The organism is Comamonas testosteroni ATCC 11996 (assembly GCF_000241525.1).
Classification (GTDB): Bacteria; Pseudomonadota; Gammaproteobacteria; order Burkholderiales; family Burkholderiaceae_C; genus Comamonas; species Comamonas testosteroni.
Window position 1 is genome coordinate 170,128 of the sequence record NZ_AHIL01000012.1, and the last position, 56,258, is coordinate 226,385.

Below are 56,258 nucleotides of genomic sequence, written 5' to 3' on the forward strand. Positions count from 1 at the left end.
CCACCCAGGCCGGCGGCTTCAAGAAGGCGGCCTGAGCCAGCCAAGGTCCAGCAAGGAGATACAAGCGTGAGCTATCAAAAACGAAGCAAGGACGAACTGGCCCTGCGCGTGGCCCAGGACATTCATGACGGTGCCTATGTGAATCTGGGCATAGGCCAGCCCACCCTGGTGGCCAACCACATTCCCGCAGGACGCGAAATCGTGCTGCAAAGCGAGAACGGCATTCTGGGCATGGGCCCGGCACCGGCTGCCGGCTCCGAAGACTACGACCTGACCAATGCCGGCAAGCAGCCTGTGACCCTGCTGCCCGGCGGCAGCTATTTCCACCACGCCGACAGCTTCGCCATGATGCGCGGCGGCCACCTGGACATCTGCGTGCTCGGAGCCTTCCAGGTTTCGGCCACGGGCGACCTGGCCAACTGGAGCACGGGCGAGCCCGGTGCCATTCCCGCCGTGGGCGGAGCCATGGACCTGGCCATTGGCGCCAAGCAGACCTGGGTGATGATGGATCTGCTCACCAAAAAGGGCGAGAGCAAGGTCGTGGCCCAGTGCAGCTACCCGCTGACCGGCCTGGGCTGTGTCAAACGCATCTACACAGATCTGTGCACCCTGGCATGCACAGCCGAGGGGCTGCGCCTGATCGACAAGGTCGAAGGCCTGGAGCACGCCGAACTCGAGCGCATCGTCGGCCTGCCCATTGCGGCCTGAGCGGCCTGAGCGGCCCGCTGACGGCCTTCAGGTCAATCCGGTCTGCACCAGAAGTTCAATTTCATAACGGAGACATGCCATGAGCAACCAGAACCAAGCCTTTATCTGCGACGCCATCCGCACCCCCTTCGGTCGCTACGGCGGAGCGCTGTCCAGCGTGCGCACCGATGATCTGGGCGCCTTGCCCATCAAGGCGCTGATGCAGCGCAACCCCGACGTGGACTGGACCGCCGTGGCCGATGTGCTCTATGGCTGTGCCAATCAGGCCGGCGAGGACAACCGCAACGTGGCCCGCATGTCGGCGCTGCTGGCCGGCCTGCCCATCGACGTGCCCGGAGCCACCATCAACCGCCTGTGCGGCTCGGGCCTTGACGCTGTCGGCACGGCCGCGCGTGCCATCAAGTCCGGCGAAGCCCGCCTGATGATTGCCGGCGGCGTGGAAAGCATGAGCCGCGCCCCCTTCGTCATGCCCAAGGCCGAGTCCGCCTTCAGCCGCAGCAATGCTGTCTACGACACCACCATCGGCTGGCGCTTTGTCAACAAGCTGATGAAAGCCCAGTTCGGCGTGGACTCCATGCCCGAGACCGCCGAAAACGTGGCCGACGATTTCGGGATCGAACGCGAAGCCCAGGACAGCATGGCCCTGGCCAGCCAGGAAAAGGCAGCGGCCGCAATTGCCGCCGGCCATCTGGCACGTGAGATCGTGCCCGTGTCCATCGCCCAGAAGAAGGGCGACCCCATTGTCGTGAGCCAGGACGAACACCCCCGAGCCACCACCATCGAGGCACTGGCCAGGCTCAAGGGCGTGGTACGCCCAGATGGCACGGTCACGGCCGGCAACGCCAGCGGCGTCAACGACGGTGCCTGCGCACTGCTGCTGGCCAACGAGGAGGCAGCCAAACAGTACGGCCTGGTGCCGCGCGCCCGTGTGGTCGGCATGGCCGTGGCCGGCGTCGCGCCGCGCATCATGGGCTTCGGCCCCGCTCCCGCCGTGCGCAAGGTGCTGGCCCAGACCGGCCTGACTCTTGAGCAAATGGATGTCATCGAGCTCAACGAAGCTTTTGCTGCACAGGGCCTGGCCGTGCTGCGCGACCTGGGCATTGCCGACGACGACCGCCGTGTCAACCAGTGGGGCGGCGCCATCGCCCTGGGTCACCCTCTGGGCGCATCGGGCGCCCGCCTGGCCACCACGGCCGTGAACCAGTTGCATGCCTTTGGCGGGCGCTACGCGCTGTGCACCATGTGCATCGGCGTGGGCCAGGGCATTGCCGTGGTGCTCGAACGCGTCTGATTCCGACTGCGGCAGGGCCGGATCAGTCCGGCCTGCTGCCGCCCCCTTGCCTCTTACACCAAAACAACGACCGCTGACGTGCACCTCCTCTCTGAGGTGTGCCACCGCGGCAGCCCGCGCCCCGGCCATTGGCCGGCGGTGTCTTGCCTTTTTCCGGAGACCTAGATGTTCAATTCCCTTTCCTTCTCGCGCCGCCGCAGCCTGCAGACCCTGGCAGCAACCGCCCTGTTCGCTCTTGGCGCTGCTCCCGCCATGGCCCAGGCGTCCTATCCCAGCAAGCCCATCACCATGATCGTGCCCTTCTCGGCCGGCGGCACGACCGACATTCTGGCGCGCGTGGTGGGTCAGGCCCTGAGTACCGAACTGGGCCAGAGCATCATCATCGACAACCGCCCCGGCGCAGGCGGCAATATCGGCGGCCAGGCCGCAGCCCGTGCAGCCGGCGACGGCTACACCCTGTTCATGGGAACGGTTGGTACGCACGCCATCAACGAAGCCCTGTACAAGAAGATGCCCTTCGACCCGGTCAAGGACTTCGCTCCGCTGACTCGCGTCGCCAATGTGCCCAATCTGCTGGTGGCCCACCCCAGCCAGCCATTCAAGACCGTCAAGGAAATGATGGCCTACGCCAAGGCCAATCCCGGCAAGCTGAATTTCGGCTCCTCGGGCTCGGGCAGCTCCATCCATCTGTCGGGCGAACTGTTCAAGTCCATGACCCGCCTGGACATGGTGCATGTGCCCTACAAGGGCAGCGCGCCGGCCATCACCGACCTGCTGGGCAACCAGATCGCCATCATGTTCGACAACATGCCCTCGGCCATCCAGCATGTGCGCTCGGGCAAGCTGCGCCCCATCGCCGTGACCACGGCCAAGCGCTCTCCCGAGCTGCCCGATGTACCCACCGTGGCCGAAGCTGGCGTGCCCGGCTATGAGGCCACCTCCTGGTTCGGTCTGTTCGTGCCTGTCAAGACACCGGCCGACATCCAGCAAAAACTGCATGCTGCCATTGCCAAGGTGCTCAAGGATCCCGCCGTGATCAAGAAGATCAACGACCAGGGCGGCGAAGTCGTGATCGATACCCAGGACGGCTTTGCCAAGTTCATCGATGCCGAAGCCAAGAAGTGGGGCAAGGTCGTCAAGGACTCCGGCGCCAGCGTTTGAGATCCAACACCCCCCCTGAGCCGCTGCGCGGCTTCCCCCGTGGCACGGCTCCCTCTCCTTCGGGAGGGGAACACAGCCCGCGCTGCGGGGCGGCGCGGCCGACAAGGCCCTTGCTCGGTTGCCCCCTGACCCAGGCCGCACCACTGCGGCGCGCTTCTTTCCACGCCTTTTACGAGCCTGTATGACCACCTCCCTGCTCTCCACCGCCAGCGGTGATTTCCGCATTGATCTGCAAGGCCCTGCCGACGCCCCCGTGCTGGTGCTGTCCAACTCCCTGGGCACCACGCTGGAGATGTGGGATGCACAGGCAGCTGCCCTGCGCAGCGAATTTCGCGTGCTGCGCTACGACACGCGCGGCCATGGCGCCAGCGTCTGCAACGACGGCCCCTACAGCTTTGACCAGTTGGGCCGCGATGTGCTGGCCATCCTCGACGCGCTGCAGGTACAGCAGGCGCATTTCTGCGGCATCTCCATGGGCGGCCTGACCGGCCTGTGGCTGGGTGTCAATGCCGGCCAGCGCCTGCGCAGCCTCACCGTGGCCAACAGCGCCGCCAGAATCGGCGTGGAGTCGGCCTGGCTGGAGCGTGCCGCCCAGGTGCGCGCCAACGGCGCAGCCGGCATGCATGCCCTGGCCGAATCGTCGCCCGGCCGCTGGTTCACGCCCGGCTTTGCGGCTGCCCAGCCGGCCGTGGTGCAACGCGCCCAGGCCTGGATCGCCAGCATCGCCCCCGAAGGCTATGCCAGCTGCTGTGAAGCACTGGCCCGCGAGGACCTGCGCGAAGCGATTGCCGCCATCGCCACGCCCACGCTGCTCGTGGCCGGCGCGCATGACCCCGTGACCACGGTGGCCGATGCCCAGGCCATGCAGGCCGCCATCGCCGGCTCGCAGTTGGTCGAGCTGCAGGCCTCACACCTGTCCAATCTGGAGGCGCCCGAGGCCTTCGAACAAGCCCTTGCCGGCTTTGCACGCCAGCACTGACCGACGCCGCGACGACCGGCTGCCCTTCTGTGGCAGCGGCCGCCACGGCCTGTGACACGGAGACCGCCATGCCCACACTCTCCCGCCGCTGGAGACACCGCCCCGAAGGCTCGACCTGGGGCGATTTCGGTGAAGACGACCAGCTCGGCCGCCTGAACCTGCTGACCCCCGAAAAAGTCCGCCAAGGCGTGGCCGAAGTGCAGACCGGCCAGCGCTTTGCGCTGAGCCTGCCGCTGGACTACCCGGGCGGCAGCGCCCTCAATCCCAACCGCAAGCCCCCGGTGCTGCGTCCGCTGCAGCGCAAGGGCCGCGTCAATTTCAACTGCCTGCTGCAGGAGCTTGAGCCCGGCCGCACCGATGTGCTCTCGGACGATATGGTCATCCTGTCGCTGCAGTACTCCACGCAGTGGGACGGCCTGGCCCATGTGGGCGCCCTGTTCGATGCCAACGGCGACGGTCTGCCCGAGCCGCTGTACTACAACGGCTTTGCTGCGGGTATCGACATCGTGGGCCCGGCCGACGTGAGCGGCACCGGCATTCCTGCGCGCCTGGACGACAACGCCAGCACCAGCTGTGCCAAGGCCCTGGGCATTGAAGGCATGGCCCGCAACGGGGTGCAGGGCCGCGGGGTGATGGTGGACCTGCGCGCCCACTTCGGCGACGCCCGCACCGTGGTCGGCTACGAGCAGCTGATGCAGGCCATCGCCGCCGACGGCGTGCAGATCGAGCCCGGCGACATGCTGTGCCTGCACACAGGCTTTGCCCAGCGGGTGCTGGACATGCACAAAAACCCCGACCCCGAGGTGCTGGAGCACGCCTGCGCCGTGCTCGACGGGCGCGATGCGCGCCTGCTGCAGTGGATCACCGACAGCCAGATCGCCGTCATCGCCACCGACAACTACGCGGTCGAGGCCTTCCCCGCGCGCCCCGGCGCTGCCTGCTGCGCGGCCCTGCCGCTGCACGAGCATTGCCTGTTCAAGCTGGGCGTACACCTGGGCGAATTGTGGCACCTGACGCCGCTGGCGCACTGGCTGCGCGAGCACGGCCGCCACCGCTTTCTGCTCACGGCACCGCCGCTGAACCTGCCGGGTGCCATCGCCTCGCCGGTCACGCCCGTCGCCACGGTCTGAGCCCAACACCGGAGCCTTTATGCCCTTCATCATCGAAACCTTCGACAAGCCCGGTCACCAGGCCGTGCGCCAGGCCCATCGCCCCGCGCACCTGCGCTTTCTGGACACCCACAAGCACCTGCTGCTGGCCTGCGGCGCCAAGCTGGCCGACGACGGCAGCGACCTCGGAGGCGGCCTGTACGTGGTGGAGCTGGACACGCGCGAAGCAGCCCAGTCCTTCATAGAGTCCGACCCCTTCTTCGCTGCCGGCCTGTTCGAGCGCGTGTCCATCACCCGCTGGCGCAAAGCCTATGTCGCCGGCACCAGCCACCTACCTGCGGCGGCCTAGCGCAAGTCCGACAGCCCAGCCCTTTCCCCGCACTCCGTCCGAAAGTATTGCCATGTCTTCCCAGAACGCTTCCCTTCCGCTCCGCCCCCGTGTGCTGATCACCGGCGGCGGAGCCGGCATCGGCGCCGCCGCTGCACAGCGCTGCCGCGCCGACGGCTACGAACCCATCATCATCGACCGAGTGGTCGACCATGTGCCCGGCGGCATCCAGGCCGACCTCAGCAATACCGAGGACACGGCGCGCGCCCTGCGTCAGGCTCTGGAAGGCGGCCCCATCACACGCCTGGTCAACAACGTGGGCGTGGTCGTACCCAATGACGCCGCGTCCCAGACCCTGGCCGAGTTCGACCTGGCCGTCTCGCTGAACCTGCGCTGCGCCTTCCAGTGCATGCAGGCTCTGCTGCCCGGCATGAAGGAGGCGGGCTTCGGGCGCATCGTCAACATGTCCTCGCGCGCCGCGCTGGGCAAGGACTTGCGCACCGCCTACGCTGCCACCAAGGCCGGCCTGATCGGCATGACGCGCGTCTGGGCGCTGGAGCTGGGACAGTGGGGCATCACGGCCAACGCCATAGGCCCCGGCCCCATCCGCACCGAGCTGTTCGACAAGGCCAATCCGCCCGATGCACCGCGCACGCAGAAGATCATCCAGTCCGTACCCGTCAAGCGGGTGGGCACTCCCGAGGATGTGGCCCATGCCGTGTCCTACATGCTCGACGAGCGCAGTGGCTTTGTGACCGGACAGGTGCTCTATGTCTGCGGCGGGATGACCGTCGGCGTGGCGTCCGTATGAACGCCTCCTGAGCCGCGCTGCGGCTTGCCTGCATGCACGGCGCCCTCTCTCGCTGCGCGGGAGGGGACGACGCCCACGCTGCGGGACGGCCCTGGCTCGGCGTCTCTGACGCGAGCCCTGCCAGCCCCACTTGCGCAAAGCCACGTTCCAGCCCTGCGCCCCCGCGGCGCAGGCGCCTTCTTCTCCCCATAAATCATTCCAACCCTGGAGACCGGCACCCATGTCGAAAATCACCGCCTTCTTCACCGAGCTGATGCGCAAGTATCTGCCCGACCCCTTCGTCTTCGCCATCTTGCTGACCCTGTTGACCATGGTCCTGGCCTTTGCCGTGGAAAGCCGGCCCGTCAACCTCGTGGTCGAGGACTGGGGCAAGGGCTTCTGGAGCCTGCTGGCCTTCACCACCCAGATGGCCGTGATCCTGGTCATGGGCTATGTGCTGGCGGCCGCGCCCCTGGTCAACCGTTTCCTGGACCGCATCGCCAGCCACGTGCACACACCACGCCAGGCCATCATCGTGGCCACCATCGTGGGCTGCGTGGGCAGCTACCTGAACTGGGGCTTCGGCCTGGTGATCGGCGGCATCATGGCGCGCAAGCTGGCGCTCAAGGTCAAGGGCGTTCACTATCCGCTGATCATCGCCTCGGCCTATACCGGCTTCACCATGTACAGCCTGGGCTTCTCGGCCACGATTCCGGTGCTGATCTCGACCAAGGGCCACACCTTCGAGAGCAGCATGGGCCTGATCCCTCTGACGCAGACCATCTTCTCCGCCCCCATGCTGCTGACCAGTCTGGCCGTGCTCATTGCCCTGCCGCTGCTCAATGCCGCCATGCACCCCAAGGCCGGCGAGAAGATCGTGGAGCTGGACCCCGCCGTGGCCGCCGACGAAGGCAAGAGCGCAGCGGGTCACGACCTGCTGGGCGACCAGAAGACCCTGGCCTACCGCCTGAACAACAGCCGCGTGCTCAATCTGCTGATCGGCCTGTGCGGCATGGCCTATGTGGTGCTGCATTTCGTCAAGGGCGGCAACCTCGACCTGAACATGATCAACTTCTTCATCCTGTTCCTGGGCGTGCTGCTCCTCAAGACGCCCATGCTCTATGTGGAAAAGGTCAATGAGGGCGTCAAGACCATCGGCGGCATCATCCTGCAGTTCCCCTTCTACGCAGGCATCATGGCCATCATGCATGGCTCTGGCCTGGTGGAGTCCATCGCCCACATCTTCGTGAGCATCGCCAGCGAGCACACGCTGCCGCTGTGGGGCCTGGTCAGCTCCTTCGTGATCAACTTCTTCGCGCCCTCGGGCGGCGGCCACTGGGTGCTGCAGGGCCCGTTCATGATTGACGCGGCCAAGACTCTGGGGGCCTCGCAGGCCCAGACCGCCATGTCGGTGATGCTGGGCAATGGCTGGAACGACCTGGTCCAGCCATTCTGGATCCTGCCGGCCCTGGCGCTGTCCAAGCTCAAGCTCAAGGACATCATGGGCTATACCGTGGTTTCCATGATGCTGGTCGGCGTCATCTACGCGACCACCATGCTGATCTGGCCTCATCTGTAACAGAGCGCCAGCGTACTTTTTCCGCTCACATCCTCACCTAGGAGAACCCCATGCTGTACATGGTCGAAATGATTGTCCAGATCCCCCACTCGCTGGACCCCGCCCTGGTCGCGCAGATCAAGCAGGACGAGAAGGAATACTCGCAAAAGCTGCAGCGCGAAGGCAAGTGGCGCCATATCTGGCGCGTGGTGGGCGAATACGCCAACGTCAGCATCTTCGACGTCCAGAGCAATGACGAACTGCACAGCCTGCTCAGCGGCCTGCCGCTGTTCCCCTATATGCAGATCAAGGTAACGCCCCTGGCCAACCACCCCTCCTCCATCGTGCAGGAGTAAGCACGACAACGGCGGGCAAGCGCCCGCCCGCAACAAAGCCCATGCAGGTTTTGCCCGCATGGGCTTTTTTGATAGCTGTTACCATCTATTCACAAAGGATTTCAATATGTTTTGCATCTGAAATCTTTATCAATCAAGCGATAGAAGCTCCTATAAAAAGAGCAAAAAAGAGCAAAAAAGAGCACTCGCGCCTTCGCTGCTGCCCGCCCCAGGCCGCGTCTTTGCAGGCTTTCAGGTATAGCGCTTGGCGCGCAGATTGTTCTTCATCTGCTCCAGCGCCGGCTGCAGTGCTGGCCCGATGCGCAGGGCCACGCAGGTCGCCAGCACGTCGATGATGAGCAGGTGCAGCAGCCGCGAGACCATGGGACTGTAGCGGTCGTAGCCTTCGGGGTGATCGGCAGCCAGATGCACCTGGCAGGCCGAGGCCAGAGGCGAGCCGCTGGCCGTGATGGCTATTGTGGTGGCCCCGTTCTTGCGGGCAATATCTGCGGCGTCCATCAGATCCCGCGTGCGGCCGGAGTTCGAGATGATGACCACGCAGTCGCCCGGCCCCAGCAAGGTGGCGCTCATGACCTGCATATGGCCATCGCTGGTGGCCAGACTGGTCACACCGAGGCGGAAAAACTTGTGCTGGGCATCCAGCGCCACGATGCCCGAGTTCCCGGCGCCGTAAAACTCGATGCGCTTGCCCGTCTGCCAGGTCGCGGCAATCGCCTGCGCAGCCTGCTCTATGGCCGCTGTGCTGGCCGCATTGCGATACTGCAGAAAAGCGGCAACCGCGTTGTCCACCACCTTGACCATGACATCGCTGGTCTTGTCATCGCTGTCCACGCTGCGATGGATGAAGGGCACGCCTTCGCTGACGCTGCCCGCAAGCTTGAGCTTGAAGTCCGCCAGGCCGTCATAGCCCATGCTGCGGCAAAAGCGCACCACCGTGGGTTTGCTGACATGCGCCCGCACCGCCAGCTCTCGCACCGGCAGATGCGCGAAGGCCCGCGGATCGGCCAGTACCAGGCGTGCAACACGCTGCTCTGCAGGCGCCAGGGACGGAAGGGAGGCAGTAATCCGATCAAGCATATTGGCGCAGATGAGGTGGAGGCAATGAATGCGTGCAGAAAAAGGCGAGCATAAGACCGAAGCGCCTCACGCCTCGCAAAATGGCCGCAAAACTTGAATATTTCCGCAAATAAATAGGCGAGCGCGCATATTCAGCAGGGTTTGCCTTGACGCATCAACAAACGGAGTGTCTGCAGGCTCATTCTCAATAAGGGATTCCCGCTCTACACTTGCTGGTTAGTTTGAAACACAGCAAAGGATGGACATGAATCAGTTGGAGGCGCTCAAGCAATTCACGACCGTGGTCGCGGACACCGGTGATTTTCATCAACTGGCGCAGTTTCAACCGCAAGATGCCACCACCAATCCATCCCTGATTCTCAAAGCGGTTCAAAAGACCGAATATGCACCGCTGATGCGCGCCACCGTGGCGCAATTCAAAGACAGAGGACTGGACGAAATCATGGACCGGACGCTGGTGCGCTTCGGCTGTGAGATTCTGAACACCATACCCGGCCGTGTCTCTACCGAGGTCGATGCCCGCCTGTCTTTCGACACCGTGGCCACGGTCACGCGCGCCGAGCGACTGATCGAGCTGTATCAGGCCGCAGGCATCCACACCGGGCGCGTGCTCATCAAGATCGCCGCCACCTGGGAAGGGATTGAGGCGGCCCGCATTCTCGAGCAGCGCGGCATTCACACCAATCTGACGCTGCTGTTCTCCTTCTGTCAGGCCGTTGCCTGCGGCCAGGCCAAGGTCCAGCTGATCTCGCCCTTTGTGGGCCGCATCTACGACTGGTACAAAAAGCAGGCCGGCGCGCAATGGGATGAGGCCGCCATGGCTGGCGCCAACGACCCCGGAGTGCGCTCGGTACAGAAAATTTACGACTACTACAAGCACTTCGATGTTTCCACCGAGGTCATGGGTGCAAGCTTTCGTAATACCGGCCAGATTCTGGCTCTGGCGGGCTGCGATCTGCTTACCATTGCACCTGAGCTGCTGGCCCAGCTCCGCGCACAGCAGGACGAGGCCACACCTGTCACCCGCGCCCTTGACCCGGACAAGGCCAAAGCCCAGCCACAGGAGCGCGTTCTGTATGACCAGGCCTCGTTTCGCTTTGCGCTGAACGAAGATGCCATGGCCACCGAAAAGCTGGCCGAGGGCATTCGCGCTTTCACCGCAGACACACTGAAGCTGGAAGCATTGATGCAGCAAGCGGCTGCATGATTGACTGGAATTTCCTTTGACGCCTCTTTGTCACGAGCTGCCTGCCTGGCAGGCTTTGCAAACCCATTACCGGTCGCAGATCCAGCAACTGGATTTGCGCCAGGCCTTTGCACAAGACCCGCAACGTCTTGACGCCCTGAGCATGCAGGCGCCACATGTCTTCGCCGATCTATCGAAAAACCTCTGGACTAGCGAGACCGAGGCCTTGCTGAGGGAGCTTGCAGCCGAGAGCCAGCTCGCCCGCAAGCGCGATGCCATGCTGGCCGGCGCAGCCATCAATACCAGCGAGCAGCGCAGCGCGATGCACTGGCTGCTGCGCACTCCTGCAGGCGGCGGGCAGCTCGCCCAGTCACCCGTGCTTCGGTCCTGGCCTCAGGACATGCACTCGGCGCTGCGTGAAGTTCACGACACACTGGATCGAATGCTCGCCCTGGCCGATCAGATCAGGGGCAGCCAACAGATCACCGATATCGTCAATATCGGCATCGGCGGCTCGCACCTGGGTCCGGAAGTCGTGGTCAATGCCCTTGAGGACTGGATAGACCAGGACAAGAACTTTCACTTTGTCTCCAATGTGGACGGCCACGAGCTGGGACATGTGCTGCGCCGGGTCAAACCGGAAAGCACGCTGTTCCTGATTGCTTCCAAATCCTTCACCACGGCCGAGACCATGCTGAATGCACGCTCGGCCAGACAGTGGTTTCTCGATCATGGCGGCAGCGAAGATCCGCAGGCCCCATGCTCTATCGACCAGCACTTCGTGGCCCTGACCACCAATACACAGGCGGCCGCAGAGTTCGGCATACAGCGCACGCTGGGTTTCTGGGACTGGGTGGGCGGACGCTTTTCGCTGTGGTCTGCCATTGGGCTACCCATTGCCATCGCCATAGGCTCGGAGCAGTTCAGGGCTCTGCTGAACGGCGCTCATGCGATGGACGCCCACTTTTTCACGGCGCCCATGGAGAGCAATCTCCCGGTGCGCCTGGGACTGCTGGACGTCTGGTATCGCAATTTCTGCCAGTTTTCCAGCCGCTGCATTGCCCCATACAGCCACGGCCTGCGCCGCCTGACGGCCTATCTGCAGCAACTGGAGATGGAAAGCAATGGCAAAAGCATCAGCAAGAATGGCGCTCGGCTCTCAGCTCCCACGGCACCGGTGATCTGGGGCGAGCCCGGCACCAATGGGCAGCATGCCTTTTTCCAGATGCTGCATCAGGGACGCGATGTCATACCGGTCGAGTTCATCGCCCTGCGCGACGGAGGCAAATATCTGGGCGAGCACCACCAAAGCCTGGTGGTCAACGCCATTGCCCAGGCCCAGGCGCTGATGGTGGGGCGCTGCGGAGAGGGCCCGGAAAAAGACTGTCCCGGCAATCGCCCCAGCAGCTTTCTGATGCTTGAGAGACTAGACCCCGCCTCTCTGGGCGCCTTGATTGCGCTGTATGAACATCGCATCTTTGTCTCAGGCGCCATCTGGGACATCAACAGCTTCGACCAATGGGGCGTGGAGCTGGGCAAGAATCTGGCCAAACAGCTGCATGCCCGCCAGAACCGCAATGACTGGGCAGGAGTGGACGCGTCGACGCAGGAGCTGATGAAGCGCCTGATGGAAGGTCACTGAGCATCACAAGCAGCGAGCCCGACAGGGCTCATGCTTCAAGCCTGCTCAGACCGCGCTGGTTTGCGGCAAATGGGGATAGCGCACACCGGCCAGACCTTCCAGTCCAAACTCGGCGAGCAGTTGGTGCAGGCGTTGCGCCGCACTGCGCTTCTTCTGCCCTGTGTAACGAGCCACAATCAGCTCGTTCTTCATGCTGTGCTCCCAGCCCACCAGCTCGGTGACCGTGACCTGGTAGCCGCAAGCCTCCAGATACAGACAACGCAGCACATTGGTAATCTGACTGCCCATCTCGCGAGTGTGGATCGGGTGACGCCACAACTCGGCCAGCGGAGTGCGCGCCAGACTCATGGCCTTGGTCTGACGCAGGCATGCAGCCACCTCTGCCTGACAGCAAGGCACCAGCACCATGGCCTTGGCCTGCTTTTCCAGCCCGAAGGCTATCGCATCATCAGTCGCCGTATCGCAGGCGTGCAAGGCCGTGACCACATCGAACTGCGAAGGCATGAAGTCTGCTCGCGTGGACTCGGCCACCGACATATTGAGAAACTCCATGCGATCGAAGCCAAGTTCAGTCGCCAACTTCTGAGAGGCCTCGACCAGCGGCGCACGCGTCTCGATACCGAAAATCCGGCCCTGATCCAAGGCCTTGAAATACAGGTCGTAAAGAATGAACCCCAGATAGGACTTGCCCGCACCATGGTCAGCCAGTGTCACGGCATGCCCATCCTTGGACAGCTCGGTCAGCAAAGGCTCGATGAACTGATAGAGGTGATAGACCTGCTTGAGCTTGCGGCGCGAATCCTGATTGAGCTTGCCCTCGCGCGTGAGGATATGCAGAGCCTTGAGCAGCTCAAGGCTCTGACCGGGCTTGAGCCCCAGCTGCTCGGCGATATCAAGTGCCCCTGCTTTGGCGGGCTTTTGCGGGCTCTGCTTTTTATCGGTCTTGCCCATCACTTCTCTGCCTTCGTCTGACCATGTCCAGTCACAGGGCAGCGAGCCCCGACATCCAGGTCCAGCCAGCCCTCGATGCCGATCTTTTCCAGCGTTTCCATATTGCGCTCGTAAATCGTTTCGGCTTCCGGAAACACCTCCACCGCCTTGTCGATGCTGTCTTCGCGCAGCAAGTGCAATATGGGATAGGGAGCACGATTGGTGCAGTTGGTAACGTCGTCCACATCCGTGCCCTCAAACTGAAATTGAGGATGAAACGAGGCGACCTGCAAAATACCCCCCAGATCCAGCTCCTCGATCATGGCATCCGCCACTTCAAGAAAGTCATTGAAATCCAGAAAATCCTGAAGGGCATGGGGCAGTATCAGCAGTGTGGTGTCGCGCTTTTCTGCGTTGGCTTCGGCCAGGGCCTCAAGCTCGCGATGCAGAGCCTCGGCAACAGCCTCCGCATCGGTCGCATCGCTGACGGCATAGTGGATCTGAGCTTTGACATGCACGCCTTTGGCGAAAGGGCACAGGTTGAGACCTATCACGGCCTTTTCCAGCCAGCGCACGGTATCCGCAATCACAAGCTCTGGCGGGAAAGCCTGATCGGCGATGGTTGAAGTTTCGGTCATGACAGGGCCCTCCAAAATGCAAACGGGGGCCATCGCCCCCAAAGAATGCGCACTGGGCGGGAAATATTCCGGCTCTAGATACACAGAACCATTATTTTAGCGATCCGGCCTGTGCCATGCTCGCCAATGCCCGCAAGACCGTTGGCGAGCTTCCCTCAGGCCTCGCCCAGCAGCCTAAGCCCGGTGATGCGCTCATGCTCGCGCGCTGCATAGCGATCTGTCATGCCCGCAATAAAGTCTGCCACCACTCGCGCACGTTCATGCAGGGTAGTGACGATATGGGCACGCTGAACAAAGCGCGGCTTCATGCGTTCAGGCTCCACCATATAAGCGGCAAACAGCTCTTTCACAACTTGCTGGGCACTGTTCATGGTCTGCATGACTTGAGGGTGCCGATAGAGCTGCCTGAACAAGAACTGCTTTAGCACCAGGGACTGCGCTTTCATCTCTTCGCTGAAACCGATCAGCGTCCGGCCGTGCTGACGAACCTCCTGCACCGAGCGCACAGCCGCCTGCTCAATACCGACCTGTGAGTGATGGATGACGTCATAGACCTGGTCACTGAGCATGCGGCGAATGCTCTCATAGAGCAGCTTGCGCTGGGCATCCGGCAGAGCCAGATCGGGCCACTGCGCCAAAGTGGCCGCATGGTAGCGAGCAAACAAAGGCACGGCATCGCGTAGTTGGGCCATGGTGATCAAACCCGACCGAACGCCATCGTCGACATCATGGGCGTTATAGGCAATCGCATCCGCCAGATTGCATAGCTGAGCCTCCAGAGAAGGCTGAGTGCCGTCCAGAAAACGCTGAGCCACCCCGCCGGGCTCCCGTGCATTCAGCAATTGCGCATTGCTGAGCGAGCAATGCTTGAGAATTCCCTCGCGCGTTTCAAAAGTCAGGTTCAGACCGTCAAAGGCAGGATAGCGCTCCTCCAACCTATCCACTACACGCAGACTTTGCAGATTGTGCTCAAAACCGCCATGGGGCTTCATGCACTCATTGAGCGCGTCTTGCCCCGCATGTCCAAAAGGTGTGTGCCCCAGATCATGCGCCAGACAGATGGCTTCAACCAGGTCTTCATCCAGCCGCAAAGAACGTGCGATGGAACGCCCCAGTTGCGCCACTTCCAGAGAATGCGTGAGCCGGGTTCGGAACAGATCGCCCTCATGGTTCACAAAAACCTGGGTCTTGTAAACCAGCCTTCTGAATGCCGAGGAGTGAACAATGCGATCCCGATCGCGCTGAAAGTCGCTGCGCGTGGGAGCCGGGGACTCAGCAAAGCGACGCCCGCGGCTTTGCTGGGGATGGCAGGCGTAGGAAGCCAGAGCGGTCATGCAAATTGCCTCAACAACTCAATGCAATGACTCTAACAGCTATGGGCTTGCGTCCCCCCAGAGTCTGCTCACATAGCGCCATCCATCAAGCGCAGCAACTCTCTATCACTTCACGCACCAGCGCGTCGGGCGCCGACCTCATCACCGCCTTGCCGGGACCATCGATCAGCACAAAGCGGATTTCACCGGCTTCGGATTTCTTGTCGACCCGCATCAGCTCCAGATAGCGACCCGCATTGTCCTGGGCATCAATGACCGCCGCTCGCACCGGCAAGCCTGCTCGCTCAATCAGCTTGCGCAGACGCGAGACAAAGCTCGCCTCCACCAGGCCCAGACGCTGGGACAGCTCCGCTGCCATCACCATGCCTGCCGCCACACCCTCACCGTGCAGCCAGTTGCCGTAGCCCATGCCGGCCTCGATCGCATGACCGAAGGTATGACCAAAATTGAGAATCGCGCGAAGACCCGCTTCCTTCTCGTCCTGCCCCACGACCCAGGCCTTGATCTCCACACTTCGCTTGACGGCATGGGCGAGCAAGTCGCGATCGCGGCGCAGCAAGCCATCCATATTCTGCTCAAGCCAGTCGAAGAACTGCATATCGGCAATAGGGCCGTATTTGATGATTTCCCCCAGACCTGCGCTCAACTCGCGCTCGGGCAGGGTATCGAGCGTAGCAAGATCGCAGAGCACCAGTTGCGGCTGATAGAAAGCCCCAATCATGTTCTTGCCCAGCGGGTGGTTGATGGCAGTCTTGCCCCCCACCGAGGAATCGACCTGGGACAGCAGCGTGGTCGGCACCTGCACAAAAGGCACGCCACGCATATAGCTGGCGGCAGCAAAGCCCGTCATGTCCCCCACCACACCGCCGCCCAGTGCAAACAGCACCGTCTTGCGGTCGCAACCATGCTGCAGCAGGGCATCAAAAATCAGGTTCAGAGTCTGCCAGTCTTTATGGGCTTCACCATCGGGCAACACCACCTCGTGAACCTGGGCGTATTGGCCACTCAAGGCCTGCTTGAGCGCAGACAGATAAAGCGGGGCCACGACATCATTCGTCACGACCAGAGCCGCCGCCGCCTTGGGCAATGCCTGCCAAGTGGAGCTCTGGGCCAGCAAACCCTCTGCAATCACGATGGGATAGCTGCGCTCTCCCAGATCAATATGCACCGTTTCCACGTTCAACCTCTCTCAAAATACATAGCAGGAACCCCACGCAGTGTATTGACCAACAAGCTTTTATGCGCAATCAGGAATGCTGACCGAGTTCAATCTGCATGGCCACTCGCTGAGCCACCTGCGCGGCGGACAGACCGCTGCCCGCCACCACAAAATCCGCCACTTCCTTGTAGAGCGGATCTCTGATGGCATGCAAATCCAGCAAGCGCTGCAAAGGATTGTCCACTTGCAGCAAGGGACGCTGAGTATCCCGCTGCAGGCGCTTGGCAATTTCATGCGGTGATGCACTCAGATAGACCACCTGTGCATGCCCGGCCAGCTCTTGCCTGTTTTCAGCCTTCAGCACGGCACCGCCACCTGTGGCAACCACCGTTTTCTCAGGTCGCGCCAGCAGCGCTGCCAGCACCTGCTGCTCTACATCCCTGAATCTGGCCTCGCCTTCCTTGGCAAAAAAATCGCGAATCGTGCAGCCGATATGCTCTTCGATGGCCACGTCCACATCCACAAAAGGCATAGACCAACGCTTGGCCAAATAGCGTCCGATGGTGGATTTGCCGGAGCCTGGCAAGCCCACAAGGGCAATATGAAATTTCTTTAGAACAGTCATCGCGTTACCGTCATCCGCCAATCTGGCCAGCCCATGATTCTCGCAGCCCGCAGATATTACAAATGAAAAGGCCCGCATCAACTCGTGCGGGCCCTATGTAAAAACTGATAACAGTTATTTGCTGGTGCTGCGCACCTGGCTCAGCATCTTGGGAGTGATGAAAACCAGCATTTCACGCTTGCTCGAAGCCTTGGTGTTGCTGCGGAACAAATGCCCCAAAACAGGCAGATCTCCGAACAGCGGCACCTTGTTGAGCTGGTTGGTCTCCTCCAGCTCAAAGATACCGCCAATCACCACGGTGCCACCATTTTCGACCAGCACCTGGGTCTTGACATGCTTGGTATCAATGGCGACGCCCTGAGTCGTAGTCTCACCGCGGCTGTCCTTGTTCACATCCAGATCCAGAATGATGTCGCCTTCAGGGGTAATCTGCGGAGTCACTTCCAGCTTCAGCACTGCCTTCTTAAACGAGATCGTCGTGGCGCCATTCGGCGCAGTCACGGAGTATGGGTATTCCGTGCCTTGCTCGATCAATGCCTTGTTCTGGTCTGCTGTCACCAGACGGGGGTTGGAGATGATCTTGCCGTCACCTTCTGCTTCCAGAGCGGACAGCTCCAGCGACAGGAAACGCGTCATCGAGCTATTGAACACAGAGAATGCGACCTGACCCACAGTGTTGATTCCCGAAACACTGGCTGGCAAGTTGACGAAATTGCCGCTGGGGAACTTGGTGCTCGCTCCCGAGCTGCTATCAGGCAGGAACTGAGATGAGGTCATGGAGGCATTGCTGCCGACAGCCCCTCCGCCGAACTTCACACCCAGCGAACGGCCAAAGGTATCGCGTGCCTCCACAATGCGGGCCTCGATCATGACCTGGCGTACCGGCACATCCAGCGTTGCCAGCAAAGCCTTCATTTCTTCCAGCTTGGTCGGCGTATCCGTCACAAACAGCTGATTGGTTCGTGGCTCGGAAATGGCGGAGCCGCGCGACGACAGAAAGCGCGTGCTGGACCCTGTACTGCCTGCACCACCGCCGCCTGTCGAAGTCGTGATCTGCTGCAGAATGTCCGCCGCCTTCGCATAGTTGAGCTGGAAGCCTTGCGTGCGCAGAGGCTCCAGCTTCTGGATTTCCATGGCCGCTTCGTAGTCACGCTTGGTACGTGCGTCAATCTCGTCCTTGGGAGCGATCCAGAGCACGGAGCCGGACTTGCGCATACCCAGCCCCTTGGCATCCATGATGATCTGAAGAGCCTGATCCCAAGGGACATCCTTCAGACGCAGAGTCAAGGCACCTGTCACCGTATCCGAAGTGACGATATTGAAGTTGGTGAAGTCCGCGATGACCTGCAGCAAAGAGCGCACTTCAATATTCTGGAAATTGAGCGACAGCTTTTCGCCGCTGTAGCCCGGGCCTTGCGTCAACTTGCTGGTGTCGACCTTTTTCTGGCGCACTTCCACCACGAACTGATTGTCGCTCTGGTATGCGCTGTGTTCCCAATCACCCACGGGGTCAATGCGCATCCGAACACGATCACCTTGCTGAGTGGTCGAGATCGTTTGCACAGGCGTACCGAAATCTCCCACATCGAGCTTCTTGCGCAAATTTTCGGGCAGGGCTGTACGCAGGAAGTCCACTGTCAGGCCCTTGCCCTCCTGCCGCAGATCCACCCCCACCTGGCTGCTGCCAAGGCTGACTACAACCCGGCCGGAGCCATCGCTACCACGGCGAAAGTCGATACCGCGAATCGGAGCTGCATCAGAGGCTGCCGTCTTGTTCTCAAACACCGGAGCCATGACAGGAGCCGCAGCTGCAGCGGTTGTCGCAGCACCTGCGGGATCAAGCAAGATCAGCAAAGATTTGTCCTGGCGCTGCAGGCGATAGGTGGTAGCCGTCTTCAGATTCAACACCAGACGTGAGCGACCCGATGCTTCCACCAGATTTGCCGAACGCAGATTGCCCTGATTGAATTCAAGCAACGACTTGCCTGAGCCATTGCTCACACCCGGAAAATCCAGAGCGATACGCGCCGGAGACTGAACCACGAATCCGGTCGGGTCTGCAGCCAGCGGTTCGGACAGCTCAACACGGACGACCTCGGAGCCTGACTGCAAAGCGCCTGTAACAGCCTCAATGCGGGCTTGCGCCCAGGCTGCCGAAGAAAGCAAAAGGCCGCTCAGGGTCAGACCCCAGCGGGCCTTCGCCATAGTGCTGCGATTAATACCCATCATTTGCCAACCTCCTGCAACTCCAAAGTGCTTGTTCTTTCAATCCAGTCACCACCGCCATCCTGGACAATTTCTCTTAGCTGGATGGAGTTTTCCGTAATCTTGGTGATCTTTCCGTAGTTCTGCCCCAGATAGTTGCCGACACGTACCTGGTAGAGCAGACCGCCGACTTTGACCAAGGCCGTGGGTACGTTCTTTTTGTCGAGACTGCCCACCATGGTCATGGTGTCCAGCGGCTCGGCCTCCAGTGGCTCCTTGCGGCGACTCAGCTCTGGCGTGAGCAAAGCCGTGCTGATGTTGGATTGCGCAGACTCCTTGCGCAGCACCTGGATCAGTTTGAGCGGATTGAAGGGCTCCATGCCATCAGTCCCTGTATAGGCCTGGGGCTTGAAAGGCTTGGGCTCCTCCAGAGGACTCACGCGAGGCCTGGCATTGGCACGCTCCTGGGCCATCCACTCACGCAGTTGATCCTCCTCGGAGGAGGTGCAGCCCGCCAGCAAAGCACTGCTCATCAGTACCAGCCAGACAGGGCTCAAGAATGCTCTGCTCATTTCTTCCCCTTGGCCGCGTCACGCTGCGCCTTGACTTCGTCCGCATCCAGATATCGGAAGGTCCGTGCCGTGGCATCCATGGACAGCACATCCGTGTCTTTGCCGCCCGGGACGATGGACAGATTGTTCAAGGTCACGATACGGGACAGGAAAGCGATGTCCGAGGCAAAAGCACCGATGTCGTGATAGCGCCCCGTTACCTTCAGGGTGATTGGCAGCTCGGCGTAGTACTCCTTGGTCACCATGGCACCAGGGCGGAATACTTCAAACTGCAGACTGCGTCCCAAGCCTGCCTGGTTGATATCGGAGAGCAGAGCAGCCATCTCCGCCTTGCTGGGCAGTTGCTTTTCCAGCTGCATCACATACTGCTGCACCTGCTCGCGCTGCTTCTTCAAGCCCTCCAGACTCACCGCCTTGATCATTTTCCTGGAGTAGTCTTCGCGTAGAGTCACCTCGGTCGCACGCTCGGCGTCCAGCTCTGCCTCGTAATCTTTCAGGATGACGAACCACAGCAAGGCAGCGACAGCGACTGCAACAGCCACATACAGCAGTGCCTTGGGCAAGGCAGGCCAGACCGAAGGATCATTGGGATCCAGATTCCGGAATTGACGCTGAACTCTCTCTTGCAGTGCAGCGAAGTCTATGTCCAGAGATTTCTTCTTTTTTGCCATTACTGCGCCTTCACAGAGGAGCTTGCAGCAAGCAGGTTTTTCTCCGCATCGCTGGTCCTGGTCAGATTGAAGCGCAATGTGAATGCAGCTGCACGGCGCTTATCCTTGGCAGTCACATCAACCGTCTTGGCCACAATTTCCATCAGCTCCGGCTTGGAGAACCAGGGCGAGCCATCCGAAAGATTGCGCAGCATCTCGGAAATACGCTCATTCGACTGCGCAGTTCCCTGCATGGTCACAGACAGGCCTTCTTGCTTGATGCTGCTGATATAGACACCGTCCGGCAGTTGCTTGACCAGCTCATTGAGCATGTACACCGGCAGATTGCGGTCGGACTGGAGATCCTCCACCGCCTTCTGTCGTGCACGCAGAGCGGTGATTTCAGCCTCAAGCCCCTCGATTTCCTTGATCTGTGTCTCCAGGACCTTGATTTCGGAGCGCAGCAGATTGTTCTTGTTCTGCTGGCCCTCGATCATCATCTGGAAGTACCAGTAAATCAGTGCTGCGATCAGCAGTCCACCCAGTGCGCCCAGCACCATATTGACCTGAAACGCTTCTTTACGGCGCTTCTTGGCAGCTTCTCGGTGCGGTAAAAGGTTAATCAGTATCACTCTTGAAACCTCCGCATGGCCAAACCGCAAGAGGTCAGATAGGACGGTGCTTCACGCGCCATCCTCTTCAGACGCACGCCGCTGCCAATTTCCATGCCTTCGAAAGGATTGGCAAGACTGCAGGCACATCCAGTCTGCTGGCTGACGGCATCCACCAGCCCCGGCAAGGACGACGACCCACCTGCCAGCAAAACATGATCGACGCGGTTATAGGGAGTACTCGTGAAGAAGAACTGCAGCGCTCGCGCCACTTCCTGGGTCAGGCTTTGCACGAAGGGCTTGAGCACACCAGCCGCATAGTCGTCCGGCAATTCGCCGCTGCGCTTCTTGGCTTCTGCCTCTTCAGGAGAAAAACCGTACTGGCGCGCAATCAGCTGGGTGAGCTGTGCACCGCCAAAGGCCTGATCCCGCTCATACAGCACCTCGTCATTGCGAAGCACCTGCATGCTGGTAGTCATTGCCCCCACCTCGAATAGCGCCACGACAGCGTCACGCCCTGCATTGGGCAAACGCGACACCAGGCGCGTTGCCGCCATTCGGGCGGCGTAGGGCTCGATGTCGATCACTATGGGCTTGAGACCGGCAGCCTCGGCCAGGCCCTGACGGTCCTGCACTTTTTCCTTGCGCGATGCAGCGATCAGCACATCCAAATCGCCAGGCGACGCCACCGACGGGCCTATGACACAGAAATCCAGGCTCACCTCATCGAGCGAGAACGGAATGTATTGATTGGCTTCGGACTCGACCTGAACTTCCATCTCCAGCTCGGTCAGGCCGGCTGGCAAGGTGATCTTCTTGGTAATCACAGCAGAGGCTGGCAGCGCCATGGCCACCTGCTTTGTACGCGTTCCGCTTTTCTTGACCAGACGGCGCACTGCCTCCGCCACCTCATCAAATTTCTCAATATTGCCGTCGGTGATCCAGCCTTTTTCAAGAGGCTCAATCGCACAACGCTCCAGTTGCCACTCGCCGGATTTGCTTTTGGCCAGCTCGACCAGCTTCACGCTGGAGGAGCTGACATCAATGCCAAGCAAAGGTGCAGGCTGACGGCTGAATAAAGAACTCAGAGCAATCAACATGCCCCCCCAGGTTTGTAAGAATGGAAACAAAAGCCAGCAATACCCCGGGATCCTAGCAGCAAGCTATAGCAGCACATGCTTTGCTGCAGCGCTTTGCACCGTATTTCGTGGTCAAAAAAACACAAACTTGTGTAACGTCAAACCGCAAGAACCTCAGCCCTTGCACATACTAGTGCTTACCCTGTGATTTAGGATCCAATCAAAGCGCGGCCTCTGTCCTGCCGCCACGATGCTTTTCCGGGCGGCATTTCTATAATGCCCCACCCCTTGCCAATACTGCGAAATGCCGCCATCAGAACATTCTGCTCACCAGGCACCTGCGCCTGGGTCTCAAACTCCCAAAAAACGCATGCACTGGCTGCCGCGTTCCATTTTCTGGCTGATCGGACTTGCCGTCGCCGCTGCCCTGGCCGTTTTGCTGGCCGTGGCCGTAGCGCTTGCCATGGCGTACCCCAATCTTCCAGACGTCTCCGAGCTTGCAGACTACCGTCCCAAGCTACCGCTGCGGGTGTACTCCAGCGAAGGCGCTCTGCTGGGCGAATTTGGGGAGGAACGTCGTACCCTCACGCCCATCAACGAGATCCCCAAGGTCATGACGGATGCGGTGCTGGCCATCGAAGACACCCGCTTCTTCGAGCATGGCGGCGTGGACTACAAGGGCATGCTGCGTGCTGCGCTGGCCAACCTGGGCAAGGTCAAGAGCCAGGGTGCCTCCACCATCACCATGCAGGTCGCGCGCAATGTCTACCTCTCCTCCGAGAAGACCTATACACGCAAGATCTACGAAATACTGCTGACCTTCAAGCTTGAGCACTTGCTCACCAAGGAGCAGATCCTCGAGATCTACATGAACCAGATTTTCCTTGGCAACCGTGCCTATGGCTTTGCAGCAGCCTGTGAAGCCTATTTCGGCCATCCGCTCAAGGACATCACGGTGGCCGAAGCCGCCATGCTGGCCGGCCTGCCCAAGGCTCCATCGGCCTACAACCCGATCAGCAACCCCAAGCGCGCTCGCATCCGTCAGCTCTACATCATCGAGCGCATGGAGGAAAACGGCTTCATCACCGCAGAGCAGGCCAAACAGGCGCGCGAAGAGCCGCTCAAGCTGCGTACTGCAGCCAATTCGACCCGCGTACATGCGGAGTACGTGGCTGAAATGGCCCGTCAACTGATCTTTGCCCAATACGGCAGCGACGCCTATACCCGCGGCCTGAACGTCTACACCACCCTCAATGCCGGTGAACAAGAGGCTGCCTACAAGGCATTGCGCGAAGGCATCATGAACTACGAACGCCGCCAGAAGTACCGCGGCCCCGAGAAGTTCATCACTTTGCCCAGCAACGCTCAGGAGCTGGAAGACGCCATCGACGATGCCCTGGCCAATCATCCCGACAACGGCGATGTGGTTGCGGCCGTGGTGCTGGAAGCATCGCCTCGCAAGATCGTCGCGGCCCGTGCGGACGGTACCCATTTCGAGATCACGGGCGACAACCTCAAGCCCGCCGAATCCGGCCTCAGCCCCAAGGCACCGCCCAATATCAAGATTCGCCCCGGTGCCGTGATCCGCGCCATCAAGAACGCCAAGGGTGCCTGGGAAATCACACAGCTGCCCGAAGTCGAAGGCGCTTTTGTGGCCATGTCCACGCAAACTGGTGCCATCCGCGCGCTGATCGGTGGTTTCGACTTCGAAAAGAACAAGTTCAACCACGTGACCCAGGCCTGGCGCCAGCCGGGCTCCAGCTTCAAGCCCTTCATCTACTCGGCGGCGCTGGAGCACGGTTTCTCGCCTTCCACCATGATCAACGATGCGCCGATCTTCTTCAGTGCAGCAACCACCGGTGGTCAGCCCTGGGAGCCCAAGAACTACGACGGCCGCTACGACGGCCCCATGACCATGCGCACGGGCTTGAACAAGTCCAAGAACATGATCTCCATCCGGTTGCTTCAGGCCATCGGTCCGAAGACCGGACAGGAATGGGCGACGCGCTTTGGCTTTGACGCCGCCAAACAGCCCGCCTACCTGACAATGGCCCTGGGCGCCGGCTCCGTCACGCCGCTGCAGATGGCGGGAGCCTATTCGGTGTTTGCCAACGGCGGCCACCGCATCAACCCCTGGCTGATTGCCCGCGTGACAGACCACAAGGGTCGCATCCTCTCCGAGTTCACTCCACCCGCGGTCAAGGAGCTGCCCCAGGCCATCCCCGAGCGCAATGCCTTCCTCACCGGCACCCTGCTCAATGATGTGGCGCGCGTGGGTACGGCTGCACGTGCCCAGGCCACACTCAAGCGCCCCGACCTTTATGGCAAGACCGGCACTACCAATGACTCGGTGGACGCCTGGTTTGCCGGCTACCAGCCCAGCATTGCCGCTGTCTCCTGGATTGGCTACGACACCCCGCGCAACCTTGGTTCGCGCGAAACCGGTGGCGGCCTGAGCCTGCCCATCTGGATCAATTTCATGCAGCACGCACTCAAGGGTGTGCCGGTGGCCGAAGTACAAACCCCGCCTGGCGTGGTCAATATGGGCGGCGACTGGTATTACGAAGAAAACGCCCGCAACGGCGGCGTCTCCAGCCTCGGCATGGAAGGCGCCTCCGACCCGAATGCGGGCGGCAGTGCCGGCCCGGGGGCCACCCAACCGCCGGCCGCAGAGGAGCGCAGCCGCATTCTGGACCTGTTCAGAAACTAAGCCCTCACAAAGCAAAAAGCCTGCCTCTCGTCGAGGCAGGCTTTTTTTATTCCAGCACCACGAATGCTCAGGCCAGAGCCTTGAACTCCAGAGCCATGCCCGACTGCTCGCTCGCATATTGCGTCAGATTGGCAAAGAACTCGCCAGCACCCTTGGTGTCCAGCCAGACCTTCTTGTCTTCGTCAAAGCGATAGTGAAAGCCGCCAGCCTTGGCCGCCAGCCAGATTTCATGCAGGGGCTTTTGCTGGTTGATGACAATCTGGCTGCGATTGGCAAACACCAATGTCACCATGCCGCCCACGCGCTGGGCATCAAGGTCGGCATCGGTTTCGTCATTGATGCGATCACAGCATTGCTCCACAGCCAGCAGAAGTTGGTCGGCGCGGTCCAGATATTCAAGGTCAGTCATTACAATTTGCCCATGTTGAAAGCCAACCAAATTTTAGTCAGGAGCATTGCCCTTGCGGCTTGTGCGGCGTCCCTGGCAGCACTTTCCGCCTGCGGGCAAAAAGGCCCGCTCTATCTGCCTACAGATCCTGCGGCGCAGGGTCGCGCCACGCTGCCTGAAACACTGGGCATTTCCACCAAGCCTTCCAGCGCGGCAACACCCGCAACGAAAGCCATGCCGACAGAGGCGGACGAGATACCCCAGACCGATGCCAAGCCCAAGCCCTGAGGCTTGATGCACGTCAACATGGCGCCCGGACTTACTCTCTAGAGTGATGGCATCTTGTCCTTTGACAAACTGCCATGTCCATTGAGCTCTATCGCGACAAAAACCACATCTGTCTGATGTTCACCGACCTCATCGAGGAGGACGGCCAGGCCATTCAGGCCAACCAGTTCCTGATTGTGGACCACGGCACGGGGGCCATCATTGATCCCGGTGGCAACCTGGCTTTCAATGAGCTGTTCATGGGCATGTCGCGGCATTTCCCTCCGCAGAAGCTCGCCTATCTGATTGCCTCGCATGCCGACCCGGACATCATCGCCTCGCTGGATCGCTGGATGAGCAGCACCCGCGCACAACTGGTCATCTCGCGCATCTGGGAACGCTTTGCACCGCACTTTACCAAAGTGGGCAAGACGGAAAACCGCGTCATTGGCGTACCTGACTCGGGTGGACGCCTGCCCTTGGGCAATACCGAGCTGGTGCTGCTGCCGGCGCATTTCCTGCATGCAGAGGGCAACTTCCACTTCTACGACCCGATCAGCAAGATTCTGTTCACGGGCGACCTGGGCGTCTCCCTGACCACCGGCGCAGAAGCCCAGAAGCCCGTCACCGACCTCGGACCGCATATTGCACGCATGGAAGGCTTTCACCGCCGCTACATGGTCTCCAACAAGATTCTGCGGCTGTGGGTACAGATGGCGCGCCAGCTATCCATAGACATGATCGTGCCCCAGCATGGCGCCCCCATCATGGGCAAGCAGGCGATTGCCGACCTGTTCAACTGGCTCGAAGGCCTGCAATGCGGCATCGACCTCTTCGACCAGAACGCCTACCAGCTTCCTTCAGCAGAGATCGACCCGGTTTCGCGTCAGATACGTCCGCCGCTGCGCGCTGTGGCCGGTTGATTGCCTCTGAGTGCACGCAGCACTCGCCAGCCCAGCAAGGCTCCGAGAATGGCCGCATAGACTGCCACCTCGGCAAAATTGTTCTTGCCGGCGCGCATCCAGAAAAAATGCAGCAAGGCCAGTGGCGCCGCCACATAGACTGCGCGGTGCAGCCATTGCCAGCGCTTGCCGCCCAAGGCCCTGAGCATGAACTTTGGCGAGGTGACCGCCAGCACCAGCAGCAGCAGCCAGGTGCTGAAACCCACCAAGATGAACGGGCGCTTGGGGATATCGGTCACGATATCGCCCCAGTCCAGTCCCATGTCGAACCAGGCATAGCAAAGCAGGTGCAGACAGGCGTAGAAGAACACATACAGACCCAGCATGCGCCGGTAACGCACCAGCAGATTCCAGCCGCTGATCTGGCGCAGCGGCGTCACCGCCAACGCGATGCAGAGAAAACGCAGAGTCCAGTCGCCCGTGCTGCGCAGCAGGGCTTCAGCCGGATTGGCCCCCAGCGCATCGGTAAACGCCGCATAGAGCAGCCATGCGCAAGGCAGCAGGCACAGCGTGAAGACCAGCGGCTTGGCCCAGGGCTTAAGCAACCAGGCCTGCATCAGTAGAACTTCTTCAGGTCCATGCCCGCATACAGCGACGCCACCTGATCGCCATAGCCGTTGAACAGCAGAGTCTTGCGGCGCTTGGCGAACAGCCCGCCCTCACCGATGCGCCGCTCGGTGGCCTGGCTCCAGCGCGGATGATCGACCTCGGGATTCACATTCGAATAAAAGCCGTACTCGTTGCGTGCCGCCTTGTTCCAGGCCGTGCCGGGCTCCTTGTCGGTCAGGCGGATTGCCACCAGCGACTTGGCGCTCTTGAAACCATATTTCCAGGGCACGACCAGGCGCAGCGGCGCACCATTCTGGTTGGGCAGGACCTCGCCGTACATGCCGAAGGCCAGCAGCGTCAACGGGTGCATGGCTTCATCCAGTCTCAGGCCTTCGGTATAGGGCCAGTCCAGCACGCCGCTTCTGAGTCCTGGCATCTGGGCCTTGTCGGCCAGGGTGACGAATTCCACATACTTGGCGCCGGACAGCGGCTGCACTTTCCTCAGCAGTTCGGACAGCGAATAGCCGACCCAGGGGATGACCATGGACCAGCCTTCCACGCAGCGCAGGCGGTAGATGCGCTCTTCCATGGGCGCGAGCTTGAGCAGGCTGTCGATGTCCAGGGTCTGGGGCTTCTGCACCAGGCCTTCGATACGCACCGTCCAGGGCCGGGTCTTGAGCGTGCCGGCATGACGCGCCGGGTCGTCCTTGTCCAGACCGAACTCGTAGAAATTGTTGTAGCCCGTGGCGTCCTTGTAGGCCGTGGCGGCCTCCACCGTCATCGCTCCGGCAAGCTTGCTGGGCTGGCCCTTGAGGGGCGGCAGGCCGCCGCGTTCGGTCGCCGCCCATGCATCGCGGCCGGCCCAGCCTGCCAAGGTGGCGCCCGCAGCGCCCATGGCCAGGGTCTGCAGAAAATCCCGGCGCTGCAGGTATTGGGTCTGAGGCGTGATCTCGCTGCCCAGTGGATGTTCAAAGCCTTGGTTGCGGTGACGTATCAGCATAGGAATGCTCCCAAACGACGATCAAGATTAGTGCGATTTGGAAGCCCTCTGCGTCAGCAAAGTTCCTCCGAATTTCTTAATAAAAAAGGAGCTGCTTGCGCTTGATGATCAAAGATTTCAGACTGTTTTCAATCTGAAATCCTTATTCAGTCAGCGCAAGCAGCTCCTATTTTTTTGGAGTGCCTGATGCGAGGCCTACAGCTCGCCGTAGCTGTGCAGGCCCGACAGAAACATGTTCACGCCCAGGAAGGCAAAGGTGGTGACGGCCAGACCCGCCAGCGCCCACCAGGCAGACACCGTGCCGCGCAGGCCCTTCATCAGGCGCATATGCAGCCAGGCCGCATAGTTGAGCCAGACGATCAGCGCCCAGGTTTCCTTGGGGTCCCAGCTCCAGTAGCCGCCCCAGGCCTCGGCCGCCCACAGAGCACCGAGCACGGTGGCGATGGTGAAGAAGGCAAAGCCCACGGCGATGGCCTTGTACATCACGTCGTCCAGAATCTCGAACGAGGGCAGACGGGCCGCAATGCGCTTGCGCGAGAGCAGGATGCCGGCCACGATCAGGGCCGAGATGCCGAAATACACCATCCAGTAGCTGCCGCCGTTCTCGGTCGCGCCCTTGCGAAAGACGATGGGCTCGAAGCACAGCACCACGCCCAGCAGCCACAGCGGCGCAAGTTTGTACCACTTGGTCTCGGTGGCCTGCTGCTTGATCAGATAGGCAAACGCCACCATGGCCGACAGCGCAAACGTGCCGTAGCCGATGAAGTTGGCGGGCACATGCAGCTTCATCCACCAGCTCTTGAGGGCTGGCACCAAGGGCTGAATCTCATGGGCCTGGCGTACCAGCGTGTACCAGAGCAGAAAGCCCACGGCCGCGCTGACCACCAGCATCACAAAGCCACCCAGGGCACGCGTGTCGTAATGCTGCTCGTAGTACAGATAGAAGATGGCCGTCATCCAGCAGAACATGACGAACACTTCGTAGAGATTGCTGACGGGGATATGGCCGATGTCCGGGCCCAGCAGATAGCTTTCGTACCAGCGCACCATGGTGCCGATCAGCGCCATGGCGACGGCCAGCCAGGCCAGGCGCGAGCCCAGCAGCGACATGACCGAGCGCTCGCCCTTGGCGAACACGCCTATCCAGTAGAAAGCCGTGCTGATGAAGAACACCATGCTCATCCACAGGATGGCGGACTGGCTGGAGAGGAAGTACTTCAGCCCGAAGACGGTCTCCGACCGTGCCAGTTCGCCGCCATCTCCTCCCTGGTACAGGCCGATGGCCATCAGCGAGAAGCCGGCCACGGTCAGCATCAGCACTGCCAGCGGGCGCCAGAACCAGCCCATCCAGATCATGGCCGGGATGGTCGCCAGCAAAATGCCCTTCTCATACACATCCATGTAGGCGGCATAGCGCTGCAGCGCATAGCCCAGGCCCACGGCCACCACGACCGCGAACAACCAGTCAAACCAGTTGCGGCGGGCGAAATAGCCTTCGTTCAAAGTCAATGTCGTGGTTGCGGTGTTCATACAGAACCTCCGGGAGTCTTCTTTTGTAAGGGCTTGGCCCCGATCAGCTTGTCAGCCAGCATGGCGAACTCGCGGTCGCCATCCATGGTCTTGCGGTTGGTGGACAAGGCCATGTTCGCATGGCTGCCGCCATTCGCGGGGGTCAGCCAGATCCAGATGCGGCGGTCACGCACGTACAGCATGGCAAAAACGCCGATGATCAGGAAGAGGCAACCCAGGTAAACAATGTTTTTACCGGGAGCTCGCGCCACCTGGAACACGCTGGCCTGCACCTGCTTGAAGTCCTGCAGCATGAAGACAACGGGTGCCGGATAGAACTGCGCGTCGCTGAGCGAGAACACCGATTGCGTCATGAAGGCCTGGGTCTTCTCGTCGTTGTCGAAAGGCTTGAGTCCTGCCTGCTGGCGCACCTGCTGGGCCAGCTCGAACAGAACGCCGTTGAGAATCCGCACCAGCACCTCGCCAGCGCGCTCGCGCTCGGCCTCGGGCACATTGCTGTCCATGAAGTCCGATATCGCCTGCAGACCACCGAGCTGGCGGCCATCGGGACCCTTGAGCTTGCTGTCCTGACCGGCAAACAGCTCCAGCGCCTTGAGAGCGGACTGCGTCAGCGGCTCGGCCAGCTCGGGCTTGGAGACATCAACCGCCCGCTGCACATAGGCACGCGCCGCCTTCTCGGCCTGGGCCTTGTTCTGCATGGCCTGGCGCAGCTGCATGAAGGTGTTCATCGTGCCTTCAGGATCGGCAGGCACGCGCAGATAGCGCATCTGGTCAGCCTGGTTCTCACGCACTCCAAGCAGGAAGACGGGCTGGCCCTCGCCCGTGTCCACGGGCAGCATGTAGTTCTGGAACTCGCGCGCCTGACCCGAGGCATCGCGCAGCTTGTAGCCCACGCTGGGGCCGATATTGCGCAAATCCTTTTTGTCCGTGGTCTTGTGGGCCGCGCCCAGGCGCTCGTCGATGGCCTGCCTCAGATCGACCTTGCGCACATCGGTGCCTGCGCCCTTGTCCTGGCCGCCGAAGTTCTCCACATTGATGGTGCGCAGCGCCGTGTACTCCAGCGTCACCTTGTCCTGCTGCCCATCGGCCAGCTTGCGCACAAACTCGGTGGAGTTGCCGATCACGCCCTCCACGTCGAAGGGTTGGGAGACGCCATCCATGGGCACGGCATGGAGCTTGACGCTGGAGCCGCCGTCATCGAAGCTGCTCTGATAGATCTCGATGCCCTTGTAGCTGGCCGGATGGTTCACTTCCACGCGCTTTTCCAGCTTCTCACCCGTGGCGCGGTCGTGGATGACAATATCGCTGGCAAACAGCTTGGGCATGCCGGTGGAGTAGTACTCCACGATGAACTTCTTGAGTTCCACCGAAAATGGCAGATCTTGCAGCAAGATGCCATCCGATTGATTCAGGATGGCAGTGCCGGACTGCGTCCCCTCGGACACCATGAGGTTGCCTCGGAAGGTCGGATTCTTGATCGACAGACGATGCTCTGGTGCCACATCCGAGATCATGCCGCCGCCGGTATAAGGCGTTTTGCCGCCCAGCAGCATCTGGGCCCGCACGATGAGGTCGCCGTCAAACAGCCCGCCGATACAGATCAGTACGATCGCACAGTGCGCGGCGATATAGCCCAGCTTGTTGGCCGCACCGGCCTTGGCTGCCAGCATCCAACCAGTACCGGGCCCGGCCGCCGTGTCACGCTGCTGCATCTTGACCTTCCAGCCGCCAGAGGCCAGTTGCTGGCCGATGCGCTTGGCCGCCTCTTCGGTGCTGCCCGCCACATCGGCCTCGGCGCGATGGTGGAAAGCCTTGAGGCTTTGTTCGCGGAGGTTTTCCTTGTAGTTGCGGATGTCGGCCAGATATTTGGGGGCATGGCGGCTCACGCACAGCGAGGTGCTGATGACCAGGAAGGCCAGAATCAGCAAAAACCACCAGGCGCTGTAGACCGCATTGAGCTTCAGCGCCAGAAACAGCTGCGCCCAGAAGGGGCCGAACTGGTTGACATAGTTGACCAGCGGTTCATGTTGCTTGAGCACCGTGCCGATGACCGATGCGATGCAGATCACCGTGAGCAGTGAAATCGCAAAGCGCATGGAGGCCAGCAACTCCAGAGTCGCGCGCACTGCCTGTGAGCGAGAGGAGTCACGATCGCGAAGTGGAAGGTCTGACATGAGGATGAGATAGAGCCGAACGCAAAAAGGCGGGCCATCTGCTGAACTAGCCGATGGGCCCGCCTGACTTGGGGGGTGCCAGATGCCTGAAAGTTCCCGAAGTCACCCGCGCATCTGGTGAAAAGGATTTTTAACGCAAGCCAGCTATATAGTCTGCCACGGCCTTGATTTCGCGATCATTAAGCTTGGCAGCAACCTGGACCATGGGAATGCTATTGCTGCGCTTGCCGTCGCGGAAGTCCGTCAACGACTTCACGGTGTAATCCGCATGCTGCCCCGACAGACGCGGGTACTGGGCCGGGATGCCGGAGCCGTTGGGGCTGTGGCAGCCCGCGCAGGCGGCAATCTGGCGCTCCTGGATGCCGCCGCGGTAAATGCGCTCGCCCAGGGCGATGGAGTCCTTGTCCTTGGAGAAGCCGCTCTTGGGTGCCTGGGTATGCAGCCAGGCCGCAATGTTCTGCATGTCACCATCGCTGAGCGTGGAGGCAAAGCCCTTCATCACCGGGTCGTTGCGCTTGCCATCCTTGAACTCGCGCAGCTGCTTGACCAGATACTCGGGGTGCTGGCCTGCCAACTTGGGCTGCAGGGGAATGGTGGAATTGCCGTCTGCGGCATGACAGGCGGCGCAAACCGCCCCATAACTGGCTTGCCCTTTGGCAGCATCCGCCTTCACAGGTGTTTCTCCCGCCGAAAATGCGGGGAAGGCAGGTGCTGCGAAAATGGCAGCAGTCAGCAAAGAGGCAAGCAACTTCATATCAAGGGGCTGGGTCTATTGTTGAGAGCGCGAATCCGTCAAATTCTACAATGGGCCTCCCTGAAATAGTTACCGTCATGACCCATGCTTCCCCGGATACCACTGCCGGAAAAACACTTTCTTTGATCGACAGCAAGCTTGCGATGGGCTGGATGCACACCGCACGTTTTTTCACGACCGCGGCCCAGCTCAACCAGTTGCCCAAGGTCGACGTTCCCGAGATTGCCTTCGTCGGCCGCTCCAACGCAGGCAAATCCACCGCCATCAATACGCTGACCCAGCAAAAGCAGCTGGCTTTCGCCTCCAAGAAGCCCGGCCGCACCCAGCACATCAACCTGTTTGCACTGGGCAAGCAGGGCGTGACCGATGCTGTGCTGGCCGACTTGCCCGGCTATGGCTACGCGGCCGTCTCCCGCACCGACAAGGAGCGCTGGCAGCGCGTCATGCTCAACTATCTGATGAGCCGTGAAAGCCTGTCCGCCGTGGTGCTGCTGTGCGACCCGCGCCTTGGCCTGACCGAGCTTGACGAAGCCCTGCTGGACGCTATCCGTCCGCGCGTGGAGCAAGGTCTGAAGTTTCTCATCGTGCTGACCAAGGCCGACAAGCTGACCCGCGCCGAGCAGGCCAAGATCCTGTCCATCACCAAGCTCAATGCGGGCGGTGGTGAGGTGCGTCTGTTCTCCGCCCTCAAAAAGCAGGGGGTGGACGATGTGGCCCAACTGCTGTGGCACTGGTGCCACCCCGAGGGATTGCCCCAGGCAGGTTTGCCCCAGGCGGGAATGCCCCAGGCTGCTCCCGTCACCCAAGCGACGCCCGCGGACGAGACACCTGCACAAAATCAGCCATAGGCGCTTATCTTGCAAGCGCCAGGAGCTACAAAAAGGAGAGCTTCATGGTCACGACTTGCATGCATACCCTGTCCACAGGGGTTGAACTGGAATGCCGCACCAGCGGCCAGCCGGGTCAGCCCCTGTTGCTGTTTCTGCACGGCTTTCCCGAAGGAGCCTTCATCTGGGATGGGCTGCTTGAGCAGTTTGGCGGCCACTATCGCTGCGTGGCGCCCAACCTGCGCGGCTATGGCCGCTCCAGCCAGCCCACGGCCATCAGCGACTACCGTGCCAAATACCTGGTGGAGGATCTTGCCGCCCTGATTGCGCTGGAAAGCCCTGCCAAGCGTGCTGCCTGCGTGATTGCCCATGACTGGGGCGGCGCCGTGGCCTGGGGCCTGGCCAACCGCTACCCCCTGCAGCTTGAACGGCTGCTCATACTCAACTCCCCGCATCCCGGCAGCTTCTTGCGCGAACTTCAGTCCAACCCTGTGCAGCAGTCCGCCAGCCAGTACATGCATTTTCTGCGCCGGCCCGATGCGCCCGAGCTGCTGGCCGAAAACGGCTGGCAGCGCATGCTGGGATTCTTTCAGAACCCCGACGGCAGCACGCCCGCATGGCTGACGCCCGAGCGTCAGCAGCAATACCGCGAGCATTGGAATCTGGGCGTACACGGCGCCTGCATGTTCTACGCTGCCAGCCCGCTGGTGCCGCCCCGACCCGGCGGTAGCGCCGATGAGCTGCAGGACATTCGCGAGCTCAGCCTTCCCGATGAAATGCTGCATATCCCTGTGCCGGTGCGCATTCTCTGGGGGGACAGCGACCTGGCACTACAGCCCACTTTGCTGCATGGGCTGGAGCATTGGGTGCCGCAGCTGGAGATAGAGCATCTCCAAGGCTGCAGCCACTGGGTGGTCCATGAGAGGCCCGAGGCCGTAAAGCGCGCCCTGACCGAGTTTCTTCTGACGCCAGGTCGCTCCTGAAAAAGGAAGCAGCCGGCCTCCTCCCACCCGGGCTTTCAAACCGCTTTGATGTTTAGTCTTTGGAATACAGCGATGGCTCGCCATCGGGACGCGTCTTGAAGCGTTTGTGCACCCAGTAATACTGCGGAACCATAGTCATGATGGCGGCCTGCAGCTCGCGGTTCATGCGGGCGGTGTCGGCCACATGGTCGTCAGTCGGGAAGTTCTCCCAGGCCGGCGTCAGCTCGGCCACATAGCCCTCAGGCGTCATGCGGTTGTAGAGCGCCACCACCTTGGCCTTGCCCAGGCGCGCAAAGCGCGAAAGCGAGGGAATCGTGGCCGTGTTCTGCACCGCAAAAAAGGGCACGAACACCGAATCGTTCTTGCCATAGTCCATATCGGGCAGCAGATACAGCAGCCCGCCCTTGCGCAGGCACTGGATGATGGGTTTGACGCCATCGGCCCGGTTGAGCATCTTCACATTGCCGAAGCGCTGGCGGCCATTCATGAACCAGGCATCCAGGTCCGGATCGGGATTGGTGGCAAAGATGGAGGTGAACTCGCGCTCGGTATTGAGCGGCAGGGCAAGTCCACCGGCATCCATGCTGTAGAAATGCGGCGCGAAGACGATGGTGGGCGTATCGCCCTCCAGCTCATGCGTGGCCCCGACCAATTTGACACGGCTACGCACCAGGTCCTCGGCGCCGAACCACAGCCAGCTTCTGTCGATAAAAGTCTGGCAAAAGACCTCAAAAGACTCTTTCGCCCAAGCTTTGCGCTGCGCCTCAGGTACATCGGGAAAGCACAACTCGAAATTGCGCAGCGCGATGCGTCGGCGCTGGCCCGCCACCACAAACAGCACACGCCCCACAAACTTGCCCAGGCCACGCAGCACGGGCAGCGGCAGCTTGGCCAGCACATGCATGCCGGCAATGGCAATTTTGCTGGCGCTCATGCCTTCTCCCCAGAGAGTTGCTTGTCTTCACGTGGCTGCTTGTAGCGGCCGTAGCCCCACAGATATTGCTGCGGAGACTGGCGAATGGTGGTTTCCATGGCGTGATTGATAAGCGCCACGGTGGCTTCCAGCGTTTGAGATTCGGGCACAGGCAATTCCTCTAGATACAGCGTGTAGCCCCGCCCCCAGGACTTGCGCTCGCACCGGGCCACGATCACCGTGGCCCCGGTCTGCAGCACCAGGCGTGCCGCCAATGTCATCGTATACGCATCGCGACCGAAAAAAGGCGACCAGATGCCCAGACCATTGGGCGGCACCTGATCGGGCAGCAGCCCCACGGCCGCGCCCTGACGAAGCGCCTTGATCATCTGACGCACGCCCGCCAGGGTGGTGGGAACGGCCTGAACGCCAGGACGATTGCGCGCGGTTTCCAGAATTTCGGCCAGCCAGCCCTGGCGTGCGGGGCGGTAGAGCACGGTGATTGCGCCATGCCGATCCGACCAGCGCCGCGCTGCGGCCTGCACCGACATCTCGAAGCAACCCAGGTGGGGCGTAAGAAAGACGATACCCTTGCCCTTGGCATATGCCTGTTCGGCGCATTCGCCATTGACGATGTCGCAGTCCGGCAACTGGCCCAGCCAGATGCGCGGCATCTCGAACACCATGCGCCCCGCATGCCCCACCGCAGCCCTGACCTGGGCAAATGCATAGCCGGCCTGCGCGGCATTGGCTGCAAATCGGCGCCGATAGGTGGGAGATAGCGCCCAGGTCACCCAACCCATGGCAGCGCCAAGGCCATGCAATAGCCATAAAGGCAGTGCAGCAAACAGTCGAAACAGGGAAGGCATTAGAATAGCGGGGTCGCTGAGTTAAAGAGCAACTTGCAGGGCGACGTAAAAACAAAACTGCTAAAGCGTTCGCCAGACTTCGAAGCTCGGGCAACGCAATTGCCCAAGCTACAAGGAGTTATATCAATGGCGAACAGCGATTTTCTGTTTACCTCGGAATCGGTTTCTGAAGGCCACCCCGACAAGGTTGCCGACCAGATCTCTGACGCGATTCTGGACGCTATTTTCACCCAAGACCCGCACAGCCGCGTGGCTGCCGAGACACTGACCAACACCGGTCTGGTGGTATTGGCTGGTGAAATCACCACCGGTGCGAATGTGGACTACATCCAGGTCGCACGCGACACCATCAAGCGTATCGGCTACGACAACACCGAATACGGCATCGACTACAAGGGTTGCTCGGTACTCGTCGCCTACGACAAGCAAAGCCAGGACATCGCCCAGGGCGTGGACAAGGCCAGCGATGACGAGCTGAATACCGGCGCTGGCGACCAGGGCCTGATGTTCGGCTACGCCTGCGACGAAACGCCCGAGCTGATGCCCGCGCCCATCTATTACGCACACCGCCTGATGGAACGCCAGGCCCAGTTGCGCAAGGATGGCCGTCTGCCTTTCCTGCGCCCAGACGCCAAGAGCCAGGTGACCCTGCGCTATGTGGACGGCAAGCCCCACAGCATCGACACCGTGGTGCTGTCCACCCAGCACAGCCCCGATCAGTCGGAAACGGCAACCAAGATGAAGGCATCGTTCACCGAAGCCATCATCGAAGAGATCATCAAGCCCGTGCTGCCCTCCGAGTGGCTGCAGGACACCAAGTACCTGATCAACCCCACGGGCCGCTTCGTCGTGGGCGGCCCTCAGGGCGACTGCGGCCTGACCGGCCGCAAGATCATTGTGGACACCTACGGCGGCGCCTGCCCCCATGGCGGTGGTGCGTTCTCCGGCAAGGATCCAACCAAGGTGGACCGCTCGGCCGCCTATGCTGCCCGCTATGTGGCCAAGAACGTGGTGGCAGCCGGTCTGGCGCGCCAGTGCCAGGTGCAGGTTGCTTACGCCATCGGCGTCGCCCGCCCCATGAACATCACCGTGTACACCGAAGGCACGGGCGTGATTCCCGATGCGGAAATCGCCAAGCTGGTGGCGGCGCATTTCGACCTGCGCCCCAAGGGCATCATCCAGATGCTGGATCTGCTGCGCCCCATCTACAGCAAGACTGCGGCTTACGGTCACTTCGGCCGCGAAGAGCCCGAGTTCACCTGGGAACGCACCGACAAGGCGGCTTTGCTGCGCGCCGCTGCCGGTCTGAAGTGATTTGCCCCCCGCAAAAGCGGGTCTGAGGATATGAGGGCTTGAGCCCTCAAACCTCGTCAAGAAGCCACCGCTACACATTGCGGTGGCTTTTTTTGTTGTCGGATCAAGCCGACAAGGATTTCCCCCAAATGAGCACCATGGGTCCGCGCCTGGCGACTTAGTCTCTAGATATCGCTTAAGACAAAGGAGTTCCGATGCTCAAGTGGGCCATTATTTTTGCCATCATTTCCCTGGTGGCCGGTGTTTTCGGCTTCACCGGCGTAGCTGCAGGCGCAGCCGGCATAGCCAAGATCCTGTTCTTCATTTTCATTGCCGTTGCTGTGATCTTCGTGGTTCTTGCCCTGCTGGGCATTGGCGCAGTCAGCTAGTCGACGCAGCCCGGCCCGAAGCACCAGCCCGAATGCCTGCCTTGTGCAGGCATTTTTCATGCAGAGCGGCCTCAAAGCCCCCGGGCAGTCAGCGCCAGCGCCTGGCTGAAGCCGGGCTTGGCGCGGTAAAGCTGAGCGGGCCGGTGCGCCCCGCCACCCTGCATGGCCCCAGGCACGGGCTCCAGCCAGTCCATCTCGTCCATCTTGCGCCTGAAGCTGACCTTGTTCAGCGGCTCGCCCAGAATGTTTTCATAGACCTGCTGCAGCTGCGGCAGTGTGAAGGTTTCGCCGCACAGGTGAACGGGCAAGGAGGAATACAGGCTTTTGCTGCGAACGCGCTCCAGGGCAGCGTCCAGGATGGCACGGTGATCGAACGGCAGCTGTGGCACGGCCGAGAGCGGCACCACGCTGAGGTCGGCGCGATCGGGCGGCAGGTTCTGCACAGGCAGCAGCGCGCAATAGGCGATTGCCACCGACCAGCCGCGCGGATCGCGCGCCGGGCCGCTGAAAGTGGCCAACTGCTCAAGATACGCACCCTCTATGCCCACCTTGGTTCTGAGCACGCGCGCCGCACTGGCCTTGGCGTCCGCATCCTCATCGGTATGAATAAAGCCGCCGGGCAAGGCCCACACCCCGGCAAAAGGCGCAGCCTGACGACGCAGCAGCACGGCATGCAGCTGCTGCTCCACCAGGGTCAGCAACACCACATCCACACTGACCTGCACCGCTTCCCTGTGCTCATCGCTTTGATTCATTTTTTTACCAACTTCGTTTTTCTTGCCTGATTATTTCACACGATCCCAAAAATACTTAGTTGCAAAAATATTTTAAGTAATTTAGACTGCAGACATCGCATCTCGCAGGAAAGCTGAACACCATGAGTCATCCACAAACCCAGCTGCTCATCATTGACCCGCAAAACGACTTCTGCGATCTGCCTGCCGACTGGTGCCCCCGCTCGCCAGACACTCATCAGCTGATAGCACCCAGCCTTCCGGTGACGGGCGCTCATGCCGATATGCAGCGCCTGAGCACCTGGATGGCAGCCCAGGCAGACAAGCTGGACCAGATCACCATCACTCTGGACTCGCACCAGGCTTATGACATTGCCCATCCCGCCTTCTGGCAGCAGCGCGACGGCCGTGCCGTCCTGCCATTCACCCCGATCACGGCAGCGCAGGTCCGTGCCGGCGACTATGCGCCGCGCAACGCTGCCGAACGCGAACGCACGCTGCAATACCTGGATCAGCTGGAGGCCCAGGGCAGCTACACCCTCATGGTCTGGCCGCTGCACTGCGAGATCGGCAGCTGGGGCCATGGCATGCATGCCAGCGTGCTCGCGGCCTGCCGCCAGTGGCAGGAGTTGCAGCACCGTGCCACCCGCCATGTCTTCAAGGGCATGAACCCCTGGACCGAGCACTACAGCGCCATTCGTGCCGAGGTTCCCGACCCGCAGGATGGCGAGACCGGCCTGAACACCGCCTTGCTGGCCCAGTTACGCCAGAGCAGCACCCTGGTGATCGCGGGCGAGGCCAGCAGCCACTGCGTGCGCGCCACCACCGAGCACATCGTGGAGCACTGGGGCGGCAACGACTACTCGCGCATCGTGCTGCTGACGGACTGCATGAGCCCGGTCGCCGGATTCGAGGCCGCGCACCGCGACTTCCTGCAACGCATGCGTGCAACCGGTGTACGCTGCGAAACCAGCGCCAGCTTTGGCTTATGAGACAAATCAGCCTCTAGCACTTATAGATAAAGCGCTAGCAGCTCATATTTTTGAAAAGAAGAACGGCATGAAGCCCATCATCACCAGCCTGCTGGACACCGACCTCTACAAGTTCACCATGTGGCAGGCCATGCTGCACCGCCACCCCCAGACCGAGGCTGAGTACGAATTTGTCTGCCGCACGCCCACGGCCTTCCCGCTGGCCGAGCTGCTGCCTGAGGTGGAACGCGAGTTGGACGCCCTGTGCAGTCTGCGCTTTGACCAGGGCGAGCTGGACTATCTGGCCGGTCTGCGCTTCATGAAGAGCGACTTCATCGATTTTCTGCGCATCTTCCAGTTCCAGCGTGCCTTCATCCGCGCCTGGGCCGAGGGCGACCGGCTCCATATCGTGGCCAAGGGCCCGCAAGTCCATGTGATGGGCTTCGAGATCTATGTGCTGGCCATCGTCAACGAGCTGTATTTCCGCCGCTTCGATGCCGAGGTGGCCCTGGTCGAGGGCCGCAAGCGCCTGCAGGTCAAGCTGGCCCAGCTCAAGCACCTGGCTGTCGAGGCCAAGCTGCACAACCCCTTCGAGCTGTTTGACTTCGGCGTGCGCCGCCGCTTCTCGGGAGCCTGGCAACGCGAGGTGGTACAGGCCTTTGCCCAGGAGACCGCGCAGTGGTTCAAGGGCACCTCCAATGTGCTGCTGGCGCGCGACCTGAACCTGGTGCCCATCGGCACCATGGCCCATGAGTATCTGCAGACCTATCAGGCCCTGGGCGTGCGTCTGCGCGACTTCCAGGTCGCCGCCCTCGAGGACTGGGTGCAGGAATACCGCGGCGACCTGGGTATCGCCCTGACCGATACCGTGGGCATGGACGCCTTTCTGGCCGACTTCGACATGTATTTCGCCAAGCTCTTCGACGGCCTGCGTCATGACTCCGGCGATCCGTTCGAATGGGGCGAGAAGGCCATTGCCCACTATGACAAGCTGCGCATTGCGCCGCAGAGCAAGCGTCTGGTGTTCTCGGACGGACTGGATCTGGACACGGCCCTGGCGCTCTACCACCGCTTTGCCGATCGCATCCAGTGCGGCTTCGGCATAGGCACGCGATTGACCAATGACATGGGGCTGACCACGATCAATATCGTGATGAAGCTCACCCATGCCAATGGCCAGCCCGTAGCCAAGATTTCGGACTCGCCCGGCAAGACGCTGTGCAACGACGAGACCTATCTGGCCTATCTGCGCCAGGTCTTCAACATCCCTGAGCCTGCTGCCAAGGCAGCCTGAATCTTCGGAGGCAACCATGCTGAAAGTCACCCTCGCCCAGCTCAACTACATGGTGGGCGACATCAGCGGCAATATCCGCCGCATGAGAGAGGCCGCAACCAGGGCCGCCGCCGAGCAGGCCGATCTGGTGGTGTTTTCGGAACTGTCGCTGTGCGGCTACTACCCTGGCGACCTGCTGGACGAGCCCAGCTTTCTGCAAAGACTGGATGCAGGTCTGCAGGAGCTGCTGCAGACCACGCGCCAGTTCCCCGATCTGCACTGGGTCGTGGGCGCACCCACACGCCACGATGGCCCCGGCAAACCGCTGCACAACAGCCTGCTGGTGCTCAAGAACGGACAGATCCGCCTGCAGTACGACAAGCAACTGCTGCCCACCTACAACATCTTCGACGAGCGCCGCCACTTCGAGCCCGGAGCCGACACGGCCAAGGTGCTGCGCGTGGGCAACTGCCAGGTGGGCTTTCTGGTCTGCGAGGACGGCTGGAACGACCAGGGCGCCGACTACGCCACCAACCCCTTTGTACGCATGGGCGATGCGGCCCCCGATCTGGTCATCAGCATCAACGCCAGCCCCAGCCACCTGGGCAAGCGCGAGCAGCGCCACGAGGTCTTCACCCAGGCAGCGGCACGCCACAAGCTGGCCATCCTCTACATCAACCAGATCGGCGGCCAGGATCAGATCGTGTTCGACGGCGCCTCGTTTGCCGTGGAGCCCGAGGCGGGGCTGGTGTTTGAAGCCAGGCGCTTCGAGGAAGATGTCTGCACGCTGGAGCTGAATGCGCAGGGCCGGTTTCAGGCCTGCGACGGCCAGACCTTACCTACCGTGCCGGCGCAAGGCCTGGCCACCATGGAGTTCTACCGCCAGCAGATCGTGCTGGGCCTGCGCGACTATGCGCGCCGCTGCGGTTTCCAGCAGGTGGTAGTCGGCAGCTCGGGCGGCATCGATTCGGCATTGACGCTGGCCCTGGCCGTCGATGCGCTGGGGGCGGAGAATGTGGTCGGCATCACCATGCCGTCGAGCTATTCCTCGGCGGGCTCGGTCGACGACTCGGTGCTGCTGTGCCGCAATCTGGGCATCAGACTGTACGAGCACCCCATCAAGGAACTGGTCACCACCTATGCACGCCAGTTCGAGGCCAGCTTTGGCGAACCGCTCAAGGGCCTGGCGCTGGAGAATCTGCAGGCCCGCGCACGCGGCACCACGCTGATGGAGTTCTCCAACGCCTTCGGCCATCTGCTGCTGACCACAGGTAACAAGTCCGAAGTCTCAGTGGGCTACTGCACCCTGTATGGCGACACCAACGGAGGTCTGGGCCTGCTCGGCGATCTGTACAAGACCGAGGTCTTCGAGCTGTCGCGCCATATCAACCAACATGCGGGCCGCGAGCTGATCCCCCAGGCCATCATCGACAAGCCGCCCTCGGCCGAGCTGGCTCCCGGCCAGAAGGACGAGGACAGCCTGCCGCCCTATGCCGTGCTCGACGAGATTCTCAAATGGCATATCGAGGGCCAGCATCTGTCCAGCAAGGAATATGCGCAGGCCGCCGCCTTTGTGACCAGGCTGCGCGCCGAAGCAGGCGGGCCCGAGACCATTGCCCGCGTACAGAAGCTGGTGTTCCGCAGCGAATACAAGCGCCGCCAGGCTCCGCCCATGCTCAGAGTACGCCCACGGGCCTTTGGCACGGGCCGGCAGATGCCGATTGCGGCACACTACGAGTAGCAATGCCAGGCACCTGCTCGATATCTGACGGCAAAGCCCGGCCGCTGCGCTGATGCCGCCAGGGCCTTTGCTGCGCCGACTTCGCTGTGCCAGGACGGATTAGCCATTCAAAAAAGTGAGCTTATTGTGCTTACCTGGTAAGCGATCAGCTCAGTCTTTATCCAAATTTGCCCTTGCGGGCGCTGATTTCTGTACGGGTTTCGCTCTCATGCCTCAAGCCAGTCCCAACACCTCCAGCAAGCGTGTCATCGCCGCCGCACCCGAGACTCTGCCCACCTCCGTGCCCCTGCATACTGCCGTGCTGATCGGTCGCTTCCAGCCTCTGCACAACGGCCATATGGCCTTGCTGCATGCCGCACTGCAGCGGGCTCGCCAGGTCGTGGTGGTACTGGGCAGCGCTTGGCAGGCCCCCAATCCCAAAAACCCGTTCAGCTGGCAGGAACGCGCGCAGATGTTGCGCAATGCGCTATCGAAAGAGGATGCAGAGCGTGTGCGCTGCGTGCCCGTGCGCGACTATTACAACGAGCCGCTGTGGGTGCATGCCGTGCGCGAAGCCGTGCAGGCCCATGTGCCCGAAGGTGCGAGCGTGGCCCTGGTCGGGCATTTCAAGGACTCCAGCAGCAGCTATCTGGCCCGCTTTCCGGGCTGGGAGCTGATCAGCCTGCCGCGCCTGGGTCAGTTCGACGCCACTCCGCTGCGCGAAATCTTCTTTGGCGAAGGCGGCGCCTCGCCTGAAGCCAGGGATGCCGCCCTGGCCAGGCTTTCCTCCCAGATGCCCGAGAGCACACTGGACTTTTTGCGCCGCTGGACGCAGACCCCGCTGTATCTGCGCCTGCAAAAGGAATGGCATATGCTGCAGGACTACAAGCGGGCCTGGGCCAAGGCGCCCTATGCCCCGGTGTTCGTCACAGTAGATGCGCTGCTGCGCTGCCGTGCCAAGGGCCAGGACCAGGTACTGCTGATCCAGCGCGGCCATGCGCCGGGTCAGGGCCTCTGGGCGCTACCCGGCGGCTTTCTCGAGCAGCGTGACAGCCTCTGGCAATCCTGCATGCGCGAGCTGCGTGAAGAGACCTGCTCCTCCATCAGCGAGGCCGATCTGCTGGCGGCCCTGCAGGCCGTGCAGGTCTTCGATCACCCGGACCGCAGCCTGCGCGGGCGTACCATCACCCATGTGCACTATCTGGATCTGGGCGTGCAGCCCAGCCTGCCTCCGGTACAGGGCGCGGACGACGCCGCCCTTGCCCGCTGGGTGCCGATTGCCGATCTGCCCCGCATGGAGGCCGAGTTCTTCGAGGATCATTTCCAGATCCTGTGCCAGTTCCTGCCCGTGACTCTGGCTCAGAGCGAGCCCGAGCTCCAGGTCGCCTGATACAACAAAACCATAGCTCCAGGCGCTTGACCATCAGGCGCTGGAGCTACTTTTTCCTGCAATTCCATGAGCCAGCTCCATATTCGCCCCGCCACCGAGCAAGACATCGACCTGATCCTGCACTTTGTGCGTGAACTCGCCATCTATGAAAAGGCCGAGCATGAGGTCAAGGCCACGCCCGACCATGTGCGTCGCACGCTGTTCTGTGCCAACCCCGCCGTTTTCGGCCTGATCTGCGAGATCGAGGGCAAGGCCGTGGGCTTTGCCGTGTACTTTTTCAACTATTCCACCTGGCAGGGCCAGCATGGCCTGTATCTGGAAGACCTGTACATCACGCCTGACGCACGCGGCCACGGCGCCGGCAAGGCCCTGCTCCAGCATCTGGCCGGGATTGCACTGGAAAAGGACTGCGGCCGCTTTGAATGGAGCTGCCTGGACTGGAACACCCCCTCCATCAAGTTCTATGACAGCCTGGGCGCCCTGCCGCAGACCGAGTGGATCCGCTATCGCATGACCGGCACCGCCCTGCAGGCCATGGCCACGGGTGACAAACAGGCTTGAGCCACAGGCCTGATCATCCAGAGTGATGTGTGCAGCCCTTCGAAGTGATGTGCACCCCTTTGCAGATTGAGTGTACGCAACATCAACAATGCGGCGCATTCGCGCTTGCGCCAAAATGAATGGTTTTGCAAAACAAAAACAAAGGCGGCAATCAGTGCTGACCTTTCACACTATCTCTGGAATCCAGAATGCCAAGCTATCAAGAACTCATCGCTCAGAAAAATGCGCTGGACAAGCGCATCGAAGAAGCGCGCAGCACCGAAGCCAAGGAAGCCCTGGCCACCGTCAAGCAACTGATCGCCACATTCGGCTTTACCTCTCAGCAGGTCTTCCCCTGGAGGCCTGAAGAAAAGAAAAAGGTCGAAGCCAGGTACTACGACCCCGAAAGTGGCGCGACCTGGACCGGCCGTGGCAAGCCTCCGAAGTGGATCGAGAGCAAGGACCGCAGCCAGTACGAGATCAAGACCACGCCCAGCGTGGACTTCAACGCGCCGCGCGACGAAAAAAACCCCTTCCCGGTTCAATAAGCTGCCGGGCCGCTCAGCCGCCAGCGCCCTGCTCCGCCGGCTGAGGTGTCTTGAGCATGCACACCAGGGCCGCCACGTTCAGGCACTGGATGAGCAAATCGCCGTCATTGGCCCGGATCAAGCGGTCCACCAGTTGATCCGCCGCACCCGCCATTGCAGGAGCCAGTCGCAACTGCCCGCTCTCGAATCGCACCACTCCTTCGAGATCGCTGACCAGCACGCCCAGCTTGAGCCCCAGGTGCTCCAGCACTATCACCTGGCTTTGCGCCGTCCTGGTCACGGGCTTGCCAAAAAGCAGCGCCCCCAGATCGAAGACCCAGACATAGCCGGCCACAGCCCCCTGGCTGCGCCGCGCCAACGTGCCCACGCAATGCGGCAAGCGTCCGGCCGAAACAGGAGCGATGGCCGAGGCACTCTGGGCCTCGAGCACGCAGGCCGCGTCCACGGCGAGCACGCTGCGCCCCACAAAAAAGGTCGCCATCTCCATGCCGGCTGCACTGTCCTGGCTGGCCGCCGCCAGGCTTTGCACCCTGGTGTTGCGGCGCGAGACTGCCGCCAGCGCATCGTCCTGCACGGCACCAAACGCCTGCACGGACAAGGCCAGTACCTCTTCGCGATAGCCATCGCTGCGCTTGAACTCCCGGTAACCGCTGCCCGCCGTGATCGCCACCACGCAATACTGGCCCTGATACACCATGGCGCGGGCCATGCTCTGGCCTGATGCCAGGGCCAGCATCTGTGGCGGCAGATCCAGCCGCATGCCCGGCTGCAGCTGAACATCCGAGGAAGACATGACCAGGCCCGAGCGGTTCAGGTAGGCCACCCGCCTGCCGCCTGCACCTGCGGCCTGAACGCCGGTCACGCCCTCGAGCATGGCCTTGAATTCACGCTGTGCATGGAACACCAGGCCGATCCCGCCCAGCACCACGCCATCGGCGTTGCGTATGGCCGCGTGATAGACATAGGTCGGGCCGTCACCCTCATGCTGCACACAGGGCCGCCATGGCGACACGTGATAGGCCTGAGACCCTTCCAGTGCCAGGACCTCGTGCAGGCTGTCAGCCTCTATATGGCTGCCCAGCAGTTCCCGGCCCTCTGCCTGCCCTCTCTGGCTGACGGCCACGACTTTGCCGCGGGCGTCATAGACCATGATTTGCTGGTAGACCGTATAGAGGTCGTGAATGCTGGTGAGCAACTCGCACGCCTCACTCACTCGATCCCCAGCCCTTTCCCCCAGGGCCAGGGCCTCCAGCAATTCAGACAGCTGCGGCGTCAGTGCCCACCAGCGGCAGTCATTGGCGCGTTCGTAGAGATTGCGATCGAGCAGATCCACCAGCAGACTGGTCAACAGGCTGTTGTCCCGCAGTGCGGTATTGAGCACCGTGCCGTAGAGCGCATCAATGGATTGAGAGAACACCTCGTTGGTCCGCGCCCCCGTCTCGCCAATCTGCTCCAGCACGGCTTGCAGCCGCGTGTTGTCCATCTGCTTGCCTGCCGTCATCACCCGCCCGTTCCAGACCACACGGCGTATGGTGTCCGCCGCGCTGTGGATGGCGTGCAGGGGCGGGCAGAAACGGTGCGCATGCGCCAGCAGGCCCTGGGTCACCGCAGCATCCAGCCCATCCAGGCCTGCCTGCGACTGGAGACCGAAGGCCAGCTCCAGCGGCGTCATGATCTGCGCCCGCCAGCCTTGGGGGCCCATATAGCCCTGATAGCCTTCCGATGCCGCAGACTGCACCAGATAGGTGCGTCCTCCATGCACATACAGTGCACTCGCACCATCACGGTGAGGTCGCACATTCGCACCCACACCAATCCAGTGCAGATCGCTGCTGGCCAGCACCTGACCCTGCTCATCCAGCAACAGGGCGATGCTGGTCTGCGCCTCAGGTACGCCACTGCCGTCAGCCTGGTCGCGTCCGCTCCAGATGCCTTGCATCTCGCCATCAAAGTCAAAGCACAGGCACAGCACGCCCATGGCTTGCCGGTTGATAGGGTGCAGCATGCGATGCGCATAGATCAAGCCACTGTCGTGGCCCGGCAGCAGGTCGGTGGCACCGAAGCTCTGCACAAAGCCCTGGCTTTGCAGAGCGCGGGCAATCAACGCATCCCGGCATGGCTGATCTGCGGCCTGACTCCTCTCGCGAGCACTCGCTCGCACCTGGCCTTCGGCATCCAGCAGCAAAATGTCCGCGTAGACCGTGTACTTGCTGCGGTAGGCACGCAGACGCTGGGTGATGGCCGCGTCGTCGCCATCCGCTGCGGCCATGAACTGGCACAGCATGGCGTCGGTCGCCAGAAACCCCACGTCGGCCGTGCGCTCGTAGAGATTGCGCACCAGGGTATCGATCAGATGCTGTGCCTGACTGGCCAGCCCCACCGTCACTCCCGTCACGGCCTGCATCACCATGGACTGCACCAGGTCCTGCTCCAGCCGCTCGAAGCCGCCACGCGTGGCGGCCATCATGGGCAGCAAGGCCTGCGCTTCCTGAGGGCAATTCATCTTGGCGGAGGACTCTATGAGCCGCCACATCAGATTCAGCTCCCTGAGCGAACTCTCGCAGCGCCCGACCTGGCGCATATGAGGAATGAAGACGTCTGTCTGCAGCAGATCCTGGGCGCGCTGCGCCGGGGCAGTCATGGTTTCTAGAGGCATGTTCTGCCAGAGCAAAAGCCAGGCCTATTTGTAAAAACACGTTACATATGACTAAGAACAAACCCTGTTTCCTCACAGATTTGTCCTGCGACCGGCCGGGGAGAGGTCTTGAAAGCTCAGGAAATTGCCTTATTATTAGCACTCAATGGGGTTGAGTGCTAACAGCTTGACCCTAGATATTCCGAATGTCGGCCAGGATGGCTGGCAAGTCTTGTTTCAACTTTGTTGATGTATTTAGGAGTTGGTATGAACCTGCGTCCCCTGCACGATCGCGTGATCGTCAAGCGCCTCGAAAACGAAACCAAGACAGCCTCGGGCATCGTGCTCCCTGATGCTGCCACCGAGAAGCCTGACCAGGGCGAAGTGCTGGCTGTGGGTCCCGGCAAGCGCAATGACAAGGGCGAACTGATCGCCCTGAACGTGAAGGTCGGCGACCGCGTTCTGTTCGGCAAGTACTCTGGCCAGACCGTGAAGATCCACGGCGACGAGCTGCTGGTCATGAAGGAAGACGACCTGTTCGCAGTCGTCGAGAAGTAATCCTTCCCGAACACATCCCCCTCTTCATGGCTGTCGGCGACTGATTGACAAGCGCTGGCAGCCCAATTGAACCCCATTCTTTAGGAGCCAAAAATGGCAGCAAAAGACGTAGTTTTCGGTGGTGAAGCCCGTGCACGCATGGTTGAAGGCGTGAACATCCTGGCTAACGCAGTCAAGGTTACCCTGGGCCCCAAGGGTCGCAACGTGGTGCTGGAGCGCTCCTTCGGCGCCCCCACCGTGACCAAGGACGGCGTGTCCGTGGCCAAGGAAATCGAACTCAAGGACAAGCTGCAGAACATGGGCGCACAGCTCGTGAAGGAAGTGGCCTCCAAGACCAACGATATCGCTGGTGACGGCACGACCACCGCTACCGTGCTGGCCCAAGCCATTGTGCGCGAAGGCTCCAAGTACGTGGCCGCCGGCCTGAACCCCATGGACCTGAAGCGCGGCATCGACAAGGCTGTCGCCGCCCTGGTGGAAGAGCTGAAGAAGCAATCCAAGGCCACCACCACTTCCAAGGAAATCGCTCAAGTTGGCTCCATCTCCGCCAACTCCGACGAATCCATCGGCCAGATCATCGCTGACGCGATGGACAAGGTCGGCAAGGAAGGCGTGATCACGGTTGAAGAAGGCAAGTCGCTGGATAACGAACTCGACGTCGTCGAAGGCATGCAGTTTGACCGCGGTTACCTGTCGCCCTACTTCATCAACAATCCCGAAAAGCAAGCCGCTGTTCTGGACAACCCCTTCGTTCTGCTGTTCGACAAGAAGATCAGCAACATCCGCGACCTGCTGCCCACACTGGAAGCTGTGGCCAAGGCCGGCCGTCCCCTGCTGATCATTGCCGAAGACGTCGAAGGCGAAGCCCTGGCGACTCTGGTGGTCAACACCATCCGCGGCATCCTGAAGGTTGTGGCTGTGAAGGCACCTGGTTTCGGCGACCGCCGCAAGGCCATGCTGGAAGACATCGCCATCCTGACCGGCGGCAAGGTCATCGCTGAAGAAGTGGGCCTGTCGCTGGACAAGGTGACCCTGGAAGACCTGGGCCAGGCCCAGCGCGTCGAAATCGGCAAGGAAAACACCACCATCATCGACGGTGCTGGCCAAGCTGCTGAGATCGAAGCCCGCGTCAAGCAAATCCGCGCCCAGATCGAAGAAGCCACTTCCGACTATGACCGTGAAAAGCTGCAAGAGCGCGTGGCCAAGCTGGCCGGCGGTGTTGCCGTGATCAAGGTTGGCGCTGCCACCGAAGTCGAAATGAAGGAAAAGAAGGCCCGCGTGGAAGACGCCCTGCACGCTACCCGCGCTGCAGTGGAAGAAGGCATCGTGGCCGGCGGTGGCGTGGCCCTGCTGCGCGCCAAGCAAGCCGTTGGCGCCCTGGCTACCGGCAATGCCGAACAAGACGCCGGCATCAAGCTGGTTCTGAAGGCCATCGAAGCCCCTCTGCGCGAAATCGTGGCCAACGCCGGTGGCGAGCCCTCGGTGGTCGTGAACGCCGTGCTGAACGGTTCCGGCAACTACGGCTTCAACGCTGCCAACGACACCTACGGCGACATGCTGGAAATGGGCATTCTGGACCCCACCAAGGTGACTCGCACTGCTCTGCAGAACGCCGCTTCCGTGGCTTCCCTGCTGCTGACCACCGAGTGCATGATCGCCGAAGCCCCCAAGGCTGACGCAGCTCCTGCCATGCCCGATATGGGTGGTATGGGCGGCATGGGTGGCATGGGCATGTAATTGCTCTGCTGCTACCGGGTGGTCTGCACCATCCGGTTTTGCACAAAAGAAAAGACCGCATCTGCGGTCTTTTCTTTTTGCTTCAAGCTGCTCAACTCCGGGAACAAAAAAAAGCCAGCCCGATATCGACTGGCTTTTACATCCAAAGATTCGCCTTAGAAGCGATGACGCAGACCGATGGTGATGCCGGTACGCTTTTTCGCGCCATTGGAATCGAGCATCACGCCAGCACCGCCTTTGGTCTTGGTGTGATCCACCGCGAAATAGGCATCGGTACGCTTGGAGAAGGCATAGTCGGCAACGGCAACGATAAAGTCGGCCTTGCCATTGAAAGCACCAGTCGCCGATCCCGATTGCTTGGCATGATAGTAATGCAGCCCTGCATTGAGCTGTGGCGTGACCTGGTAGCCAAAGCCCACCTTGAACATCTCACGCTTGTTGGCAAAATTGCCAGGGGCATTGCCCGCGATAAAGCCACCATTGGACGAACCTGTCCAATATGCGTTGAGCAAGCCGGCATCAAAAATCGCTCCCGCACCCGCAGCCCCCAGACTATCCTTGACCTTGTTCTGGCCATAGCCTGCCATCAGATAAAGAGGCCCAGTGCGATAGGAGCCGCCCAGTGTCCAGGCATCCACATCGGTGCCAGCCGGCAAGGTCGAGCGCTGGAAAGCACCGCCCACAGAAATGCCGTTGGCAGAATAGCGCAGATAGCCACCTGCGGTCTTCAATGCCAGACCGCCCGGAGTCATATCCACTCCAGCCCCTTTCTTTGCAAAGGTATTACTCTCGTCGAACGAGTACTGCAGGCCGGCACGAACAGGGCCAAACTCTGCCACGTACTTCAGCATATTGTTTGCACGTGCGCCCAGAGACATGCCGATTTCAGGCTTGTAGGCATCCATATAAGGGGAATATGGGAACGATGCGTAGGTAGAAGTCACCAGATCGAACAAGACGTTATATTGGCGACCCATGGTCAGCTGACCGAAACTGGTGCTGCGCAAGCCCACCCAGGACTGTGCAAAATAAGGCTGTGCAGTGCTTGGAGTACCAGAATCCGTCCAGAAACGATTTTCCAGATTGGCAATCGCCGACAGGCCACCGCCCAGATCTTCCTTGATATTGATACCCCAGCGGCTTTCGGACATGCCGCCCCCAATCATTTTGGTCAGACCGCTTTTATTCGCTCCCTCATTATTCGTATGGCGAATTGCCGCATCCACAATGCCATATAACTGAACGCTGCTTTGTGCATATGCCAGAGTTCCCAAGGTTCCCAGCACAGCCAAGACCAATGTTTTTTTCACAAATGAAGCTGCCATTGTGTTGCCTCTCTCTTAATTCAATTCGCAAACAGTTGGTGGAAAATTCATTCTAGAAATGCTTTCCTCAACCGCGCGAGCATTGGCACAAGCGCAACACAGGCCTTTCCCTTTGGGGACAAACCTCTCAGCAAACACCCTTTCAGGTTTAACCCCAGAAATAAAAAAAGGCCTGTCTTTCGACAGGCCTTTTGGCTTTTAAGCAGTTACTGGCTTATGCCAGCAATTGATTAGAAAGCGTGGCGGATACCAACTTGCACGCCGTTGCTAGCCTTACCGGGGGCAACAGTGTAGGACTGAGCACCACCCAGCTTGAATGTAGCGTCATCCTTGTTCTTCAGGAAGGAGTATGTGCCGTACAGAGCAGTACGCTTGGACAGGTTGTGCACATAGCCCAGGCTCAGCTGGTGAGCCTTACCAGACAGGTCGCCGCCGTTCTTGTACAGAGCGTACTGAGCCTTGACTTCACCCACGCCGCCCACAGGAGCAGACACGCCCAGAGCGTAGCTGGTCAGCTTGGAGTTCACAACAGCGCCCTTTTCCTTGACTTGCAGGAACAGGCCGTTGACCTTGGCCACGCCGAAGTCATAAGTAGCGCCCAGACCGTAGGAGTCCAGCTTTTCGCCTTGCGAGAAGTCAGCGGTAGCACCAGTGTAGCCGGTGGCAACGGTACCCTTGTACTTGCGATCAGCGCCCAGAGTCACAGCCAGAGGGCCGTTGTTGTAAGCCGCGAAACCGCCGAAGTAACGACCGTCCTTACCGTCGCCAGCCTTTTCACCGAAGGCGTAGTCCACGCCAGCAGTGAAGCCGGAGAAGTTAGGTGTCAGGTAAGTGATCTTGTTGTTTTGACGGATAGCGCCGTCTTGGCTGTAGCCCCAGCCGCGGAAGCCGCCAATACCGATCACGCTGAAGTTGGAGTGGGCAGACAGCTTGTTGTAAGCAACCACTTCGTCACGACCCAGGCGCACTTCACCGAAGTTGCCCATCAGGCTCACGGTGGAACGGCGACCAAATTGGAAACCGGAACCAGAAGACAGACCAGCACCAGAGCCATCGCCCACGTCGGTGCCGATAGCGCCTTCCAGCCAGAAGCCAGCCTTCAGACCGCCACCCAGGTCTTCAACGCCACGCACGCCCAGACGAGAAGAAGAGTTGGAACCGTTGTGCAGACCGTAGTTGGAAGTGCCACCGTTACCACCGCCCTTGACGTAGGAAACGCCGGTGTCAACCACACCAAACAGGGTCACGGAAGATTGAGCCATTGCGGCGCCGGAAGCGGCCAGCACTGCCAGGGCGATCAGAGATTTTTTCATTACGAGTTACTCCAAGGTTTAGAAGGGCGCCGGTTCTATGGGAGAGAGACTTGAGCCTCGAGCTCCACCGGTTTCCCGCGCCAACCTCCTGGTGGGGAAGTTGGGTCTATTGCACCAGACCCCCGAGCCAAGCGCAAAGGAATTCACCCAAAACTGCTCGATTCGGCGCGTTTTCGTTGCACCACCGCAACAAACACCAAGCCGCACTAGCGGGCACACCCTTAAGGGTTTCGGCCTAGGATTGCCCCAGCGCAAGTTGCGGATGAGCCACTCTGGTGTACCTTATGTGCATTGACGCCAGACAGGCGCCGCACTGAGTTCTTTTTAGCCATGGACAAGTTTCTGACCGCTGCCGATGCAGCTCTTCGCACTCTGTTTGCCGACCCGGTGGCCGCAGAGCGCTCGCCTGCCACAGGGATCGCCGAAGCCGATTTGAGCGATGAGCAGCGCAAGCTCTCCGCAGCCTTGATGCGCGTCAATCATGTGGGTGAGGTCTGCGCCCAGGCGCTGTACAACGCCCAGGCCATGGTGACCAAGGACATGAAGTTGCGCGAGCATCTACTGCATGCCGCTCGCGAGGAAATGGACCACCTGGCCTGGACCCGCGAGCGCCTGCATGCCCTGGGTGACAGGCCCTCGTTGCTGAACCCGCTGTGGTTTGCTGGCGCTTTTGCGATTGGCACGATTGCTGCCAAATTCAGCGATGCCGCCAGCCTGGGTTTTGTGGTCGAGACAGAAAATCAGGTTTCTGCCCACCTGGCAAGCCATCTGGGTCGCCTGCCCGAGGAGGACGAGGCTTCGCGTGCCGTGGTCGAGCGCATGAAGGATGACGAAGAGCGTCATGCCGCAGCAGCGATCGACGAAGGTGCGATGCAACTGCCCCCGATTGCCCAGGGGCTGATGCGTGTGGCGGCCAAAGTCATGACGTTTACGGCGCATCGCATCTGATTAGCGTCTGTTCAACAAAAACGGGCCGTTGAGGCCCGTTTTTCGATCGAACGTCCAGTTCAGGCTTCGACGATGTCGAAACCCGTAGTGATTTCGGCCGTCTTGCCCAGCATGATGGTCGCCGAGCAGTATTTGTCGTGGCTCATGGCAATGGCGCGTTCGACGGCACCGGCCGGCAGGCTCTTGCCGCTGACCGTGAACTGCATGTGAATCTTGGTGAACACCTTGGGGTCGGTCTCGGCGCGCTCGGAAGTCAGCTGCACGCTGCAGCCCTTCACATCGTGGCGGCCACGCTTGAGGATGAGCACCACGTCGTAGGCCGTGCAGCCGCCGGCGCCGGCCAGCAGCATCTCCATGGGGCGCGGTGCCTGGTTGCGACCGCCGTTGGCCGGGTTCTTTTCATCCGGCGCGCCATCCATATTGACCACATGGCCGCTGCCGGTCTCTGCCACAAAACCCATGCCCGAGCGCGTTCCGGTGGCCGCGCCTGTCCAACTAACCGTGCATTCCATTGTTTTTCCTCTCGAAACTGTTGCAATTTTGCATCAAATACATAAAAACCCGAATCTTTTGATGCACAGAAAACACAAGCCTCATACAATACAACCCAAGCGTTACCTGTGAGGTCAAACCCGCAGGCAGACTGCAGATTACTGGTTAACACCAATCTGTATCGCACCATTTGTCTCCTCCACCTCCTCTAATGGTGGATTCAGCCCCTAGCTCCTGAGCTAGGGGCTTTTTTTCGTGCCTGCTCATCGCGCTTCTCAGAGCAGCAGCATGCACCTCTTGAGCGAGTACTGCAGCGCAGCAAGCAAGCGCCTATCATGGTCGGCTTCCATGCACCCGGCAGGCTGAATACCCTGGCTCTGGTGCTCTGCTTTCGATTTGCACCATGACCCAAGCCCTGACCCCTGCCGATTATCTGACTCGCATCCTCAATGCACGCGTCTATGACGTGGCCGTGGAGTCGGATCTGGACATTGCCAAGAACCTCAGCCGTCGCCTGCACAACAAAGTGCTTCTGAAGCGCGAGGACCAGCAGCCCGTGTTCAGCTTCAAGTTGCGCGGCGCCTATAACAAGATGGCCAATCTGACGGCCGAGCAGCTGCAAAAGGGCGTGATCTGCGCCAGCGCGGGCAACCATGCCCAGGGCACGGCGATGAGCGCCAAGAAGCTGGGCTGCCGCGCCGTGATCGTGATGCCCACCACCACACCCCAGGTGAAGATCGATGCCGTGATCGCCCTGGGCGGTGAGGCGGTGCTGGCCGGAGAAAGTTACTCGGACGCCTACAAGCATGCCGTCAAGCTGCAAAAGTCCGAGGGTCTGACCTTTGTCCACCCCTTTGACGACCCCGATGTGATTGCCGGCCAGGGCACCATCGCCATGGAGCTGCTGCGCCAGCTGCAAAAACTGGGCAGCCAGCGTCTGGATGCCATCTTCGTGCCCATCGGCGGCGGCGGCCTGATTGCCGGCATTGCCAACTACATCAAGGCCGTGCGCCCCGAGGTGAAGGTGATCGGCGTGCATACCAAGGACTCGAACGCCATGATGCAGTCCGTGCAGGCGGGCGAGCGCGTGGAACTGGCCGATGTGGGTCTGTTCGCCGACGGCACGGCCGTGAAGCTGGTGGGGGCGGAAACCTTCCGTGTCACCCAGGGCCTGGTGGATGACTATGTGACCGTGGACACCGATGCCGTCTGCGCCGCCATCAAGGACATCTTCACCGACACCCGCTCCATCGTCGAGCCATCGGGCGCCCTGGGCGTGGCGGCCATCAAGCAGTACGTGGCCAGGCACAAGACCAAGGGCGAAACCTACGCCGCCATACTGAGCGGCGCCAATATGAACTTCGACCGCCTGCGCTTTGTGGCCGAGCGCGCCGAGGTCGGCGAGGAGCGCGAAGCCCTGTTCGCCGTCACCATCCCAGAAGAGCGCGGCAGCTTCAAGCATTTTTGCGAGGTGGTGGGCAAGCTGCCCGGTGGCCCGCGCAACGTGACCGAGTTCAACTACCGTATCAGCCACGACAGCAAGGCCCATGTGTTTGTGGGCCTGACCACGCCAACCAAGGGCGAGTCCGAGAAGATCTGCAAGAACTTCCAGAAGAACGGCTTCGAGGCGCTGGATCTGACCTTTGACGAGATGGCCAAGGAGCATCTGCGCCATATGGTGGGCGGCCACTCGCCGCTGGCACAGGACGAGCGTCTGCTGCGCTTTGTCTTCCCCGAGCGCCCCGGTGCGCTGTTCAAGTTCCTGAGCCTGATGGCGCCGACCTGGAATATCTCGCTGTTCCACTACCGCAACCAGGGCGCCGACTACGGCCGCATTCTGGTCGGCATGCAGGTGCCGGCCAAGGACCACAAGAAGTTCGACAGCTTCCTCAAGAACCTCGGCTATCCCTGGGTGGAGGAAACCGACAATCCTGCCTACCAACTGTTCTTGAAGTAATAAAAATAGGAGCTACCACCACGCTTCCTTTATCGATTTCAGATAGAAAAGACCCTGAAATCAATGAACACAAAGCGCAATTAGCTCCTTTTTTATTCACAACACCATGCAAGCCCTGCGCCACTATCTGCTGGCCGTCCAGTTCTTCAGCCGCATCCCCGTGGCCGGGCGTCTGGCGGCCTGGGTGGGCTGGAGCCCGGAGATGCAGCGCGCCAGCGCCGCGCATCTGCCGGGCGTGGGCTGGCTGGTGGGTCTATGGGCAGCGCTGCTGCTGGCAGCCCTGCTCTGGCTGCTGCCGGCAAGCCCCTGGTCGCCGCTGGCGGCGGCGCTCATCAGCACCGCCGGCACCTTGTGGCTGACCGGCGGTTTCCACGAGGATGGCCTGGCCGACGTCGCCGACGGGCTGGGCGGCCTGGTCCCACCCGAGCGCGCGCTGGAGATCATGAAGGATTCGCGCATCGGCGCCTATGGTGTGATGGCGCTGCTCATGGCCCTGCTCGCCAAGGTCGTGCTGATCGCCC

54 protein-coding genes (2 of these 54 only partly in view) are annotated in these 56,258 nt (G+C 61.1%); 30 read left to right on the plus strand and 24 right to left on the minus strand.

Going from position 1 to position 56,258, the window contains the following annotated elements; all coding sequences use genetic code 11:
- The 10 genes from CTATCC11996_RS06020 to catC form a co-directional block, all read left to right on the plus strand.
- Window positions 1-35, plus strand: partial view of a 3-oxoacid CoA-transferase subunit A gene (locus tag CTATCC11996_RS06020; RefSeq protein ID WP_003058692.1) — the final stretch only. 667 nt of this gene lie to the left of the window's left edge; the window shows 35 of its 702 coding nt (coding positions 668-702); its start codon lies beyond the left edge, outside the window; the stop codon is at window positions 33-35.
- Window positions 36-66: 31 nt separating this feature from the next.
- A complete protein-coding gene (locus tag CTATCC11996_RS06025; protein WP_003074107.1) occupies window positions 67-708 on the plus strand; it encodes a 3-oxoacid CoA-transferase subunit B in 642 nt (213 codons plus the stop codon).
- 79 nt (window positions 709-787) lie between these two features.
- Window positions 788-1,999: a 3-oxoadipyl-CoA thiolase gene (gene pcaF, locus CTATCC11996_RS06030; protein WP_003074109.1), complete on the plus strand. Its 1,212-nt coding sequence runs from the start codon at window positions 788-790 to the stop codon at window positions 1,997-1,999.
- Between the two features lie 165 nt (window positions 2,000-2,164).
- A complete protein-coding gene (locus CTATCC11996_RS06035) occupies window positions 2,165-3,160 on the plus strand; it encodes a Bug family tripartite tricarboxylate transporter substrate binding protein (protein WP_003074112.1) in 996 nt (331 codons plus the stop codon).
- Window positions 3,161-3,341: 181 nt separating this feature from the next.
- On the plus strand, window positions 3,342-4,139 hold the full coding sequence (gene pcaD, locus CTATCC11996_RS06040; RefSeq protein ID WP_003074114.1) for a 3-oxoadipate enol-lactonase: 798 nt from the start codon (window positions 3,342-3,344) through the stop codon (window positions 4,137-4,139).
- Between the two features lie 68 nt (window positions 4,140-4,207).
- Window positions 4,208-5,269 (plus strand): cyclase family protein, encoded by a 1,062-nt coding sequence (locus CTATCC11996_RS06045; protein ID WP_003074117.1) that lies wholly within the window; start codon window positions 4,208-4,210, stop codon window positions 5,267-5,269.
- 19 nt (window positions 5,270-5,288) lie between these two features.
- The gene (locus CTATCC11996_RS06050; RefSeq protein WP_003074119.1) at window positions 5,289-5,597 is read left to right on the plus strand and encodes a YciI family protein; all 309 of its coding nucleotides are present in this window, start codon (window positions 5,289-5,291) and stop codon (window positions 5,595-5,597) included.
- A 52-nt stretch (window positions 5,598-5,649) separates the two neighbouring features.
- A complete protein-coding gene (locus tag CTATCC11996_RS06055; RefSeq protein ID WP_003062025.1) occupies window positions 5,650-6,387 on the plus strand; it encodes an SDR family oxidoreductase in 738 nt (245 codons plus the stop codon).
- 220 nt (window positions 6,388-6,607) lie between these two features.
- A complete protein-coding gene (locus tag CTATCC11996_RS06060; RefSeq protein WP_003074121.1) occupies window positions 6,608-7,945 on the plus strand; it encodes a short-chain fatty acid transporter in 1,338 nt (445 codons plus the stop codon).
- A 50-nt stretch (window positions 7,946-7,995) separates the two neighbouring features.
- Window positions 7,996-8,280 (plus strand): muconolactone Delta-isomerase, encoded by a 285-nt coding sequence (gene catC, locus CTATCC11996_RS06065; protein ID WP_003074122.1) that lies wholly within the window; start codon window positions 7,996-7,998, stop codon window positions 8,278-8,280.
- A 231-nt stretch (window positions 8,281-8,511) separates the two neighbouring features.
- Here the strand turns inward: catC and CTATCC11996_RS06070 are convergent, their stop codons facing one another.
- Entirely contained in the window at window positions 8,512-9,357 is an 846-nt protein-coding gene (locus CTATCC11996_RS06070; RefSeq protein WP_003058703.1) for an SIS domain-containing protein, read from the minus strand.
- Window positions 9,358-9,601: 244 nt separating this feature from the next.
- Here CTATCC11996_RS06070 and tal point away from each other — a divergent pair, with 244 nt between their 5' ends.
- Both tal and pgi read left to right on the plus strand, forming a co-directional pair.
- On the plus strand, window positions 9,602-10,564 hold the full coding sequence (tal, locus tag CTATCC11996_RS06075; protein ID WP_003074125.1) for a transaldolase: 963 nt from the start codon (window positions 9,602-9,604) through the stop codon (window positions 10,562-10,564).
- A gap of 16 nt (window positions 10,565-10,580) precedes the next feature.
- Window positions 10,581-12,185: a glucose-6-phosphate isomerase gene (gene pgi, locus CTATCC11996_RS06080; protein WP_003074127.1), complete on the plus strand. Its 1,605-nt coding sequence runs from the start codon at window positions 10,581-10,583 to the stop codon at window positions 12,183-12,185.
- Between the two features lie 45 nt (window positions 12,186-12,230).
- Here pgi and CTATCC11996_RS06085 read toward each other — a convergent pair whose 3' ends face one another.
- From CTATCC11996_RS06085 to CTATCC11996_RS06130, 10 genes are all read right to left on the minus strand, one after another.
- Window positions 12,231-13,136, minus strand: a complete 906-nt coding sequence (locus CTATCC11996_RS06085) for a class I SAM-dependent methyltransferase (RefSeq protein WP_003074129.1) — start codon at window positions 13,134-13,136, stop codon at window positions 12,231-12,233.
- Window positions 13,136-13,753: a DUF1415 domain-containing protein gene (locus CTATCC11996_RS06090; RefSeq protein WP_003062011.1), complete on the minus strand. Its 618-nt coding sequence runs from the start codon at window positions 13,751-13,753 to the stop codon at window positions 13,136-13,138. The genes CTATCC11996_RS06085 and CTATCC11996_RS06090 overlap by 1 nt, the downstream gene beginning before the upstream one ends.
- A gap of 155 nt (window positions 13,754-13,908) precedes the next feature.
- Complete coding sequence (locus CTATCC11996_RS06095; RefSeq protein WP_003074132.1) at window positions 13,909-15,087, minus strand: deoxyguanosinetriphosphate triphosphohydrolase; 1,179 nt, start codon at window positions 15,085-15,087, stop codon at window positions 13,909-13,911.
- An 85-nt stretch (window positions 15,088-15,172) separates the two neighbouring features.
- Complete coding sequence (gene aroB, locus CTATCC11996_RS06100) at window positions 15,173-16,270, minus strand: 3-dehydroquinate synthase (RefSeq protein WP_003074134.1); 1,098 nt, start codon at window positions 16,268-16,270, stop codon at window positions 15,173-15,175.
- Window positions 16,271-16,334: 64 nt separating this feature from the next.
- Window positions 16,335-16,871 carry a shikimate kinase gene (locus CTATCC11996_RS06105; RefSeq protein ID WP_034348278.1) on the minus strand — a complete coding sequence of 179 codons (537 nt, stop codon included), beginning with the start codon at window positions 16,869-16,871 and terminating at the stop codon, window positions 16,335-16,337.
- 114 nt (window positions 16,872-16,985) lie between these two features.
- Complete coding sequence (locus CTATCC11996_RS06110; RefSeq protein WP_003074139.1) at window positions 16,986-19,100, minus strand: type IV pilus secretin PilQ; 2,115 nt, start codon at window positions 19,098-19,100, stop codon at window positions 16,986-16,988.
- Window positions 19,097-19,648 carry a pilus assembly protein PilP gene (locus CTATCC11996_RS06115; protein WP_003074141.1) on the minus strand — a complete coding sequence of 184 codons (552 nt, stop codon included), beginning with the start codon at window positions 19,646-19,648 and terminating at the stop codon, window positions 19,097-19,099. Before CTATCC11996_RS06115 ends, CTATCC11996_RS06110 begins: the two co-directional genes overlap by 4 nt.
- Window positions 19,645-20,319, minus strand: coding sequence for a type IV pilus inner membrane component PilO (locus tag CTATCC11996_RS06120; RefSeq protein ID WP_003074144.1), 675 nt, complete (start codon window positions 20,317-20,319; stop codon window positions 19,645-19,647). The genes CTATCC11996_RS06115 and CTATCC11996_RS06120 overlap by 4 nt, the downstream gene beginning before the upstream one ends.
- Window positions 20,319-20,930 (minus strand): PilN domain-containing protein, encoded by a 612-nt coding sequence (locus CTATCC11996_RS06125; protein ID WP_034348279.1) that lies wholly within the window; start codon window positions 20,928-20,930, stop codon window positions 20,319-20,321. The genes CTATCC11996_RS06120 and CTATCC11996_RS06125 overlap by 1 nt, the downstream gene beginning before the upstream one ends.
- Complete coding sequence (locus CTATCC11996_RS06130; RefSeq protein WP_370449556.1) at window positions 20,927-22,009, minus strand: pilus assembly protein PilM; 1,083 nt, start codon at window positions 22,007-22,009, stop codon at window positions 20,927-20,929. The genes CTATCC11996_RS06125 and CTATCC11996_RS06130 overlap by 4 nt, the downstream gene beginning before the upstream one ends.
- 349 nt (window positions 22,010-22,358) lie before the next feature.
- Between CTATCC11996_RS06130 and CTATCC11996_RS06135 the strand changes: the two genes are divergently transcribed.
- The gene (locus CTATCC11996_RS06135; protein ID WP_003074149.1) at window positions 22,359-24,698 is read left to right on the plus strand and encodes a penicillin-binding protein 1A; all 2,340 of its coding nucleotides are present in this window, start codon (window positions 22,359-22,361) and stop codon (window positions 24,696-24,698) included.
- Between the two features lie 67 nt (window positions 24,699-24,765).
- Here CTATCC11996_RS06135 and cyaY read toward each other — a convergent pair whose 3' ends face one another.
- Window positions 24,766-25,107 (minus strand): iron donor protein CyaY, encoded by a 342-nt coding sequence (gene cyaY / locus CTATCC11996_RS06140; protein WP_003061987.1) that lies wholly within the window; start codon window positions 25,105-25,107, stop codon window positions 24,766-24,768.
- A 12-nt stretch (window positions 25,108-25,119) separates the two neighbouring features.
- Here cyaY and lptM point away from each other — a divergent pair, with 12 nt between their 5' ends.
- Both lptM and CTATCC11996_RS06150 read left to right on the plus strand, forming a co-directional pair.
- Window positions 25,120-25,374: an LPS translocon maturation chaperone LptM gene (gene lptM / locus CTATCC11996_RS06145; RefSeq protein WP_003074151.1), complete on the plus strand. Its 255-nt coding sequence runs from the start codon at window positions 25,120-25,122 to the stop codon at window positions 25,372-25,374.
- Window positions 25,375-25,448: 74 nt separating this feature from the next.
- On the plus strand, window positions 25,449-26,276 hold the full coding sequence (locus tag CTATCC11996_RS06150) for an oxygen-binding di-iron domain-containing protein (protein WP_003074154.1): 828 nt from the start codon (window positions 25,449-25,451) through the stop codon (window positions 26,274-26,276).
- Here CTATCC11996_RS06150 and CTATCC11996_RS06155 read toward each other — a convergent pair.
- From CTATCC11996_RS06155 to CTATCC11996_RS06175, 5 genes are all read right to left on the minus strand, one after another.
- Window positions 26,240-26,872 (minus strand): protein-methionine-sulfoxide reductase heme-binding subunit MsrQ, encoded by a 633-nt coding sequence (locus CTATCC11996_RS06155; RefSeq protein ID WP_003074156.1) that lies wholly within the window; start codon window positions 26,870-26,872, stop codon window positions 26,240-26,242. The genes CTATCC11996_RS06150 and CTATCC11996_RS06155 overlap by 37 nt on opposite strands.
- A complete protein-coding gene (gene msrP / locus CTATCC11996_RS06160) occupies window positions 26,872-27,864 on the minus strand; it encodes a protein-methionine-sulfoxide reductase catalytic subunit MsrP (RefSeq protein WP_003074158.1) in 993 nt (330 codons plus the stop codon). Before msrP ends, CTATCC11996_RS06155 begins: the two co-directional genes overlap by 1 nt.
- A 195-nt stretch (window positions 27,865-28,059) precedes the next feature.
- The gene (gene ccsB / locus CTATCC11996_RS06165; RefSeq protein WP_003058739.1) at window positions 28,060-29,394 is read right to left on the minus strand and encodes a c-type cytochrome biogenesis protein CcsB; all 1,335 of its coding nucleotides are present in this window, start codon (window positions 29,392-29,394) and stop codon (window positions 28,060-28,062) included.
- Window positions 29,391-31,568, minus strand: coding sequence for a cytochrome c biogenesis protein ResB (locus CTATCC11996_RS06170; protein ID WP_034348280.1), 2,178 nt, complete (start codon window positions 31,566-31,568; stop codon window positions 29,391-29,393). Before CTATCC11996_RS06170 ends, ccsB begins: the two co-directional genes overlap by 4 nt.
- A gap of 130 nt (window positions 31,569-31,698) precedes the next feature.
- Complete coding sequence (locus tag CTATCC11996_RS06175) at window positions 31,699-32,322, minus strand: c-type cytochrome (RefSeq protein ID WP_003074162.1); 624 nt, start codon at window positions 32,320-32,322, stop codon at window positions 31,699-31,701.
- 77 nt (window positions 32,323-32,399) lie between these two features.
- On the opposite strand from CTATCC11996_RS06175, the gene yihA reads away from it, so the two are divergent.
- A complete protein-coding gene (gene yihA, locus CTATCC11996_RS06180; RefSeq protein ID WP_042437473.1) occupies window positions 32,400-33,170 on the plus strand; it encodes a ribosome biogenesis GTP-binding protein YihA/YsxC in 771 nt (256 codons plus the stop codon).
- A gap of 44 nt (window positions 33,171-33,214) precedes the next feature.
- Window positions 33,215-34,132, plus strand: coding sequence for an alpha/beta fold hydrolase (locus CTATCC11996_RS06185; protein WP_034348281.1), 918 nt, complete (start codon window positions 33,215-33,217; stop codon window positions 34,130-34,132).
- 52 nt (window positions 34,133-34,184) lie between these two features.
- On the opposite strand, the gene CTATCC11996_RS06190 is transcribed toward CTATCC11996_RS06185, so the two are convergent.
- Complete coding sequence (locus tag CTATCC11996_RS06190; protein ID WP_003074167.1) at window positions 34,185-35,066, minus strand: lysophospholipid acyltransferase family protein; 882 nt, start codon at window positions 35,064-35,066, stop codon at window positions 34,185-34,187.
- The gene (locus CTATCC11996_RS06195) at window positions 35,063-35,914 is read right to left on the minus strand and encodes a lysophospholipid acyltransferase family protein (RefSeq protein ID WP_034348283.1); all 852 of its coding nucleotides are present in this window, start codon (window positions 35,912-35,914) and stop codon (window positions 35,063-35,065) included. Before CTATCC11996_RS06195 ends, CTATCC11996_RS06190 begins: the two co-directional genes overlap by 4 nt.
- Window positions 35,915-36,040: 126 nt before the next feature.
- Between CTATCC11996_RS06195 and metK the strand changes: the two genes are divergently transcribed.
- Window positions 36,041-37,228 (plus strand): methionine adenosyltransferase, encoded by a 1,188-nt coding sequence (metK, locus tag CTATCC11996_RS06200; protein WP_003058753.1) that lies wholly within the window; start codon window positions 36,041-36,043, stop codon window positions 37,226-37,228.
- Window positions 37,229-37,422: 194 nt separating this feature from the next.
- Window positions 37,423-37,596, plus strand: coding sequence for a DUF1328 domain-containing protein (locus CTATCC11996_RS24795; protein WP_003058756.1), 174 nt, complete (start codon window positions 37,423-37,425; stop codon window positions 37,594-37,596).
- Between the two features lie 71 nt (window positions 37,597-37,667).
- Here CTATCC11996_RS24795 and CTATCC11996_RS06210 read toward each other — a convergent pair whose 3' ends face one another.
- A complete protein-coding gene (locus CTATCC11996_RS06210) occupies window positions 37,668-38,351 on the minus strand; it encodes an NUDIX hydrolase (RefSeq protein ID WP_003074170.1) in 684 nt (227 codons plus the stop codon).
- A 122-nt stretch (window positions 38,352-38,473) separates the two neighbouring features.
- On the opposite strand from CTATCC11996_RS06210, the gene CTATCC11996_RS06215 reads away from it, so the two are divergent.
- From CTATCC11996_RS06215 to CTATCC11996_RS06240, 6 genes are all read left to right on the plus strand, one after another.
- Entirely contained in the window at window positions 38,474-39,322 is an 849-nt protein-coding gene (locus CTATCC11996_RS06215; protein ID WP_003074171.1) for a cysteine hydrolase family protein, read from the plus strand.
- Window positions 39,323-39,389: 67 nt separating this feature from the next.
- The gene (gene pncB, locus CTATCC11996_RS06220; RefSeq protein WP_003074173.1) at window positions 39,390-40,595 is read left to right on the plus strand and encodes a nicotinate phosphoribosyltransferase; all 1,206 of its coding nucleotides are present in this window, start codon (window positions 39,390-39,392) and stop codon (window positions 40,593-40,595) included.
- A gap of 16 nt (window positions 40,596-40,611) precedes the next feature.
- Window positions 40,612-42,315 carry an NAD+ synthase gene (locus CTATCC11996_RS06225; protein ID WP_003074175.1) on the plus strand — a complete coding sequence of 568 codons (1,704 nt, stop codon included), beginning with the start codon at window positions 40,612-40,614 and terminating at the stop codon, window positions 42,313-42,315.
- Between the two features lie 208 nt (window positions 42,316-42,523).
- Complete coding sequence (locus CTATCC11996_RS06230; protein WP_003074177.1) at window positions 42,524-43,684, plus strand: bifunctional nicotinamide-nucleotide adenylyltransferase/Nudix hydroxylase; 1,161 nt, start codon at window positions 42,524-42,526, stop codon at window positions 43,682-43,684.
- A 66-nt stretch (window positions 43,685-43,750) separates the two neighbouring features.
- Window positions 43,751-44,245, plus strand: a complete 495-nt coding sequence (locus CTATCC11996_RS06235) for a GNAT family N-acetyltransferase (RefSeq protein WP_003074179.1) — start codon at window positions 43,751-43,753, stop codon at window positions 44,243-44,245.
- 188 nt (window positions 44,246-44,433) lie between these two features.
- Window positions 44,434-44,772 (plus strand): H-NS histone family protein, encoded by a 339-nt coding sequence (locus tag CTATCC11996_RS06240; protein ID WP_003058775.1) that lies wholly within the window; start codon window positions 44,434-44,436, stop codon window positions 44,770-44,772.
- 13 nt (window positions 44,773-44,785) lie between these two features.
- Here CTATCC11996_RS06240 and CTATCC11996_RS06245 read toward each other — a convergent pair whose 3' ends face one another.
- On the minus strand, window positions 44,786-47,428 hold the full coding sequence (locus CTATCC11996_RS06245; protein ID WP_115597136.1) for a chemotaxis protein CheW: 2,643 nt from the start codon (window positions 47,426-47,428) through the stop codon (window positions 44,786-44,788).
- A gap of 246 nt (window positions 47,429-47,674) precedes the next feature.
- On the opposite strand from CTATCC11996_RS06245, the gene groES reads away from it, so the two are divergent.
- Together groES and groL are read left to right on the plus strand one after the other, a co-directional pair.
- The gene (groES, locus tag CTATCC11996_RS06250; RefSeq protein WP_003058782.1) at window positions 47,675-47,965 is read left to right on the plus strand and encodes a co-chaperone GroES; all 291 of its coding nucleotides are present in this window, start codon (window positions 47,675-47,677) and stop codon (window positions 47,963-47,965) included.
- A 93-nt stretch (window positions 47,966-48,058) separates the two neighbouring features.
- Window positions 48,059-49,702 carry a chaperonin GroEL gene (groL, locus tag CTATCC11996_RS06255; protein ID WP_003074184.1) on the plus strand — a complete coding sequence of 548 codons (1,644 nt, stop codon included), beginning with the start codon at window positions 48,059-48,061 and terminating at the stop codon, window positions 49,700-49,702.
- Window positions 49,703-49,857: 155 nt separating this feature from the next.
- Here groL and CTATCC11996_RS06260 read toward each other — a convergent pair whose 3' ends face one another.
- Window positions 49,858-51,027: a porin gene (locus CTATCC11996_RS06260; RefSeq protein WP_003074186.1), complete on the minus strand. Its 1,170-nt coding sequence runs from the start codon at window positions 51,025-51,027 to the stop codon at window positions 49,858-49,860.
- A gap of 230 nt (window positions 51,028-51,257) precedes the next feature.
- Window positions 51,258-52,340, minus strand: coding sequence for a porin (locus CTATCC11996_RS06265; RefSeq protein WP_003074188.1), 1,083 nt, complete (start codon window positions 52,338-52,340; stop codon window positions 51,258-51,260).
- A 330-nt stretch (window positions 52,341-52,670) separates the two neighbouring features.
- Here CTATCC11996_RS06265 and coq7 point away from each other — a divergent pair, with 330 nt between their 5' ends.
- Window positions 52,671-53,288: a 2-polyprenyl-3-methyl-6-methoxy-1,4-benzoquinone monooxygenase gene (gene coq7, locus CTATCC11996_RS06270; RefSeq protein WP_003074190.1), complete on the plus strand. Its 618-nt coding sequence runs from the start codon at window positions 52,671-52,673 to the stop codon at window positions 53,286-53,288.
- Window positions 53,289-53,347: 59 nt separating this feature from the next.
- Here the strand turns inward: coq7 and CTATCC11996_RS06275 are convergent, their stop codons facing one another.
- Window positions 53,348-53,800 (minus strand): OsmC family protein, encoded by a 453-nt coding sequence (locus tag CTATCC11996_RS06275; protein WP_034348285.1) that lies wholly within the window; start codon window positions 53,798-53,800, stop codon window positions 53,348-53,350.
- Window positions 53,801-54,183: 383 nt separating this feature from the next.
- Between CTATCC11996_RS06275 and ilvA the strand changes: the two genes are divergently transcribed.
- The gene (gene ilvA / locus CTATCC11996_RS06280) at window positions 54,184-55,737 is read left to right on the plus strand and encodes a threonine ammonia-lyase, biosynthetic (protein WP_003074194.1); all 1,554 of its coding nucleotides are present in this window, start codon (window positions 54,184-54,186) and stop codon (window positions 55,735-55,737) included.
- 106 nt (window positions 55,738-55,843) lie between these two features.
- Window positions 55,844-56,258, plus strand: the 5' end (the start) of a protein-coding gene (locus tag CTATCC11996_RS06285; protein ID WP_003058800.1) for an adenosylcobinamide-GDP ribazoletransferase. 419 nt of this gene lie beyond the right edge of the window; the window shows 415 of its 834 coding nt (coding positions 1-415); its start codon is at window positions 55,844-55,846; its stop codon lies off the right edge, out of view.

Coding starts and splice junctions, on each gene's coding strand:
- pcaF (WP_003074109.1), top strand. CDS start 788: ATGAGCAACCAGAACCAAGCCTTTATCTGCGACGCCATCCGCACCCCC.
- CTATCC11996_RS06035 (WP_003074112.1), top strand. CDS start 2,165: ATGTTCAATTCCCTTTCCTTCTCGCGCCGCCGCAGCCTGCAGACCCTG.
- pcaD (WP_003074114.1), top strand. CDS start 3,342: ATGACCACCTCCCTGCTCTCCACCGCCAGCGGTGATTTCCGCATTGAT.
- CTATCC11996_RS06045 (WP_003074117.1), top strand. CDS start 4,208: ATGCCCACACTCTCCCGCCGCTGGAGACACCGCCCCGAAGGCTCGACC.
- CTATCC11996_RS06050 (WP_003074119.1), top strand. CDS start 5,289: ATGCCCTTCATCATCGAAACCTTCGACAAGCCCGGTCACCAGGCCGTG.
- CTATCC11996_RS06055 (WP_003062025.1), top strand. CDS start 5,650: ATGTCTTCCCAGAACGCTTCCCTTCCGCTCCGCCCCCGTGTGCTGATC.
- CTATCC11996_RS06060 (WP_003074121.1), top strand. CDS start 6,608: ATGTCGAAAATCACCGCCTTCTTCACCGAGCTGATGCGCAAGTATCTG.
- catC (WP_003074122.1), top strand. CDS start 7,996: ATGCTGTACATGGTCGAAATGATTGTCCAGATCCCCCACTCGCTGGAC.
- CTATCC11996_RS06070 (WP_003058703.1), bottom strand. CDS start 9,357: ATGCTTGATCGGATTACTGCCTCCCTTCCGTCCCTGGCGCCTGCAGAG.
- tal (WP_003074125.1), top strand. CDS start 9,602: ATGAATCAGTTGGAGGCGCTCAAGCAATTCACGACCGTGGTCGCGGAC.
- CTATCC11996_RS06085 (WP_003074129.1), bottom strand. CDS start 13,136: ATGGGCAAGACCGATAAAAAGCAGAGCCCGCAAAAGCCCGCCAAAGCA.
- CTATCC11996_RS06090 (WP_003062011.1), bottom strand. CDS start 13,753: ATGACCGAAACTTCAACCATCGCCGATCAGGCTTTCCCGCCAGAGCTT.
- CTATCC11996_RS06095 (WP_003074132.1), bottom strand. CDS start 15,087: ATGACCGCTCTGGCTTCCTACGCCTGCCATCCCCAGCAAAGCCGCGGG.
- CTATCC11996_RS06105 (WP_034348278.1), bottom strand. CDS start 16,871: ATGACTGTTCTAAAGAAATTTCATATTGCCCTTGTGGGCTTGCCAGGC.
- CTATCC11996_RS06110 (WP_003074139.1), bottom strand. CDS start 19,100: ATGATGGGTATTAATCGCAGCACTATGGCGAAGGCCCGCTGGGGTCTG.
- CTATCC11996_RS06115 (WP_003074141.1), bottom strand. CDS start 19,648: ATGAGCAGAGCATTCTTGAGCCCTGTCTGGCTGGTACTGATGAGCAGT.
- CTATCC11996_RS06120 (WP_003074144.1), bottom strand. CDS start 20,319: ATGGCAAAAAAGAAGAAATCTCTGGACATAGACTTCGCTGCACTGCAA.
- CTATCC11996_RS06130 (WP_370449556.1), bottom strand. CDS start 22,009: ATGTTGATTGCTCTGAGTTCTTTATTCAGCCGTCAGCCTGCACCTTTG.
- CTATCC11996_RS06135 (WP_003074149.1), top strand. CDS start 22,359: ATGCACTGGCTGCCGCGTTCCATTTTCTGGCTGATCGGACTTGCCGTC.
- cyaY (WP_003061987.1), bottom strand. CDS start 25,107: ATGACTGACCTTGAATATCTGGACCGCGCCGACCAACTTCTGCTGGCT.
- lptM (WP_003074151.1), top strand. CDS start 25,120: ATGTTGAAAGCCAACCAAATTTTAGTCAGGAGCATTGCCCTTGCGGCT.
- CTATCC11996_RS06150 (WP_003074154.1), top strand. CDS start 25,449: ATGTCCATTGAGCTCTATCGCGACAAAAACCACATCTGTCTGATGTTC.
- CTATCC11996_RS06155 (WP_003074156.1), bottom strand. CDS start 26,872: ATGCAGGCCTGGTTGCTTAAGCCCTGGGCCAAGCCGCTGGTCTTCACG.
- msrP (WP_003074158.1), bottom strand. CDS start 27,864: ATGCTGATACGTCACCGCAACCAAGGCTTTGAACATCCACTGGGCAGC.
- ccsB (WP_003058739.1), bottom strand. CDS start 29,394: ATGAACACCGCAACCACGACATTGACTTTGAACGAAGGCTATTTCGCC.
- CTATCC11996_RS06170 (WP_034348280.1), bottom strand. CDS start 31,568: ATGTCAGACCTTCCACTTCGCGATCGTGACTCCTCTCGCTCACAGGCA.
- CTATCC11996_RS06175 (WP_003074162.1), bottom strand. CDS start 32,322: ATGAAGTTGCTTGCCTCTTTGCTGACTGCTGCCATTTTCGCAGCACCT.
- yihA (WP_042437473.1), top strand. CDS start 32,400: ATGACCCATGCTTCCCCGGATACCACTGCCGGAAAAACACTTTCTTTG.
- CTATCC11996_RS06185 (WP_034348281.1), top strand. CDS start 33,215: ATGGTCACGACTTGCATGCATACCCTGTCCACAGGGGTTGAACTGGAA.
- CTATCC11996_RS06190 (WP_003074167.1), bottom strand. CDS start 35,066: ATGAGCGCCAGCAAAATTGCCATTGCCGGCATGCATGTGCTGGCCAAG.
- CTATCC11996_RS06195 (WP_034348283.1), bottom strand. CDS start 35,914: ATGCCTTCCCTGTTTCGACTGTTTGCTGCACTGCCTTTATGGCTATTG.
- metK (WP_003058753.1), top strand. CDS start 36,041: ATGGCGAACAGCGATTTTCTGTTTACCTCGGAATCGGTTTCTGAAGGC.
- CTATCC11996_RS24795 (WP_003058756.1), top strand. CDS start 37,423: ATGCTCAAGTGGGCCATTATTTTTGCCATCATTTCCCTGGTGGCCGGT.
- CTATCC11996_RS06210 (WP_003074170.1), bottom strand. CDS start 38,351: ATGAATCAAAGCGATGAGCACAGGGAAGCGGTGCAGGTCAGTGTGGAT.
- CTATCC11996_RS06215 (WP_003074171.1), top strand. CDS start 38,474: ATGAGTCATCCACAAACCCAGCTGCTCATCATTGACCCGCAAAACGAC.
- pncB (WP_003074173.1), top strand. CDS start 39,390: ATGAAGCCCATCATCACCAGCCTGCTGGACACCGACCTCTACAAGTTC.
- CTATCC11996_RS06225 (WP_003074175.1), top strand. CDS start 40,612: ATGCTGAAAGTCACCCTCGCCCAGCTCAACTACATGGTGGGCGACATC.
- CTATCC11996_RS06230 (WP_003074177.1), top strand. CDS start 42,524: ATGCCTCAAGCCAGTCCCAACACCTCCAGCAAGCGTGTCATCGCCGCC.
- CTATCC11996_RS06235 (WP_003074179.1), top strand. CDS start 43,751: ATGAGCCAGCTCCATATTCGCCCCGCCACCGAGCAAGACATCGACCTG.
- CTATCC11996_RS06240 (WP_003058775.1), top strand. CDS start 44,434: ATGCCAAGCTATCAAGAACTCATCGCTCAGAAAAATGCGCTGGACAAG.
- CTATCC11996_RS06245 (WP_115597136.1), bottom strand. CDS start 47,428: ATGCCTCTAGAAACCATGACTGCCCCGGCGCAGCGCGCCCAGGATCTG.
- groES (WP_003058782.1), top strand. CDS start 47,675: ATGAACCTGCGTCCCCTGCACGATCGCGTGATCGTCAAGCGCCTCGAA.
- groL (WP_003074184.1), top strand. CDS start 48,059: ATGGCAGCAAAAGACGTAGTTTTCGGTGGTGAAGCCCGTGCACGCATG.
- CTATCC11996_RS06260 (WP_003074186.1), bottom strand. CDS start 51,027: ATGGCAGCTTCATTTGTGAAAAAAACATTGGTCTTGGCTGTGCTGGGA.
- CTATCC11996_RS06265 (WP_003074188.1), bottom strand. CDS start 52,340: ATGAAAAAATCTCTGATCGCCCTGGCAGTGCTGGCCGCTTCCGGCGCC.
- coq7 (WP_003074190.1), top strand. CDS start 52,671: ATGGACAAGTTTCTGACCGCTGCCGATGCAGCTCTTCGCACTCTGTTT.
- CTATCC11996_RS06275 (WP_034348285.1), bottom strand. CDS start 53,800: ATGGAATGCACGGTTAGTTGGACAGGCGCGGCCACCGGAACGCGCTCG.
- ilvA (WP_003074194.1), top strand. CDS start 54,184: ATGACCCAAGCCCTGACCCCTGCCGATTATCTGACTCGCATCCTCAAT.